General features: G+C 55.0%; 58 protein-coding genes and 1 tRNA gene (2 of these 59 running past the window's edge). 26 read left to right on the forward strand and 33 right to left on the reverse strand.

The genetic code is table 11. The features are described from left to right. Both SYNCC9902_RS06580 and SYNCC9902_RS06585 read left to right on the forward strand, forming a co-directional pair. Position 1: a 1-nt sliver of a hypothetical protein gene (locus SYNCC9902_RS06580; RefSeq protein WP_011360101.1), read on the forward strand. Its footprint begins 338 nt before the window's first position; just 1 of its 339 coding nucleotides falls inside the window; its start codon lies beyond the left edge, outside the window; its stop codon straddles the left edge of the window (only 1 of its three bases is visible, at position 1). A 14-nt stretch (positions 2 to 15) separates the two neighbouring features. Beyond that, positions 16 to 89, forward strand: a tRNA-Pro gene (locus SYNCC9902_RS06585). A 205-nt stretch (positions 90 to 294) separates the two neighbouring features. On the opposite strand, the gene pstS is transcribed toward SYNCC9902_RS06585, so the two are convergent. The 3 genes from pstS to SYNCC9902_RS06600 all read right to left on the reverse strand — a co-directional run bounded on the left by pstS (position 295) and on the right by SYNCC9902_RS06600 (position 2,605). Then, a complete protein-coding gene (gene pstS, locus SYNCC9902_RS06590) occupies positions 295 to 1,305 on the reverse strand; it encodes a phosphate ABC transporter substrate-binding protein PstS (protein ID WP_011360102.1) in 1,011 nt (336 codons plus the stop codon). A gap of 32 nt (positions 1,306 to 1,337) precedes the next feature. Further along, on the reverse strand, positions 1,338 to 1,640 hold the full coding sequence (locus SYNCC9902_RS06595; RefSeq protein WP_011360103.1) for a hypothetical protein: 303 nt from the start codon (positions 1,638 to 1,640) through the stop codon (positions 1,338 to 1,340). A 107-nt stretch (positions 1,641 to 1,747) separates the two neighbouring features. Then, positions 1,748 to 2,605: a 3'-5' exonuclease gene (locus SYNCC9902_RS06600; RefSeq protein ID WP_041425038.1), complete on the reverse strand. Its 858-nt coding sequence runs from the start codon at positions 2,603 to 2,605 to the stop codon at positions 1,748 to 1,750. 85 nt (positions 2,606 to 2,690) lie between these two features. Between SYNCC9902_RS06600 and SYNCC9902_RS06605 the strand changes: the two genes are divergently transcribed. After that, entirely contained in the window at positions 2,691 to 3,146 is a 456-nt protein-coding gene (locus SYNCC9902_RS06605; protein WP_011360105.1) for a peroxiredoxin, read from the forward strand. A 3-nt stretch (positions 3,147 to 3,149) separates the two neighbouring features. Next, positions 3,150 to 3,875, forward strand: coding sequence for a DUF1350 family protein (locus SYNCC9902_RS06610; protein ID WP_011360106.1), 726 nt, complete (start codon positions 3,150 to 3,152; stop codon positions 3,873 to 3,875). 19 nt (positions 3,876 to 3,894) lie between these two features. Here the strand turns inward: SYNCC9902_RS06610 and acs are convergent, their stop codons facing one another. Beyond that, positions 3,895 to 5,916 carry an acetate--CoA ligase gene (acs, locus tag SYNCC9902_RS06615; protein ID WP_011360107.1) on the reverse strand — a complete coding sequence of 674 codons (2,022 nt, stop codon included), beginning with the start codon at positions 5,914 to 5,916 and terminating at the stop codon, positions 3,895 to 3,897. A gap of 77 nt (positions 5,917 to 5,993) precedes the next feature. On the opposite strand from acs, the gene SYNCC9902_RS06620 reads away from it, so the two are divergent. Further along, entirely contained in the window at positions 5,994 to 6,653 is a 660-nt protein-coding gene (locus SYNCC9902_RS06620; RefSeq protein ID WP_011360108.1) for an HAD family hydrolase, read from the forward strand. On the opposite strand, the gene sds is transcribed toward SYNCC9902_RS06620, so the two are convergent. The 5 genes from sds to SYNCC9902_RS06645 are packed head-to-tail and all read right to left on the reverse strand — an operon-like array spanning position 6,637 to position 11,122. Then, complete coding sequence (sds, locus tag SYNCC9902_RS06625) at positions 6,637 to 7,608, reverse strand: solanesyl diphosphate synthase (protein ID WP_011360109.1); 972 nt, start codon at positions 7,606 to 7,608, stop codon at positions 6,637 to 6,639. The genes SYNCC9902_RS06620 and sds overlap by 17 nt on opposite strands. A gap of 37 nt (positions 7,609 to 7,645) precedes the next feature. After that, positions 7,646 to 8,434, reverse strand: coding sequence for a glutamate racemase (gene murI, locus SYNCC9902_RS06630; protein ID WP_011360110.1), 789 nt, complete (start codon positions 8,432 to 8,434; stop codon positions 7,646 to 7,648). Beyond that, positions 8,431 to 9,525 (reverse strand): N-acetylmuramoyl-L-alanine amidase, encoded by a 1,095-nt coding sequence (locus tag SYNCC9902_RS06635; protein WP_011360111.1) that lies wholly within the window; start codon positions 9,523 to 9,525, stop codon positions 8,431 to 8,433. Before SYNCC9902_RS06635 ends, murI begins: the two co-directional genes overlap by 4 nt. Positions 9,526 to 9,528: 3 nt before the next feature. Beyond that, on the reverse strand, positions 9,529 to 10,350 hold the full coding sequence (locus SYNCC9902_RS06640; protein ID WP_009789624.1) for a carbon-nitrogen hydrolase family protein: 822 nt from the start codon (positions 10,348 to 10,350) through the stop codon (positions 9,529 to 9,531). A gap of 40 nt (positions 10,351 to 10,390) precedes the next feature. Further along, positions 10,391 to 11,122, reverse strand: a complete 732-nt coding sequence (locus SYNCC9902_RS06645; RefSeq protein ID WP_011360112.1) for a 2-phosphosulfolactate phosphatase family protein — start codon at positions 11,120 to 11,122, stop codon at positions 10,391 to 10,393. Between the two features lie 64 nt (positions 11,123 to 11,186). Between SYNCC9902_RS06645 and SYNCC9902_RS06650 the strand changes: the two genes are divergently transcribed. The 4 genes from SYNCC9902_RS06650 to glmU are packed head-to-tail and all read left to right on the forward strand — an operon-like array spanning position 11,187 to position 16,440. Continuing rightward, entirely contained in the window at positions 11,187 to 12,749 is a 1,563-nt protein-coding gene (locus SYNCC9902_RS06650) for a UbiD family decarboxylase (protein WP_009789622.1), read from the forward strand. Positions 12,750 to 12,773: 24 nt separating this feature from the next. Next, positions 12,774 to 14,087, forward strand: coding sequence for a 3-phosphoshikimate 1-carboxyvinyltransferase (gene aroA, locus SYNCC9902_RS06655; protein ID WP_011360113.1), 1,314 nt, complete (start codon positions 12,774 to 12,776; stop codon positions 14,085 to 14,087). Then, positions 14,068 to 15,060 (forward strand): tRNA (5-methylaminomethyl-2-thiouridine)(34)-methyltransferase MnmD, encoded by a 993-nt coding sequence (locus tag SYNCC9902_RS06660; RefSeq protein ID WP_011360114.1) that lies wholly within the window; start codon positions 14,068 to 14,070, stop codon positions 15,058 to 15,060. Before aroA ends, SYNCC9902_RS06660 begins: the two co-directional genes overlap by 20 nt. A gap of 27 nt (positions 15,061 to 15,087) precedes the next feature. Then, a complete protein-coding gene (gene glmU, locus SYNCC9902_RS06665) occupies positions 15,088 to 16,440 on the forward strand; it encodes a bifunctional UDP-N-acetylglucosamine diphosphorylase/glucosamine-1-phosphate N-acetyltransferase GlmU (protein ID WP_011360115.1) in 1,353 nt (450 codons plus the stop codon). Between the two features lie 10 nt (positions 16,441 to 16,450). Here the strand turns inward: glmU and murF are convergent, their stop codons facing one another. From murF to menD, 6 genes are read right to left on the reverse strand one after another with little or no spacing between them, the layout of a single operon-like run. Then, positions 16,451 to 17,800 carry a UDP-N-acetylmuramoyl-tripeptide--D-alanyl-D-alanine ligase gene (gene murF, locus SYNCC9902_RS06670; RefSeq protein WP_011360116.1) on the reverse strand — a complete coding sequence of 450 codons (1,350 nt, stop codon included), beginning with the start codon at positions 17,798 to 17,800 and terminating at the stop codon, positions 16,451 to 16,453. Next, on the reverse strand, positions 17,797 to 18,543 hold the full coding sequence (locus SYNCC9902_RS06675) for a hypothetical protein (protein WP_156771179.1): 747 nt from the start codon (positions 18,541 to 18,543) through the stop codon (positions 17,797 to 17,799). Before SYNCC9902_RS06675 ends, murF begins: the two co-directional genes overlap by 4 nt. A gap of 12 nt (positions 18,544 to 18,555) precedes the next feature. After that, a complete protein-coding gene (gene glgA, locus SYNCC9902_RS06680) occupies positions 18,556 to 20,097 on the reverse strand; it encodes a glycogen synthase GlgA (RefSeq protein ID WP_011360118.1) in 1,542 nt (513 codons plus the stop codon). 59 nt (positions 20,098 to 20,156) lie between these two features. Next, the gene (locus tag SYNCC9902_RS06685) at positions 20,157 to 20,702 is read right to left on the reverse strand and encodes a L,D-transpeptidase (protein ID WP_011360119.1); all 546 of its coding nucleotides are present in this window, start codon (positions 20,700 to 20,702) and stop codon (positions 20,157 to 20,159) included. A 4-nt stretch (positions 20,703 to 20,706) separates the two neighbouring features. Further along, a complete protein-coding gene (menB, locus tag SYNCC9902_RS06690) occupies positions 20,707 to 21,576 on the reverse strand; it encodes a 1,4-dihydroxy-2-naphthoyl-CoA synthase (RefSeq protein ID WP_011360120.1) in 870 nt (289 codons plus the stop codon). Between the two features lie 5 nt (positions 21,577 to 21,581). Continuing rightward, positions 21,582 to 23,288: a 2-succinyl-5-enolpyruvyl-6-hydroxy-3-cyclohexene-1-carboxylic-acid synthase gene (gene menD / locus SYNCC9902_RS06695; protein ID WP_011360121.1), complete on the reverse strand. Its 1,707-nt coding sequence runs from the start codon at positions 23,286 to 23,288 to the stop codon at positions 21,582 to 21,584. Between the two features lie 78 nt (positions 23,289 to 23,366). Here menD and lepB point away from each other — a divergent pair, with 78 nt between their 5' ends. Next, complete coding sequence (lepB, locus tag SYNCC9902_RS06700) at positions 23,367 to 23,957, forward strand: signal peptidase I (protein WP_041425432.1); 591 nt, start codon at positions 23,367 to 23,369, stop codon at positions 23,955 to 23,957. Positions 23,958 to 24,005: 48 nt separating this feature from the next. Next, positions 24,006 to 24,356 carry a DUF760 domain-containing protein gene (locus SYNCC9902_RS06705; RefSeq protein ID WP_009789610.1) on the forward strand — a complete coding sequence of 117 codons (351 nt, stop codon included), beginning with the start codon at positions 24,006 to 24,008 and terminating at the stop codon, positions 24,354 to 24,356. 29 nt (positions 24,357 to 24,385) lie between these two features. Here the strand turns inward: SYNCC9902_RS06705 and SYNCC9902_RS06710 are convergent, their stop codons facing one another. From SYNCC9902_RS06710 to SYNCC9902_RS06730, 5 genes are all read right to left on the reverse strand, one after another. Next, a complete protein-coding gene (locus SYNCC9902_RS06710; protein WP_011360124.1) occupies positions 24,386 to 25,114 on the reverse strand; it encodes a 16S rRNA (uracil(1498)-N(3))-methyltransferase in 729 nt (242 codons plus the stop codon). Positions 25,115 to 25,141: 27 nt separating this feature from the next. After that, on the reverse strand, positions 25,142 to 26,320 hold the full coding sequence (locus SYNCC9902_RS06715) for a DUF4336 domain-containing protein (RefSeq protein WP_011360125.1): 1,179 nt from the start codon (positions 26,318 to 26,320) through the stop codon (positions 25,142 to 25,144). Between the two features lie 117 nt (positions 26,321 to 26,437). Further along, on the reverse strand, positions 26,438 to 27,529 hold the full coding sequence (locus tag SYNCC9902_RS06720; protein WP_011360126.1) for a type III polyketide synthase: 1,092 nt from the start codon (positions 27,527 to 27,529) through the stop codon (positions 26,438 to 26,440). A gap of 3 nt (positions 27,530 to 27,532) precedes the next feature. Then, entirely contained in the window at positions 27,533 to 28,678 is a 1,146-nt protein-coding gene (locus tag SYNCC9902_RS06725) for an NAD(P)/FAD-dependent oxidoreductase (RefSeq protein WP_011360127.1), read from the reverse strand. A 14-nt stretch (positions 28,679 to 28,692) separates the two neighbouring features. Then, entirely contained in the window at positions 28,693 to 29,409 is a 717-nt protein-coding gene (locus tag SYNCC9902_RS06730; protein WP_011360128.1) for a class I SAM-dependent methyltransferase, read from the reverse strand. A gap of 223 nt (positions 29,410 to 29,632) precedes the next feature. Between SYNCC9902_RS06730 and SYNCC9902_RS06735 the strand changes: the two genes are divergently transcribed. From SYNCC9902_RS06735 to SYNCC9902_RS06745, 3 genes are read left to right on the forward strand one after another with little or no spacing between them, the layout of a single operon-like run. Beyond that, positions 29,633 to 30,415: an ATPase gene (locus SYNCC9902_RS06735; RefSeq protein WP_011360129.1), complete on the forward strand. Its 783-nt coding sequence runs from the start codon at positions 29,633 to 29,635 to the stop codon at positions 30,413 to 30,415. A gap of 15 nt (positions 30,416 to 30,430) precedes the next feature. Continuing rightward, positions 30,431 to 31,246, forward strand: coding sequence for a metallophosphoesterase family protein (locus SYNCC9902_RS06740; protein ID WP_011360130.1), 816 nt, complete (start codon positions 30,431 to 30,433; stop codon positions 31,244 to 31,246). Next, a complete protein-coding gene (locus SYNCC9902_RS06745; protein ID WP_041425436.1) occupies positions 31,246 to 31,956 on the forward strand; it encodes a hypothetical protein in 711 nt (236 codons plus the stop codon). The genes SYNCC9902_RS06740 and SYNCC9902_RS06745 overlap by 1 nt, the downstream gene beginning before the upstream one ends. Positions 31,957 to 31,988: 32 nt before the next feature. On the opposite strand, the gene SYNCC9902_RS06750 is transcribed toward SYNCC9902_RS06745, so the two are convergent. The 3 genes from SYNCC9902_RS06750 to SYNCC9902_RS06760 form a co-directional block, all read right to left on the reverse strand. Further along, entirely contained in the window at positions 31,989 to 32,672 is a 684-nt protein-coding gene (locus SYNCC9902_RS06750; protein ID WP_011360132.1) for a ParA family protein, read from the reverse strand. Between the two features lie 555 nt (positions 32,673 to 33,227). Next, positions 33,228 to 33,395, reverse strand: a complete 168-nt coding sequence (locus tag SYNCC9902_RS12705) for a hypothetical protein (RefSeq protein WP_198001724.1) — start codon at positions 33,393 to 33,395, stop codon at positions 33,228 to 33,230. Between the two features lie 329 nt (positions 33,396 to 33,724). Next, positions 33,725 to 35,371, reverse strand: a complete 1,647-nt coding sequence (locus tag SYNCC9902_RS06760; RefSeq protein ID WP_369776097.1) for a hydroxysqualene dehydroxylase — start codon at positions 35,369 to 35,371, stop codon at positions 33,725 to 33,727. A 72-nt stretch (positions 35,372 to 35,443) separates the two neighbouring features. Between SYNCC9902_RS06760 and SYNCC9902_RS12490 the strand changes: the two genes are divergently transcribed. The 3 genes from SYNCC9902_RS12490 (at position 35,444) to SYNCC9902_RS06775 (ending at position 36,590) form a co-directional block, all read left to right on the forward strand. Next, a complete protein-coding gene (locus tag SYNCC9902_RS12490; protein WP_232179188.1) occupies positions 35,444 to 35,692 on the forward strand; it encodes a DUF3721 domain-containing protein in 249 nt (82 codons plus the stop codon). Then, positions 35,689 to 35,964: a hypothetical protein gene (locus SYNCC9902_RS06770; RefSeq protein ID WP_041425040.1), complete on the forward strand. Its 276-nt coding sequence runs from the start codon at positions 35,689 to 35,691 to the stop codon at positions 35,962 to 35,964. Before SYNCC9902_RS12490 ends, SYNCC9902_RS06770 begins: the two co-directional genes overlap by 4 nt. Before the next feature lie 143 nt (positions 35,965 to 36,107). Then, on the forward strand, positions 36,108 to 36,590 hold the full coding sequence (locus SYNCC9902_RS06775; RefSeq protein WP_011360136.1) for an ureidoglycolate lyase: 483 nt from the start codon (positions 36,108 to 36,110) through the stop codon (positions 36,588 to 36,590). Positions 36,591 to 36,634: 44 nt separating this feature from the next. On the opposite strand, the gene SYNCC9902_RS12495 is transcribed toward SYNCC9902_RS06775, so the two are convergent. Continuing rightward, a complete protein-coding gene (locus tag SYNCC9902_RS12495) occupies positions 36,635 to 36,790 on the reverse strand; it encodes a hypothetical protein (protein WP_156771093.1) in 156 nt (51 codons plus the stop codon). A 98-nt stretch (positions 36,791 to 36,888) separates the two neighbouring features. Then, on the reverse strand, positions 36,889 to 37,056 hold the full coding sequence (locus SYNCC9902_RS12710) for a hypothetical protein (protein WP_011360137.1): 168 nt from the start codon (positions 37,054 to 37,056) through the stop codon (positions 36,889 to 36,891). Positions 37,057 to 37,271: 215 nt separating this feature from the next. On the opposite strand from SYNCC9902_RS12710, the gene SYNCC9902_RS06780 reads away from it, so the two are divergent. Further along, on the forward strand, positions 37,272 to 37,760 hold the full coding sequence (locus tag SYNCC9902_RS06780) for a septal ring lytic transglycosylase RlpA family protein (protein ID WP_011360138.1): 489 nt from the start codon (positions 37,272 to 37,274) through the stop codon (positions 37,758 to 37,760). A 4-nt stretch (positions 37,761 to 37,764) separates the two neighbouring features. Here the strand turns inward: SYNCC9902_RS06780 and SYNCC9902_RS06785 are convergent, their stop codons facing one another. The 3 genes from SYNCC9902_RS06785 to SYNCC9902_RS06795 form a co-directional block, all read right to left on the reverse strand. Further along, positions 37,765 to 38,592: an SDR family NAD(P)-dependent oxidoreductase gene (locus tag SYNCC9902_RS06785; RefSeq protein ID WP_011360139.1), complete on the reverse strand. Its 828-nt coding sequence runs from the start codon at positions 38,590 to 38,592 to the stop codon at positions 37,765 to 37,767. Positions 38,593 to 38,919: 327 nt separating this feature from the next. After that, positions 38,920 to 39,408, reverse strand: coding sequence for a DUF411 domain-containing protein (locus SYNCC9902_RS06790; protein WP_232179189.1), 489 nt, complete (start codon positions 39,406 to 39,408; stop codon positions 38,920 to 38,922). Between the two features lie 139 nt (positions 39,409 to 39,547). Next, on the reverse strand, positions 39,548 to 39,790 hold the full coding sequence (locus SYNCC9902_RS06795; RefSeq protein WP_011360141.1) for a hypothetical protein: 243 nt from the start codon (positions 39,788 to 39,790) through the stop codon (positions 39,548 to 39,550). 156 nt (positions 39,791 to 39,946) lie between these two features. On the opposite strand from SYNCC9902_RS06795, the gene SYNCC9902_RS06800 reads away from it, so the two are divergent. Beyond that, positions 39,947 to 40,432 (forward strand): hypothetical protein, encoded by a 486-nt coding sequence (locus SYNCC9902_RS06800; RefSeq protein ID WP_011360142.1) that lies wholly within the window; start codon positions 39,947 to 39,949, stop codon positions 40,430 to 40,432. Between the two features lie 236 nt (positions 40,433 to 40,668). Further along, on the forward strand, positions 40,669 to 41,004 hold the full coding sequence (locus SYNCC9902_RS06805; RefSeq protein WP_011360143.1) for a 4a-hydroxytetrahydrobiopterin dehydratase: 336 nt from the start codon (positions 40,669 to 40,671) through the stop codon (positions 41,002 to 41,004). Positions 41,005 to 41,053: 49 nt separating this feature from the next. Here the strand turns inward: SYNCC9902_RS06805 and SYNCC9902_RS06810 are convergent, their stop codons facing one another. Together SYNCC9902_RS06810 and SYNCC9902_RS06815 are read right to left on the reverse strand one after the other, a co-directional pair. Further along, a complete protein-coding gene (locus tag SYNCC9902_RS06810) occupies positions 41,054 to 41,377 on the reverse strand; it encodes a hypothetical protein (protein ID WP_011360144.1) in 324 nt (107 codons plus the stop codon). Between the two features lie 99 nt (positions 41,378 to 41,476). Next, positions 41,477 to 45,172, reverse strand: a complete 3,696-nt coding sequence (locus tag SYNCC9902_RS06815) for a hydantoinase B/oxoprolinase family protein (RefSeq protein WP_011360145.1) — start codon at positions 45,170 to 45,172, stop codon at positions 41,477 to 41,479. Between the two features lie 95 nt (positions 45,173 to 45,267). Between SYNCC9902_RS06815 and SYNCC9902_RS06820 the strand changes: the two genes are divergently transcribed. Genes SYNCC9902_RS06820 through SYNCC9902_RS06830 form a run of 3 tightly spaced genes read left to right on the forward strand, consistent with a single transcriptional unit; the run spans position 45,268 to position 48,204 of the window. Beyond that, complete coding sequence (locus SYNCC9902_RS06820) at positions 45,268 to 46,224, forward strand: permease (protein ID WP_041425440.1); 957 nt, start codon at positions 45,268 to 45,270, stop codon at positions 46,222 to 46,224. A 10-nt stretch (positions 46,225 to 46,234) separates the two neighbouring features. Then, a complete protein-coding gene (locus tag SYNCC9902_RS06825) occupies positions 46,235 to 46,888 on the forward strand; it encodes a TIGR03943 family putative permease subunit (protein WP_011360147.1) in 654 nt (217 codons plus the stop codon). Then, a complete protein-coding gene (locus tag SYNCC9902_RS06830) occupies positions 46,885 to 48,204 on the forward strand; it encodes a hypothetical protein (protein WP_011360148.1) in 1,320 nt (439 codons plus the stop codon). Before SYNCC9902_RS06825 ends, SYNCC9902_RS06830 begins: the two co-directional genes overlap by 4 nt. 87 nt (positions 48,205 to 48,291) lie before the next feature. Here SYNCC9902_RS06830 and SYNCC9902_RS06835 read toward each other — a convergent pair whose 3' ends face one another. The 3 genes from SYNCC9902_RS06835 to SYNCC9902_RS06845 all read right to left on the reverse strand — a co-directional run bounded on the left by SYNCC9902_RS06835 (position 48,292) and on the right by SYNCC9902_RS06845 (position 51,004). Then, on the reverse strand, positions 48,292 to 48,798 hold the full coding sequence (locus SYNCC9902_RS06835; RefSeq protein WP_198001725.1) for a hypothetical protein: 507 nt from the start codon (positions 48,796 to 48,798) through the stop codon (positions 48,292 to 48,294). A 179-nt stretch (positions 48,799 to 48,977) separates the two neighbouring features. Then, positions 48,978 to 50,057, reverse strand: coding sequence for a hypothetical protein (locus SYNCC9902_RS06840; RefSeq protein ID WP_011360150.1), 1,080 nt, complete (start codon positions 50,055 to 50,057; stop codon positions 48,978 to 48,980). Between the two features lie 53 nt (positions 50,058 to 50,110). Further along, positions 50,111 to 51,004, reverse strand: a complete 894-nt coding sequence (locus SYNCC9902_RS06845; RefSeq protein ID WP_232179190.1) for a metal ABC transporter substrate-binding protein — start codon at positions 51,002 to 51,004, stop codon at positions 50,111 to 50,113. Positions 51,005 to 51,128: 124 nt separating this feature from the next. Here SYNCC9902_RS06845 and SYNCC9902_RS06850 point away from each other — a divergent pair, with 124 nt between their 5' ends. The 3 genes from SYNCC9902_RS06850 to SYNCC9902_RS06860 form a co-directional block, all read left to right on the forward strand. Beyond that, entirely contained in the window at positions 51,129 to 51,824 is a 696-nt protein-coding gene (locus SYNCC9902_RS06850) for a metal ABC transporter ATP-binding protein (protein WP_011360152.1), read from the forward strand. Beyond that, positions 51,817 to 52,593 carry a metal ABC transporter permease gene (locus SYNCC9902_RS06855; protein ID WP_011360153.1) on the forward strand — a complete coding sequence of 259 codons (777 nt, stop codon included), beginning with the start codon at positions 51,817 to 51,819 and terminating at the stop codon, positions 52,591 to 52,593. Before SYNCC9902_RS06850 ends, SYNCC9902_RS06855 begins: the two co-directional genes overlap by 8 nt. Positions 52,594 to 52,735: 142 nt before the next feature. Then, positions 52,736 to 56,585, forward strand: the 5' portion of a protein-coding gene (locus tag SYNCC9902_RS06860; protein WP_011360154.1) for a glycosyltransferase family 4 protein. 977 nt of this gene lie beyond the right edge of the window; the window shows 3,850 of its 4,827 coding nt (coding positions 1-3,850); it begins with the start codon at positions 52,736 to 52,738; its stop codon lies beyond the right edge, outside the window.

Raw genomic sequence — 56,585 nt, forward strand, 5'->3', positions numbered from 1 at the left:
ATAACTTTGATTTGACGGGGCGTGGCGCAGCTTGGTAGCGCACTACTTTGGGGTAGTAGGGGTCGTGGGTTCAAATCCCGCCGCTCCGATTTTTGAATCGACCGTCCAAACCTCAACAAGAAGCCACCTACCAGCAATGGGGGTGGCTTTTTATTTGGCTAATCAAACAACCCAGCGCTCCTATCAGTTTTTAGCCAGCTCAAAAAATCAGCAAGCGTCAACCAAAGACTTCGAAACCTGAAGAAATCAATAGTGAAATAAAGAAAGCTTTTTCACACCTTTCTTTGAAACCAATTATTTTTCAATCTTATTAACAGCAGCTTTAGAAGCCTTCAAGATATCCCCCTTTAGAGGAACAAATCCAAGGGAAGGCGCCTTGTCTTGGGAACCATCAGACAACATGTAATTCAGTACATCTTTAATAGCCGATGTTTTATCGCCGTTGCCTGTTTCATAGGCCAATACCCATGTGAGGGTCGCGATTGGATAGGCACCTTTATTGGTTGGGTTTGGATTTGTACCAGCAAGATATTGATCAAGTTGGATGCTGTTTAATGAAATCGCTCCAGACTCAACAGAAGGCTTTAAAAACTCACCTGATTTATTTTCAAGTGCAGCGGCAACAACATTTCCTTTGATAAAAGACTGATTCACATATCCGATCGCCCCCTCACGGTTTTCAATCACACCTGCAACGCCAGAATTTCCTTTGCCACCAACCCCCACAGGCCATTGAACAGACTTACCCGTGCCGAGGGACCACTCAGGTGAAAACGCCTGCATGGAATTCGTAAAAGCTTTGGTGGTGCCAGAACCATCGGAACGATGCACCCAGGTCATGGTTCCAGCTTCACAACCAAGATCTTTCCAATTCGTGATCTTGCCAATGGCAACTTGAACAGCTTGCTGCTGCGTGAGTTTTAAATCACAACCAGGTTTGTTGTATCCGAATGCGATGGTTCCACCCACCATTGGAATTTGAACCACACCTTGTTCAACCTGGTCACGATCAACTGCCTTGATTGGATCATCCGATGCTGCGAAATCAACGGTTTGATCCAAAAAGGCTCGACGGCCTGAACCCGAGCCAACCGCTTGATAGTTCACTTGGGATCCACCGGATTGGGCCAGATCAGCAAACCAGCTCTGGTAGATCTTTGCTGGGAACGTTGCACCAGCCCCGTTCAAGCGTTTTACAGCTTGGTTGCCACTGCACGCGGCAAGGCCAACACAACACGCGACCAGCGAAACGCGAGCCAGAACCCGATGCGTAGCAGTCATGAATGACGTCCAAGGCTTGAACATCCCCAGAGTAATTAATGCTGTCGCATGCTCCGTTATGGCTGGTTTAAGGAATGATCAAGGATCGCGGAATCAGAGGTGACACCCGTAGCGACGGGTGTGAACCGTGTGGACGTGGAGTAGCAGTGCAGCCAACGGTTCACCCGTTGGCGATGCTCCGGGGGCACCTCTTCCAGCAACTGGGATAACTCGAGGGCTCCAATCCGGCGCAGGGCACGGACGTCGACATGCCAAAGCGCCTCTGCCTCACGAATCAGCCGAGCCCACGTCCGCACCTGCTGCCAGTGCCGCAGCCTTGAACGGAGTGGTCGTTGCTGATGGTGCCGGAAGCAGGTCATGCATTCAGATTGCTGGGGCTCGATTCAGTCGGCGCAAAACAACCCAGTCGCTTCGGAGTGATGAAGCAAATACGGAGGAGATTGGACGGAGGAGATTGAACAGTGGATCAGGTTTTGCTGTCTCCGGCCTCCAAATCCACAGGCACAACGGGGAACGACAGCTCTTGGATCTCCCGAGCGCTCATCCGTCGAGCCCAGGCCCCTTTGATCGGGTCATTCCAGCGGAAGCCCGCATCACGGGCGAGCTGGCGGTCGTCGTACGACACCTTGGCGCGTACCAATTTCCGTGGCTCTAAGCCTTGGAGCAAGAGCTGTTCCAGGTCGTCACAACGGGCAAACACTTCCGCCAAGTAAATGCAATCGGTGAGAGCCCGATGGGCCGCCCACACGGGAACCCCGTAGGCCAACGCGAGATCTCGCACCGAAGGCCGTGAACGCAATTGCCGATCAGCTGGCCAGCGCATGTCCTCCATGGAACACAACCAGGGCTGGGTCACCGTCGGTAACTCGCCTCGCCCGAACCATTGGCGATCGAAGGCAGCATTGTGCGCCACCAAAACATCAGCAGCATCTAAAAGGTTTTGGAACCAAAGAAGCGCTTGTTTCCAAGGCTGCGGAAGGCGGGTCACCGCGGCTGGGATGCGGTTAATCGGCTCGGCGGCATTGGTCTCGGCTGGCAACAAAAAGGACTGCTGCGCCAAGACAGCCCTGGATTGCACATCAAACAAAATGGCGCCCACCTCGACGCAACAATGGTTTTCAGGCTCCAAGCCGGTGGTTTCCGTATCGAGGATTAACAGCGTCCTCGGGACGACGCTCTCTGGTGACGGTGCTTGGGATTCGCTCTCCTCAGCCTGGCTGTCCTCAAGTGGAGAAGTCGGTGCGGTTGCACGCGGGTTTGATTCGGGCGCACTTGCGCGCACTGTGGGTTGCAATCCACCCAGCAGATCCAGTTGATCAGCCATCCCCAGAAATCCAGTCCCGACGTTGATTCTGGAGCCCGGTGGACTGCAAAAGCTGCCTAAGGTCATTCACATCTCACAAACAACCATGGGCCTCGGCATCGGTGATCGCTTACCCAACTTCAGTGTTGAGGATCAAAACGGAGATCAACGCTCCTCCGAATCCGTGCAAGGCCGCTGGCTGGTGCTCTTTTTCTATCCCAAGGACGACACGCCAGGTTGCACGGCAGAAGCCTGTAGTTTCCGGGACAACAGCAGCAATTTTGCGGCGCTGAACGCCGAAGTCTGGGGTGTCAGTGGAGACGATGCAGTGAGTCATCGTCGTTTTGCCGAACGCCACTCCCTGTCGTTCCCTCTTCTGTGCGACCGGAACAACGCCCTCCGACGCCAGATGGGTGTGCCCAAGGCCTTAGGAATGCTGCCCGGACGGGTGACCTATGTGGTGGACACAACGGGGGTGATTCGCCACACGTTCAGCAATCTCCTGGACGGCCCTGCCCATGTTCGAGAAGCCGAACGTGTCCTCAAGGAATTGCAGTCCTGAGCGATGCAAAGTTGGCGACAGCAAGGAAGCATCTGGCAACTCCGGCCGAGGCAGCCCCAGGGACTGATTGAGTTCATTGGTGGCAGTTACCTCGCGGCCACGCCGCAGGTGAGCTACCGACGCATTCTCGAAGATCTTTGCGACGCAGGCCTTGCGATCCATGCTTGGGCCTATGTGCCTGGCTTTGATCACCAAAGCCAGGCGAAGGAGGCCTGGATGGCCTTCCGTCAGTCGCGGCGACAATTAGAGGATCGCTGTGGAGTGCTCACCGCTCCTCTGCGTTTGGGACACAGCCTTGGATGCAAGCTGCATCTCCTCGCCCCAGATGGAGGCCGTGGCAGCCATGGCCTGGTGGCCCTGAGCTTCAACAATTTCCAGGCAGATCGATCGATCCCGCTTCTTGGTGAACTTGCACCAAGGCTTGGGGTCGAAACGGAATTCAGTCCGAGCCCGCAAGAAACCCTTCGGCTGATCACCCGTCACTACATCCAAGAGCGCAATCTCGTGGTGCGGTTCGGTCGCGACGAGCTCGACCAAAGCGATGACCTCCTTGAAGCTCTAAAAAAGCGCAGCACCGACAACACCGAAGTGTTGCAGTTGCCCGGCGATCACCTCACGCCGGCCAGTGCCGGATTACGCCGGAGCCTGCTTGGCGCATGGGCGGATGACCCAAAACGGGTCGAGGTGATCCGCCGCCTCACGCAAACCATTGGCGAGTGGGCTTGTTAGATCAGCCCACGACCGGTTTTTAAGCCCGTAGACGATCGAGCACGGAGCGATCTTCGAGGGTGCTGGTGTCTCCGGTGACCTCTTCGCCAGCGGCGAGAGCACGCAGAATCCGTCGCATGATTTTTCCACTGCGGGTTTTTGGAAGCGCATCACTGCAGCGGATTTCATCGGGACGGGCAATCGGTCCGATCTCTGTACCGACATGCTTCCGCAATTCAGCTTGGAGTTCAGCGGTGCCTTCCCGACCCGTTTCCAAGGTGACGAAGGCGACGATGCCTTCCCCCTTGAGATCATCTGGACGCCCCACGACCGCAGCTTCTGCAACGGCGGGATGGCTTACAAGAGCTGATTCGATTTCCATCGTGCCCAGGCGATGTCCGGACACATTGATGACGTCATCAACCCGTCCCATCACCCAGAAGTAGCCGTCGGCATCGCGGCGAGCGCCATCGCCAGCGAAATAAAGATAGGAGCCATCCGCTGGACGGATGTGCTCCCAATAACTCTCCCGGAAACGCTGGGGGTTGCCATGCACCGTGCGCATCATTCCCGGCCAAGGAGCACGCACCGCGAGATAGCCCCCTTCGTCATCGCCACAACTGTTGCCCTCAGCATCAATGATGTCGGCCTGAATTCCAGGCAAGGGCAAGGTCGCTGAACCTGGTTTGGTTGGCGTTGCCCCAGGCAAGGGGCTGATCATCACTCCACCGGTTTCGGTTTGCCACCAGGTATCGACGATCGGACAACGGTTTCCACCAATCACGTCGCGATACCACATCCAAGCTTCTGGATTGATCGGCTCCCCGACAGTGCCCAGTAAACGAAGACTGGACATATCGAACTGATCGGGCACCGAACGTCCGCCCTTCATAAAGGCCCGAATCGCCGTTGGTGCGGTGTAAAAGATCGTGATGCCGTGCTTCTGAATCAACTCCCAGAACGCCCCTGGTTTCGAGGGACGTGGGGCGCCCTCATACATCACCGTTGTAGCTCCATTGGAAAGGGGGCCGTAAACGATGTAGCTGTGCCCTGTAATCCAGCCCACATCGGCTGTGCACCAAAACACGTCGTCGTCGCGACAATCAAAAATCCATTGGAAGGTGAGATGCGCCCAAAGGTTGTATCCAGCCGTGGTGTGCACCACACCCTTGGGTTTTCCTGTGGAACCAGAGGTGTAGAGAACAAATAAGCGGTCTTCACTTGCCATCGGTTCAGCCACACAGGCGTCGCTTTGGCCCGACACCAAGTCATGCCACCACTGGTCGCGCCCCTCGACCATCGTCACGTCCTGCTTGGTGCGCTGAACCACCAACACGGAGTGAACGGTTGGGCAGGCCCCATCGGCCAGGGCAGCATCGACGGCTGGCTTCAGCGAAACAGGTTTGTCTTTTCGGAAGCCGCCATCGGCGGTGATCACCGCCTTCACCTCGCCATCAATCAACCGATCCCGCAACGCTTCGGCCGAGAAGCCTCCAAACACCACGGAATGGGGCGCCCCAATACGGGCACAAGCGAGCATCGCAATCGCCGCTTCCGGGATCATCGGCATGTAAAGCGCCACCAAGTCGCCCTTGCCGAGGCCCATGGCCTTCAGGGCATTGGCAGCCTTACAGACCTCGGCATGCAGTTCGCGATAGGTGAAGCGACGCACATCACCAGGCTCTCCCTCCCAGATCAGCGCTGTCTTGTCGGCCGTAGGGCCCTCAAGATGCCGATCGAGGCAGTTGAACGACAAGTTGGTGGTGCCCCCCTCAAACCAGCGGGCGAAGGGGGCATCGCTCCAATCCAGAACTGTATGAAATGGCTCAAACCAATGCAGTTCGCGACGGGCGGCGTCTCCCCAAAAGCTGTCCGGATCAGCCTTCGCCGCATCGGCCATGGCCCTGTAAGCCTCAAGGCTGCTAATCGAAGCCTCTGCAGAAAAGCTCGCGGGAGGTTCGAACACACGCTGCTCCTGCAGCACGCTTTCGATCGATGTGTTGGTGTTCGTCAAGGAAGGCTGAACGAGGCGCTTATCGCTCAGGGTAAGGAGCAGATCCATGGTTCTTGCAGACGCTTATCAATCCGTCGAATGCCGTTGAACCGCTTGACTAGAGAAACCGAACCTCCCCTACAGGGATGACGCATCCACCGGTGGCCTGTTTGTTTGATTTGGATGGGCTCCTGCTCGACACGGAGCCGTTCCATGGGATGGGCTGGCGTCAGGCCGCGGCCCAATTCGGTGGCGAACTGAGCGACGAACAATTACTGCAGCTCAGAGGGCGTCGACGCAGGGACTGCGCTCAGCAAGTGGACGATTGGCTTCCAACCCCAATTGGAATTGACACTCTGCTGGCGGTTCAACAACCAATTGTTCGAGCATTGCTCCCACAGGCCCCCGCGATGCCGGGGGCAGAAGGGTTGGTGCAGCACTGCTGCGATCACGGCATCAAAACAGCGCTCGTCACCAGCAGCAGTCGTGAGGCGGTGGCCTTTAAAACCAGCCACCACCCTTGGGTTGAATCGATCAAAGAACGCATTTATGGCGATGATCCGCAGTTGGCAGCCGGAAAACCAGATCCAGCGCCGTATTTGCTGGCGGCCAAACGACTCAATGTGAATCCAAGCGAATGCTGGGCCTTTGAAGATTCAAACGCAGGAATGCAATCTGCCGAAGCCGCAGGATGCCGCGTTTGGGTTTTATCGAGTGACTCTCAAAAAGACCCTCTCACTCGAAACCCCTGCCGGGTTGAAAGTCTTGAGGTTGTCTTGAATCAGCTCGTTAATACAAGCGGCTAAGGACAAAATCAGGCAGCTCGAGCAGAGCCCGCTTCGAGGGTGAATCAGCCATCCAAGCAATTGATTCGCGGGACTCACGGGCAAATTTCTCAGCCAATTCACGGGTCCGAGGAATGGCTTGGGATGAACGGACTAGTTCGAGAGCTTGTTCAAGATCGCCAGCTTCGCTGAATTCACGATCGATCAACGCTCCCAGCTCAGGATTTTCTTCCAGTGCGTAAAAGGTGGGTGCTGTTAAATAGCCAGTCGCTAAATCGCTGGCAGCTGGCTTACCCAACTGCTGGTCGCTACCAGTGAAATCAAGAATGTCGTCGACAACTTGAAAGGCCAGACCCAATTGGCGACCGAATTGATAAAGAGAATCTAATTCTTGTGGATTGCACTCACTCAAAACACCAGCGGCCCTGGAACTGTTCGCGATTAAAGAAGCTGTTTTGCAGTAACTTTTTTCAAAATACGTCTCAAAACTCTGGGACGTATCGAATCGATAAAGGCCTTGTTTGACCTCGCCATCAGCGAGATCCATGATCACTCGGCTCAATAATTTGACGACATCGAGATCATCAAGATTGGCAAGGTGCCAACTCGCCTGTGCAAAAAGAAAATCACCAGCAAGAACAGCAACGCGGGCATCGAATCGGCTGTGAACGGTGTCGACACCTCGACGGGTCGATGCTTCATCCACCACGTCATCGTGAACCAACGATGCGGTGTGGATCATCTCGGTAATCTCTGCCAAACGCCGATGGCGCGGTGTGAGCTCTCCATCAGCGGCGAGGGCTCTCGAGATCAATAAAACAATGCCGGGGCGGATGCGTTTACCGCCAGCGCTGAACAAATGTTCCGCCGCAGCTTGAAGGATGGGATGCCCCGCACCAATCAAATTGCGCAAATCGCCGAGCAAAGTCTCGAGATCGGTCTCAACCGGTTGCAGCAGCTCGGTGACGGTGATCATGAAACCCCTCGGCGCCGCGATCCTAGTGGCCTCAGCTTCAGGATCGCAGCACTTCAAGCTGGACGCGTGGACGTTCTCCGAGCCAGGGAGTAGCCCGCGTCGCGAACCCATCCGGATCAGCCGTGACACAGAAACGGCAATCATCGAGATGAAGCCCTTCCCCAACGGATGGTTTCGGAGCTCCGAGAACCGAGTCCAGCTGACGCGCCACACCGACAGCTGGATCAATCAACTGGACTGAATCCGGTAGTAACTGGCGCAGCACTGGCTCCAACAACGGATAGTGGGTGCAGCCCAGCACGATCGACTCCACCGAGGCTTTCAGCAAGGGCTGCAAGTACTCCTTTGCTGTACGGCGAAGCTCATCGCTGCTCAAGTCGCCGGACTCAATCAGGGGCACAAACTCTGGACAAGCCTGTTCAACCACCAGGGTGCCGGGATGAAGCGCTTCAATGCTGGAGCGATAGGCCTCGGACGCAACCGTTGCTGGCGTCGCCAAGACGCCGACCCGAGAGGTTTGAACCATGGCCGCCGCCGCACCGATCAAGCCAATCACCGGCCCCCCTGCCTGCCCCTCGGCCACATCACGGGCCAAGGCATTGGTGGTGTTGCACGCCATCACCACGGTGGAGACCTGTTGATCGCGCAACCAAGCCACCACCTCCGCCGCAATCAAGCGAATTTCAGGGGCCGAACGGCTGCCGTAAGGGACACGGGCCGTGTCACCCAAATAAATGCACTGAACCGGGCCGTGACGTTCCAACACCTGGCGAAGCACCGTGAGGCCACCGATGCCGCTGTCGAAAAACCCCAGAAGCGGTGTCATCGCACCTCCTGCTTGAGATAGTTCAAGGTGCCCGCCGCAATCGCTAAGGCCAAGCGGCGACGATGATCGGCGAGGGCGAGACGCGGTGAATCAATGGCCCCGGTGACAAATCCCATTTCCACCAAGGCCGACGGCATGGTGGTTCGACGAATCACAAAAAATCGGCCCCGCCGTACGCCGCGATTGGGGGTGCCCGGCGACACATCCATCATTTGTTGCTGCAGGTAGGTCGCCAGACGTCCCGAGCGTGGATCCGAGAAGTAGAAGGTTTCAATCCCATTCACATCCGGCCGTCTCATGCTCAAGGCATTGGCATGAATGCTGATGAAAGCTGTGGCCCCGAATCGATTGGCCAAGGACACCCGCGGCGGTAAATCCACATCGATCTCACTGGTGCGCGTGAGCCGAACATCCACACCTCGGGCCCTCAGCAAAGCGGCAACCTGCAGCGATACATCCAGCACCACATCGGATTCGCGAAGCCCACGAATTCCGATAGCCCCAGGATCAGGGCCGCCATGGCCGGGATCGATCACGACCCGATAGCGATTTTTTGGAACGGTTGGAAGGCCCGAGGGGTCGACGGGGGTTCGCGATGGTGCGAACCGGGGGGAGGTTTGCCAGGCCGTCGCCCGTCCCGTGAGATCTCCTTCTCCCATGTCGTTAAGCCCCCGGATGGGTAAGCCAACAAAGGCCATTTCCCATCGATCCGGTGCCGTCCCCCGAAGCCGCAAATCCTCTGGATTCAGATCCACATCGGAGCGAAACTCCACCACGAGCCGGGTTGCCCCAGTCCGCGGCTTACCGATGCGGATTTCCTTCACCGCCCCCCTGCCAGCCAGACGGCGGGGAAAGCGCAATTCACCGGGGAAGTCGATCCAGACCCGGGTTCCACGGCCATCACCTGCGGCCTGAAAAAAGGCTTTGAGCTGGGCATTACGACTCGTACGCAGCTGCAAGACGCCTTGATCCGTCATCGCCCAAGCCGCCAGTGCACTCGCCGCCTGAGCGGGCATGGCAGCCAATAGGCCTGGACACTGCAACACGGCAGCAAGCAGCCAGGCCATTCGGCGTGAACGCGCCGCAACCATCACTCAGAACAGGGCGGGCTTGCGGTGACGCAGGCTCGGCATCTGGTTACGAACACGGCTGAGATGGTCGGTGTTCACAGGGGCAATCGCCGCACCGGTCTGAACACCAGCGTCGGCCAAGACCGTTCCCCAAGGGTCGATCACCATCGCGTGGCCATGGGACTGACGACGGCCGTAGTGAACACCCGTTTGCGCGGGAGCGAGCACATAGGCGGTGTTTTCAATGGCACGAGCCTGGAGCAGAACATCCCAATGATCTTTTCCAGTGAAGGCTGTGAATGCGGCGGGAATCATCAACAAGTCTGCCCCGGACGCCACGAGATATCGATACAGCTCAGGGAAGCGCACGTCGTAACAAATAGACAGCCCCACCCGACACAAACCTGGGATCTCCACCACTGGCGGTGGCGCCTGTCCGGATTTGATCGTTGCTGATTCCCGATAGGTATTGCCGTCGGGCAGATCAACATCAAACAAGTGAATTTTGTCGTATCGGGCCAGGAGCTGGCCATCGCGATCCACCAACTCCGAACGGTTCAAAGTTTGGGCACCATCTCCAGCAGGAACAGGAAATCCACCACCGAGCAGGGCCACTTGATATCGCCGCGCCATCGTCACCAAGAAGCGGCTGCACTGTTCAGACAGAGCTGAAGCCATCTCCAATCGACGGGAATCGTCGCCCATGAAGGCAAAGTTTTCCGGGAGGCCAATGAGCTCTGCCCCACGCCGAACCGCCAGGTCGATCTGCTCCTCGGCGGCGTTGAAATTCAACTCGGGGTCCTGACCACTGGTGAGCTGAATGGCAGCAGCCAGAAAATCGCTCACAGAATTACGGCAGTCGTTGGTTTTTGGACTTTACGAGCGTCTATGCAGCCTTGAGAACTCCTGGTTCGCCTTGGGTGGGAACCGTGCTCAGCTGATCAAGGCCGGCGCAACACTGAAAATCTGCATCGTGATTCCCGATGCGAATGAGCCTTTGCCCATGGGTCGCCGTTCGCAGGCAAGCCTCGGGGTCGTGCATCCACTGCTTCCACAGCGCCAAGGCCGCCGTGGCTTCATCATTCGCTGCAGCATTCGCAGCCGAATCCAATTCCAGTAGACGATGAACCAAGGCCCCGGCAGCCAAGGAGTCTTCGAGCGAATACGACCCTTCCCAACCGCTGCCAACGATGGCAAGCGTGTCGGGCTTGTGCTGATGCAAGCGCTGGGCCACCGCTTCACGGTTGGGCAATGCGGCCGTCATCAGTAGGGGAACATCACGAACCCGATCAAGGGCACGGGTTCCATTGGTGGTGCTCATGAACAGGCGTTTACCAGCGACGGTTTCAGGGCCCACGGTCACCGGGGAGTTACCCAAATCAAACCCCTCCAATTTCTGACCACCTCGCTCCCCCACCAACAGGCGTGCGTCCGCTGGCCAGGCCGCGGCCGCAGTATGCAAAGCGTCGACATCAGCGAAGGCTTGAATGGCCTCGGCGCCGTTATGGAGCGCCCAAGCGATGGTGGTGGTGGCACGCAACACATCAATCACCACAGCAGCACTGGGACGAACGCTCTGCGGCATCTCAGCTGGCACATGGAAGTAAGAAATCTGCATGGCCACGCTGTTGAGCAACGTGCGACACAGTACCGAGATCGATCGCGCCGTTTCTGTCCTCCCCATGGCTCTGTTCCAGTCCGGCCCGGCAACGCGTGATCTGAGGGGCTTCCTCAAATTGTTGGAAGAGCGTGGGCAGCTCAAGCGCATTACGGCGCCCGTCGATCCCGATCTGGAGTTGGCCGCGATTGCTGACAGGGTGCTGGGTCAGGGCGGACCGGCCCTGCTGTTCGAAAACGTGATCGGCTCCTCGATGCCAGTGGCCGTGAACACCCTCGGCACCGTGGAGCGGGTGGTGTGGAGCATGGGACTCGAACGCGCCGAGCAACTCGAGGACTTGGGTTCGCGACTGGCGTTGCTTCAACAGCCACGTCCCCCCAAGGGCCTGCAAGAAACCAAGCAATTTGCGCGGGTGTTCTGGGACCTGGTGAAAGCCAAACCCGATCGAGATCTCAACCCTCCCTGTCGTCAACAGGTGTTCCGTGGCGATGAGGTGAACCTTGATGCGATCCCTTTGATTCGCCCATGGCCAGGGGATGCCGGTGGCGTCATCACCCTTGGGCTGGTGATCACCAAAGATCCAGAGACGGGTGTGCCCAACGTGGGGGTGTACCGCCTGCAACGCCAGTCGGTGAACACCATGACGGTGCATTGGCTCAGTGTGCGCGGCGGTGCACGTCACCTCCGCAAGGCGGCTGCGATGGGTAAAAAATTAGAGGTTGCTGTCGCCATTGGCGTTCATCCCTTGCTGGTGATGGCGGCAGCAACCCCGATTCCTGTGCAACTCAGCGAATGGCTCTTCGCCGGGATTTACGCGGGGGAAGGCGTGCGCTTGGCACCGTGCAAAACCATCGATTTGCAAGTTCCCAGCCACAGCGAAGTGGTGCTGGAAGGAACGATCACCCCCGGGGAAGTCAGCCCTGATGGTCCGTTTGGCGACCACATGGGTTTTTACGGCGGCGTGGAGGACTCACCGCTCGTTCGGTTCCACTGCATGACGCAGCGACGCGATCCCGTGTTCCTCACCACCTTCAGCGGCCGTCCACCGAAGGAGGAGGCGATGCTGGCCATCGCCCTCAACCGGATTTATACGCCGATCCTGCGTCAGCAGATTCCAGAGATCACCGATTTCTTCCTTCCGATGGAAGCTCTCAGCTACAAGCTGGCGGTGATTTCAATTGACAAGGCCTATCCGGGCCAGGCGAAACGGGCCGCCATGGCCTTCTGGAGCGCCTTGCCCCAATTCACTTACACCAAGTTCGTGGTGGTGGTCGACAAGCACATCAACGTGCGGGACCCACGCCAAGTGGTGTGGGCCATCGCCGCCCAGGTGGATCCGCAGCGGGATTTATTCACCCTGGAAAACACCCCATTCGACAGTCTTGATTTCGCTAGCGAGCAGCTGGGGCTTGGCGGTCGCCTTGCCATTGATGCCACCACCAAAATCGGACCTGAGAAAAATCATGAATGGGGTGAACCCCTCAGCCGGCCAGCCGATCTTGAACAGCGGGTTTCAGAGCGGTGGTCTGAGCTGGGGCTCGACGATCTCGGCGATGGAGAAGCTGATCCGAGCCTGTTTGGCTACGCCCTTGATCGGCTCATCCAGGGCATGAAGCTGGGCCAATAGGATCAAAGCAGCATTGCCTGAGCCTTGAGCGCGTCCGCATCCCGAGATCTCAAGACTGGGGGATGCCTCCAAGGGCGCGTCAAAGTCCCAGGCGACAAGTCGATCTCGCATCGTTCCCTTTTATTTGGTGCCATTGCCGAAGGCACAACCACGATCGAAGGGCTTTTACCGGCGGAGGATCCGATCAGCACGGCGGCTTGCCTGAGGGCCATGGGGGTCGGGATCACTCCGATCGAAGCTGGGAAAATTGTCACCGTGGAAGGGGTGGGCCTCGATGGTCTCCAGGAACCGCAGCACATTCTTGATTGCGGTAATTCCGGCACCACGATGCGGCTGATGCTCGGTTTGCTGGCGGGCCGAGCGGGGCGGCATTTCGTGTTGGATGGCGACGCTTCCCTGCGCCGACGACCGATGCGTCGTGTGGGCCAGCCATTGGCCTCCATGGGTGCCGATGTGCGAGGCCGCGATAACGGCAACTTGGCTCCGCTGGCCGTGCAAGGAACCACATTGCGCGGAACCATCGTTGGAACGCCGGTGGCCAGTGCCCAGGTGAAGTCGGCCATCCTGCTGGCGGCGCTCACCGCCGACGGACCCACCACCGTGATCGAACCATCGCAATCACGGGACCACAGCGAACGCATGTTGCGGGCCTTTGGAGCCAACCTTGAAGTGGGCGGTGAAATGGGGCGTCACATCAGCGTGAAGCCAGGGGCAACGCTTCATGGCCAAACCGTTGTGGTGCCGGGTGATATCAGTTCAGCGGCGTTCTGGCTCGTGGCTGGAGCCCTGGTGCCCGGATCTGATCTCACCATCGAAAACGTGGGGCTGAATCCAACGCGCACCGGAATCCTGGAGGTTCTGGATCAAATGGGCGCCAACATCGAAATCGTTCATCCCCGGGATGTTGCTGGAGAACCGGTGGGAGATCTCCGGGTGAAGCACGGCCCACTGAAGCCCTTCCAATTCGGGGAAGAAATCATGCCCCGCCTCGTGGACGAAGTGCCAATCCTCAGTGTTGCGGCCTGTTTCTGCGATGGGGAGAGTCGCATCAGCGGTGCTTCAGAACTGCGGGTGAAAGAAACCGATCGATTGGCGGTGATGGCGCGTCAACTCAAAGCGATGGGGGCCGAGATCGAAGAACACGAGGACGGGATGACCATCCGAGGTGGCAGACCCTTGCGTGGCACGGCCTTAGACAGTGAAACCGACCACAGAGTGGCGATGAGCATGGCCATTGCGGCATTGATGGCCAGTGGCCCATCAACCCTGGCCCGCAGTGAAGCTGCAGCCGTGTCTTATCCCACCTTTTGGGACGACCTTGCACGACTGCACAGCTAATTCAGGGCATTCGACTGCTCTGGGAGAACTCCAGGACTTTCCGACTGCCGATGGAAGCTTCAGTCTTCACAGCGTGCAGTTTGGGGAGGCCTTTCACAACTCCGCTGGTGCGGCAAGTGAAGCTCAGGCCAAATTCGTTGGCCCCGCCGAACTGGAGCGTTTTAGGGGCGGTGAACCACTGCAAATCCTGGATGTATGCCTTGGGCTTGGCTACAACACCGCCGCGGTGCTGGGGGCCTTACCAACACCGGCACCTGCCGTGCGTTGGTGGGGACTGGAAATGGATCGTCGCCCCCTCGAGCTCGCTTTGGCGCAGCCCAGTTTTCAAGCCCTTTGGTCTGACGCTGTGCTGCACAAACTTGCTGCCATCCGAGACCAAGGGGGCTGGTCGACACCAGGAAACGAGGGGCAACAACTCTGGGGAGATGCGCGCCGGATGCTGTCCAGCATTCCCGAGGCGGTGCGCTTCGATCTGATCCTGCATGACGCCTTTTCCCCGCAGCGATGTCCGGAGCTTTGGTCGGAGGAATTTCTTAGTGCCCTAGCCCAGCGGTTGGCGCCCGGGGGGCGACTGCTCACCTACAGCCGAGCGGCCGCGATCCGGGGCAGCCTGAAGCGAGCGGGCTTAGCGCTTCGATCTCTCCCATCCGCTCCAGGAGAACGGACGGGATGGAGCAGTGGAACGGTTGCTATCAAAGGCGGGGGCATCAAAGCGGGGATCAATGGCGGTGAGGCTCTGGAGCAAGCAGGGGTGACTTGGCGGCCGCTTTCGACCATGGAACAAGAGCACCTGCTCACCCGTGCCGCGGTTCCCTTCCGCGATCCAGACCAGCGGGATCTGGCCCCCGTGATTTTGGAGCGCCGTTCACAGGAGCAACTGCACTGCGGCCTGGAAGCCACCAACACCTGGCAACGACGCTGGCGGGCTGCTGATGCGAACGGGGGCATAGGCAGCACCAAACTCTCCCAGTAGATTCCGCCGGACCCATTCCTGCTCCGCATGCTCGCTGTTGCCGTTCTTGCCGCTGGGAAAGGCACACGCATGAAGAGTGCCCTACCGAAAGTGCTGCAACCCCTGGCGGGGGCAACGTTGGTGGAACGGGTTCTCGCCAGCGCCAAGAACCTCCAGCCTGAGCGCCGCCTGCTGATCGTTGGTCACCAGGCCGAACGCGTCGAACAAACGCTGGAGCACGTGAACGGTTTGGAATTTGTGCTGCAATCGCCCCAAAACGGCACGGGCCACGCGGTGCAACAACTCCTGCCAGTGATGGAAGGATTCGAGGGAGAACTTCTCGTTCTCAACGGTGATGTGCCGCTCTTGCGGGCCGCAACGATCGATGCCCTCGTGCAAGGACACCGCAGCAGTGGTGCCGATGTCACGCTGCTGACGGCGCGTCTGGCCGACCCAACCGGCTATGGCCGAGTTTTCGCCGATACGGACGGCCAGGTGAGCAACATCATTGAGCATCGCGATTGCAGCGAAGAGCAACGCGGCAACAACCTCACCAACGCCGGTATTTATTGCTTCAACTGGGCAGCCCTAGCTGAGGTGTTGCCCCAGCTGAGCAACGACAACGATCAGGGGGAGCTCTACCTCACCGACACTGTGGCGATGTTGCCCCGCGCCATGCATCTGGAGGTTGATGATCCCGATGAGGTGAACGGCATCAACAACCGCAAACAGCTCGCCCAGTGCGAAGGGGTATTGCAGCAACGCCTTAGGGATTACTGGATGGATGAAGGGGTCACCTTTGTGGACCCAGCCAGTTGCACCCTCAGCGAAGACTGCCGCTTCGGTCGTGACGTGGTGGTTGAACCGCAAACCCATTTCCGTGGCTGCTGCTCGATCGGAGACAACTCCAAATTGGGGCCAGGAACATTGATTGACAATGCAAGCTTGGGCGATCGCGTCGAGGTGGTGCAGTCGGTGGTGCGAGAAGCAAAGGTGGGAGATGACGTGAGCATTGGACCCTTTGCTCACCTGCGGCCCGCTGCAGACGTCGGCCATGGCTGCCGCATCGGCAACTTTGTTGAAGTGAAAAAGAGCAGCTTGGGGGCCGGGAGCAAGGTGAACCACCTCAGCTACATCGGCGACGCCAGCTTGGGCGAGAACGTGAATGTGGGAGCAGGAACGATCACCGCGAACTACGACGGCGTGAACAAACACCAAACCGTGATCGGAGACCACAGCAAAACAGGTGCCAACAGCGTTCTCGTCGCGCCAGTCACCATCGGTGATCACGTCACTATTGGAGCCGGTTCAACCATCACCAAAGACGTACCGAGCAAGGCGCTCTCCATTGGCCGCGCCCGTCAAATGACCAAGGACAACTGGGCGAATCGCTCGATCTAGATCCCCAGGCCTAGAACGACGGCAACAGGGGAAGCAGCCGCTCAAGCGCCACACCGCGGCTGGCCTTCAGCAACACCACATCCCCGGGCCTGAGCCATTCCTTTAAGGGTTTTGCAGCGTCCTCCGGAGAAGACACCACAGCAAGACGGGGCAAACCAGCGGCAGCGTTCGCCATCGCCCGCCCCTCAGCACCACCATCCACCACCACCAACCCATCCAGCTTCAGCGCTGCAGCCTGCGTTGCCACGTCAGCGTGAAGCTGCAGGCTTTGCGCTCCCAACTCGAGCATCGTTCCGAGGACTGCAAACCGCCGACCAGGCTGGGACGACAACAGCGTGAGGGCGGCCATGACCGCTTCAGGGGAGGCGTTGTAGGTCTCGTCGAGAAGGGTGAGTCCCCCTTGAACCAAGCGGCGATTGCGCCCACCCGGCACCGACACCTCCATCGCGTTGAGGGAGGCGCTATCAACACCAAGCTGGTCTGCCACCGCCAGGGCCAGCAAAACATTACGGGCGTTGTGGCGCCCCTCCAAGGGCAATGGCAGGCGATGCGCACCAACCTCAAGCTGGCCAGCGTCGATGGCACCGATGCAATCAGCCGCTACAGGGGTGTCGTCCGCCAACCGAACCCGCACAACACGGCCACTCCACACCTTCGAGAGGGCTGTCTCGAGCAAAGCATCACCGGCTGGGATCACCACCACACCATCGGATTTCAGGGCGGCTGTGATTTCACATTTCGCGGCGGCGATCGCCTCCCGGCTGCCAAGACGGCCGATGTGGGCTGTGCCGATGTTGGTGATCACCGCCACATCCGGCTCGGTGCAGCGCGACAAGCGTTCAATTTCACCAGGACCACGCATGCCCATTTCAATCACCAAGGCGCAATGGTGGGAATCCGCGGACAGCACGGTGAGCGGAACGCCAATGTCGTTGTTGTTGTTTCCCTCGCTGCAGTGCACATCACCCAGGGGGGCCAGGGCGGCACGAATCAATTCACGGGTGGTGGTTTTTCCCGCTGAACCAGTCACCGCGACCAGGGGCTGATCCAGCGAACGGCGATGCAGCAAAGCCAACTGCTGGTAGGCCTTCAGGGTGTCGTCAACGCGCCAGTGCAACAGATCCGATGGCAAGGGATCCGACCAGGACTGCTCCACCACAGCGGCCTGGGCTCCGAGAGCTGACAACTGGCCTAGGAAGCTGTGGCCGTCAAAATTCTCGCCAACGAGGGGCACAAAAAAGTCACCGGTTTGGAGCGAGCGACTATCGGTGCAGATCCGACCGAGGGCCATATCAGGGTCTGGAGTTGGCCCCAACGGAGCTCCCCAGCAGGCGATCAGCTGACGAACAGTGATGGTCATCCCACTGATTTGGACTCGAACAAAATCATGCCGCTCCCAACGCGAGCCGAGCGCCCCAAAAGCGTCTGCTGACCATCAACAAGCTGCAAGCTGCTGTAGCCCAAATCCCTAGACCGCTGCTGCCAGTCTTCGGCGATCGAGGTTCGCACCGATGGTCCAAGGCTGTTCCAGGCATCCGAAACCTGGAGCACCAATCGGTTTTGCGCCGGTTGTGGTGTAGCCGATGCCAACAACCCTTCAGGGGCCGATCCATCCAAGAACAGATCCAACAACGGGTTGAGATCGAGCTCGGGAAGGGGTGGATCCTCGAAGTCGAACAGCGTTGGTTCCGGCTCCAACGCTGGCTGCGGTTGCGGGGTGATCAGCGGCTCTGGGAGGAGTGGTGCCGGGAAAACGGTTTCCGGGAGGACGCCATCCGGCACAAACCCATCTCCAGCCACAACACTCGACGCTGGTTCAGGAAGGGTTGGATGGGCGCTCTGCCACCAGCGCAGACCGGCCAGAGGCAAAGCCACCACCAATACAAGAACGACAGGCCAAAAAGTCGAAGCGAGATTCCGCGGCCAAAAGCCTGGGATGGAGAGGTCCCCCTCACCGTTTCGCCGCCAAAGCTCCTGCGCCCGTAACTGCAAATCTGCGAACAATGCCTGCAGATTGCGGGAAAACTCCAACCAAGGGCTCACGTAGGGAGCCGGGAGGTTGCCCGGCTCCTGACGGGGATCTGATTCGCTGCCGACCTGCACGCTCAAGGGGAATTAACCAGACCGACGGCCAAACAGTCGGTTTAATGGATTTCGTCCGGGGGGCGTCATTGGCGCGGAGCTGCTGCTGGACGGTTCCACATCGATCTGATCAGCGCGGGATGGATCCGCGTCTTGGCCCCGGGAGAACTGCTCAAGCAACGCTGCGTCGGGAGTGGGTTCCTTAATGCCACAAACGTCTTTGTACATCAAGTCGTACTCCACGGCGGAACGATCCCAGCTGTAGTCCTCTGTCATGCCGCGTTTCTGGAGGTCTTGCCAGCTACTGCGATGGCGGTAGGCCTCCCAAGCACGCACCAGGGCTGTGTAGAAGTCGACTGGCTCGAACCGGTCGAAGCAAAATCCAGTGCCGCGATCCGCATTTGGGTCGTGGGGGGGAACGGTGTCGACCAAACCACCCACGTTCCGCACCACAGGCACTGAGCCATAACGCATCGCATACAGCTGACTAATGCCGCAGGGCTCGAAGCGACTCGGCATCAGGAACGCATCGCTGCCGGCGTAGATCAGACGAGAGAGATCATCGTCATAGGTCAGAAAAACAGCGCATTTACCCGGATAGCGGGAGGCCAGCTGCCAAAGGCCGGATTCAAGGCCACGATCGCCCGTTCCCAACACCACGATCTGCGAGTCGGTGTAGGAGAGCAAACGGTCGGCGACCTGCAGAAGGAGATCAACACCTTTCTGATCCACCAGACGGGTCACCATCCCGAGCAGGAACGCGTCATCGCGCACCTCCAGCCCCATTCGCTCTTGAAGGACCTGTTTGCAAACCGCCTTGCCGGTGAGGTCTGCGGCGCTGTAGTTCGCGGGGAGCGCCTTATCGGTGGCGGGATCCCACGCCTCGAGATCAATGCCGTTCAGGATGCCGCGCAATTTGCCCGACACAAAATTGAGCAGGCCATGGAGATTTTCACCGTATTCAGCGGTGCGGATCTCTTGGGCATAGGTGGGAGACACCGCATTCACCCGATCCGCATTGATGAGGGCAGCGGCCATGGTGTGATCCCCCTGCATGTACCAAGGGCACCAGGTGATTCGATCCAGCTTCCAGCGCCATGGACCTTGGTATTTGAGGTTATGGATCGTAAAAACGGTGCTGATCTCTGGGTCTTGATGCATCCAGACCGGAATCATGCCGGTGTGCCAGTCGTGGCAATGCAGCACCTGGGGCTTCCACACGTTCCATGAAAATTCCGCCGCAGCGCTGGCAAAAAAGGTGAAGCGCCAATCTTCGTCTTCGCCGCCGTAAATGCGCTCTGGATCGAAAACGGGATGACCCACCAGATAAATGGTCATGCCATTGGTGGGGTGCTTTGCCTCATAAACGGCAAATTCCGTTCCCATGGTTTGAGCCCGCCAGATCGGCTCATCAGGGATTTGAAGCTTGCTCCAAAGCTGGCTGTAGCCCGGCATGATCAGGCGTACGTCGTGGCCCAGCTTGGCCAGGGCGGGGGGCAACGAGCCCACCACATCGCCCATTCCACCCACCTTGATCATCGGCGCGCATTCCGCGGCAGCGAACAGGATGCGCATGGATGAGATACAGCGTTAGCGCGGCGACTTTAAGGGGAATTTGCCGATCTACTCCCGTCTCAAGGCAGCACCGTGACTGGCGTTCCCAGCTTCACTTGGCCGTAAAGGGTGCGCACATTTTCATTCCAGAGCCGAACACAACCGTGTGACACCGCCCGACCCACCGTCCAGCGGTGGGGTGTGCCGTGAAAGCCCGTGCTGGTACAGCCCTTGATCGTGATCCATTGATCACCGTCATGGGCATCACGGCCACGGCAATCACGGTGAAAGCCAATCCAGTGGCTACCGAGGGGATTCGCACTGCTCTGGTCGGCAACGCGATCACCGGACACCGGATGCACCCACACCGGGTTGTCGATTTTTTCCAACACCTTGTAGCGACCGGTGGGGGTTTCCCAGCCGGGCATGCCAATGGCCACAGGGAATGCTTGACGCAATTCGCCGCTTTCAAGGAGCAACAAGCGACGGCGGTCGCGCAACATCACCACATGGAGGCCTGGCTTTTGACGCAGCTCCTGGGGCACAGCCACCAACGCGGCCATCACGGTGTCCATCGACGCTGCCTGAAACAACGGTATGGGCTCAGGCAATGGCGACGGAATCATTGAATCAAGGTAACCAGCCCGTCTGGCCGAAGTCGGGAGGACGTTTTTCAAGAAAGGCATCGCGCCCTTCCATCGCCTCATCCGTTCGATAAAAGAGGTGTGTGGCATTGCCGGCCAATTCCTGAAGACCAGCCAAGCCGTCGGTTTCGGCGTTGAAGGCGGCCTTCAAACACCGAATCGCCGTCGGGCTGTGTTGCATCACCTCCCGAGCCCAGCGCACCCCCTCCGCTTCGAGCTCTTCGAGGGGCACCACGGCATTCACCAATCCCATCTCCAAGGCGTCCTTGGCGCCATAGCGCCGACACAGAAACCAAATTTCCCGGGCTTTGCGCTGACCGACCACGCGGGCCAAATAACCAGCACCAAACCCCCCATCAAAACTGCCAACCTTTGGGCCGGTTTGGCCAAACATGGCGTTGTCGGCCGCCAGGCTGAGATCGCACAGCAGATGAAGCACCTGTCCACCACCCATGGCATACCCCGCCACCAGGGCGATCACCACCTTGGGCAGGCTGCGAATGATCCGCTGCAAATCCAAGACGTTCAGCCTTGGAAGGCCATCGTCACCGACATAACCACCATCGCCACGCACGCTCTGGTCACCGCCAGCGCAAAAGGCGTAGGCACCGTCCTCCGCCGGGCCAACCCCTGTGAACAGCACCACACCGATGGCCCGGTCATCGCGGATGCGAGTGAACGCATCACAGAGCTCATTCACCGTTTGAGGGCGAAAGGCATTTCGCTTGGCGGGGCGATTGATCGCGACCCGGGCAATCCCTTCCGCGGAGCGGTCCACCAGGATGTCTTGGTAGGTGCCCCACGGCTGCCATTCGGTCAACGACGATCCGGGTAGAACCTGTTGCGATTCGGCCATAGCTCCTAAACCCCAGGCTCAACATTCTGGGCAGCCGAACGAAGCTTGCGGCGAAATGCAGCATCAGCATGGCGATCCGTGCACACCCGCAGCAACACCGGACCTTGCTGAGCCAAGGCCCAGGAGAGCGCTTCAGGCAGATCGTCGATCACCGCGATGGAGCGACCTGGTACACCATGGGCCGCCGCCAGGGCGATCGGATTCACCCGCTGGGGCATGGCAAACAACGCATCAAACCGCTTCGGTGAAGCTTGTTCAATCGGGAGTTGCTGGAAGATGCCACCGCCACCGTTATCGATTAGCAGCACCACCAGTGGCGGGCCATCCGATTGGCCGTGTAGCCAACCATTGCTGTCGTGAAGCAGGGCTAAATCGCCCGTCACTAGCAGCATCGGACCCGTTTCGAGGGCGAGTCCCATGGCCAACGACAAGGTGCCATCGATGCCGGAGGCCCCGCGAAAGCTGAAACAACGGCGGTCGCTGCCGGATCGGCCGCTCCAGGTGAGCCAATCGCGCACGGGAGAACTGGCGGAAAGCATCACCGGAAGGCCAGGCGGCAACAGGTCTGCCAGTTGAAACGCCAAGGCGGGTTCAGAAACCGGACCCTCGGACACCAACTGTTCTTCCAGCCAAAGTCCCAACGCCTGGTCGCGCCGCAACCAAGCCGAATGGTCTGCCGATAGTGGCCGCGAAGCTTGATCCAACGGCTGCGCACAACACCACGCCGCGAGTCCACCGCTCCACTGCGTAGCCAACCCCAAGGGATCCATGTAGCGCGGCTCACCCTCTGTGATCAGCACTTGATCGCCTGCGTTGCGCTTGAGCCAGACCTCTAAACGTCGGCTCGCGGGCAACGGTCCCAGCCGCAACACCTGCAAGGGCTCAGGGCTGATGAGCTGCTCGAGTTGTAGGTCCCAATGGTGCAATCGTCCTGGCAGCTCGACGGGCAGAGCAGACAAGGGATCGGCCAAAAGAGGCCATCCACTGCACACCAACCAAGAGCGAACGGCCTGCTGATGGGCGGACAGATCCTGGGCCAGACCACGCCATGGGCCAGCAATGACGACACCCGGCCGCGATGGATCCAATCGGGGGACATCGCGATTGGATTGGATCGTCGACGGCTGGAGGGGAAAAAGCGATGCTTCGTCGCTGGCTAAGACGGCATCCAGCAGGGGCTGGTGCTCCTGAAGCGGAGCATGGATCGGTTCCTCCACGGGAAGATTGAGATGCACGGGGCCCGCTGCCGCTTGATCAGCCCCGTGGGCCTGGCTCCAGGCCAGAGCCGCGAGCTCAAGCACGGCATGGGAGGCCATGGCATGCAACCCCTCAGGGGCACCATTGCCACACCAGCGACAGGCGGGACGCAAAAAATCCTCCTGATTCACCGTTTGATTGGCGCCACACGCCTTGAGTCGGATCGGACGATCGGCGGTGATGACGAGCAACGGCTGACAAGACCGATCGGCTTCAATCACAGCGGGAAGCAGATTGGCGACCGCCGTTCCCGAGGTGGTCACCACTGCCACGGCAGAGCCACCAGCGGTGGCCAAACCCAATGCCAGAAACGCCGCCGACCGTTCATCAATGGCAGTGTTGAGCTGGAGCTGCCCGGACGACGCCAGCAAACCTGCTGCTGTCGCTAACGATCCAGAACGACTCCCAGGACAGAGCACCAAACGGCGCAAACCAAGCTCGATCAATCCCTGCAACAGGGTTAGAGAGGCATGGAGGTTGTCGCGGGCAATCGACAGGGGAACAGGCCAAGCTTGTGTGATCTTCGGTCAACGATGACCAATCCCACGCCTCCTTCCAACACTGATCAGAACAAAGGCTTCTGGCGCAGCTTGATTCTCTGGGCCGTGCTTGCCCTGTTGTTGCGGTGGTATGTGCTCGAACCGCGCTGGATTCCATCCGGATCGATGTTGCCCACGCTGCAGTTGCAAGATCGAATCCTGGTGGAGAAAGTGCGTCCACGCGTTCAGCGGATTCAACACAGACACCTGCATCGCAATGATGTGGTGGTGTTCGAACCGCCCGAGGCCTTGATTGCTTCGGGCTACGACGCCAATGCGGCTTTGATCAAGCGCTTGGTAGGCCTCCCCGGAGATGTCGTGGCCGTTGAGGGGGGCGTGCTGATCCGCAATGGAGAGCCCGTCAATGAACCCTGGCTGTCGGAAAACATGGATTACGCCATGGCAGCCATCACCGTCCCTGAAGATCAGCTCTGGGTCATGGGCGACAACCGAAATGCCAGCCTTGATTCCCATCTGTGGGGAACGCTGCCGGAACAGAACGTGATCGGCACCGCGATTTGGCGGTACTGGCCACTTAGACGGTTCGGTCCGATACGGTTCTCCGCCACCTCAGATCGCGGTTGAAACCAAGGGCTTGGGTTAGTGTCTGGGCACGGATGCAGAGCACACGGGATGTTTAACCCCGAGTTCCTGGCCACAGACAACAGTGACGGACAAGCGGGAAACAGCCTGATTCAGTACCTGCAGGATCAGTCCCCCGACACACTTCAACGTGTCGCCAAATCAGCCAGCAACGATATTCAAGACATCATTCGGCACAACGTTCAAGGATTGCTGGGTGTGTTGCCTGGAGAGCACTTTGAAGTGAAGGTGACGGCCAATCGCGACAACCTCGCGAACATGCTGGCCTCCGCAATGATGACAGGGTATTTCTTGCGTCAAATGGAGCAGCGCAAGGAGTTGGAAGAAACCCTGTTTGCTGATGAGCAAATGGCAGTCGACGACGACGAACTCAATCTTTGATGGTTTGCCTTCTTTAAGGGCAACCACTTTCAGATCTCGTTTGAACCTGGGAGCGCTTGGGCAAGAACGGTTGTAAGGGCAGTATCAACGCTCAAAACTCGAGTGCCGAGATTGACGCGTTGGGCGACTGTTTTTTCCGCCAATTGGATTTCAAACGGAACAAAACCACCCTCGGGCCCGATCATCACCACAGCAGGGGTTGATGAGCAATCCGATAAGGCGACTGGGGCTTCCATATCGGCAATCCAACAGGGGCGTCCAGCGCAAATCTGCGTTAGCCGATCTTCCATAAACGGTCGAAATCGGGGGCACAAATGAACACGCGGAGCGATGGTATCCCGCGACCGTTCCATACCAGCGACCAAGGCTTGATCAATTGCATCGGCTTTCAATAATGGACTCTGCCAATAACTTTTTTCTACCCTGGCGCTGTTGATTAAGTAGAGATTCTGAACACCAAATTCCGCAATAGAACGAAAAATTCGACGCAGCATTTTGGGCCGAGGCAGGGCTAAAACAAGATCAAAACGATGGCGCGGCGGAGAAGGATCGTGAAGGTCAACGGTTAAGTGCACCACACCATTCTGGATCGACGTCACCTCGCCTTGGCCTTGCAGGCCATCTCTCAAACCAACCCGCAGTTGGTCACCAACAGTTGATTTCAAAACATCGCAAATATGGATGGCACGTTCATCACAAAGCAACACTGAATGATCATCCAGCCAGTGATCCTTTGGTGAGAGCAGGATGATATTCATCAGATCATGGAACCACGCAAGCGAGCTCTAGATCTGCTTTGGAACAACCCCTAAATCAAGGAGTTGTTGATCGATCGAACCCAGAAATTCCCAACTACCGGTGCTGGGAGCCCAATCGCGTTGGGTTAATTGGCCGCGTAGTTCTTGGATGCGCTCAGGGGTGAAACTGAGCGGAGCGCTGTAGTGGGCGGGTACCAGCCAACGCAGTTCAGAACGTTGCGACAGTTGATCCAACCAAGCCAAAAGCGTGGCCCGAGCCCGCGGCAACACCAATCGCTCGAGCACCGGCGCCACCTGAAGGTGGGGTTCCTGCTCCCCCATCAACGCGTTGGCAGCCGAACGCCAATCGGGCTCCCATTGGAACGGATACAGGCCGAAATGGGTGCGGGCGGAACGCAAGCCAGGCTTCATCGCATGGCGTAAAACATTCGCAATCGAGGGAACCACCAAGGGTTCGGGCCTCAAATAGGAGGCAAACAACACCAATCGAGCCCAGCCCCGGCGACGGGCCTCCGGGCTGTCGGCCAAGGGTTCATCGCCCCGCTCGCGGGAATGAAACAACAAGGGGGTTGGATCTCGATCGAAAATGGCGGGTGGGTTGGCCGCGATGCCAACCAATGCATCCGTCACCACCAGGGCAGCGGACGGGCGGTGCAAACAACTGATCTCCTGAAAGCGACCCACGCCGAGGTCCAGTGGTCCCAGCGAAATCCAATCGCAAACGTCGGGGTGGGGAACACCATCATCGAGAAGCACTCGAGTTCGTCCCGCAGGAATGCCAAGCCAACTCAGCGGAAGTTGCACCGGAAAACTCCACTGCCCGGGGCACACCCAAAGCTCGGCCTTTGGGAACGCACGCGCCAGCGCCGGCAACGGCAATTTGTGCTCCAAACCAGAAGCGGTGGGCAGCACAATCGTGCAGACGAGACCATGCTCGACTTCGAGCTCTCTGATGGCGGCGCATAACTCCGCCGTGGGGGGCAAAGGGTTGATCAACATCAATCCGCCTGGCACCTTCACCACGGTGAGTCGGATCGGCACAGCCACGTAATAAACGCCCTGGAGCTGCTCAAAGCTCCACACCTGGCCTGGGATCAGCTCTTCAACATGGGTGGCTCGCTTGCCGTAGGGATACAGCGGCAGCAGCGGCCACCAAGGCCAGCGCTGATCTGCCCTTGTCAATGAACCGGGTTGAGGCACAGACACCCTCGGATCTCTCCAATTCTCCCGCAGGCTCCAAACCATCCGACTGGGCCATGCCCCTGACCATGGAGACAGGCTTGGTTCACCAGCGACACCCATATCAACGTCATCAGATGAAAATCACATTTGTCGATCAAAAAGCGCCACCTCGGCGGTCAGACCAGGGCCAAAGGCCAGTGCGAGACATGGTCCAGCAGTCGAGCGCCGACGCAACCGCTCAAGGATGAACAGGATTGTTGCCGACGACATGTTGCCGTGATCTTGGAGAACGGCTCTGGAATCGAGCAGTCGGTTCGGCTCCAGCGACAGAACCTCGGAACAGGTCGAAAGAATCCTGGGGCCACCGGGATGCACGGCCCAGGTAGTCACCGCCTCAAGCTCAATATCCACATCGTTGAGCCAATCTCGCAGCCAAGGCAACAAGGCCGCTCCAACCGTTTCAGGAACGAGGGGCGACAAGCCCATTGCAAAACCGTGATCACCAATCTCCCAGTGCATGAGATCTGCACTATTAGGAATCACCATCGAGCCACTGCGTCGCAACGCCAAAGACTGATGGACAGGGGAAGGATTGGCAGTGGCGACAACGGCAGCCGCCCCATCGGCAAACAAAGCATTCGCAACAACCTTCTCTGGGTGCCAGCCATAGGCCATATGGAGGCTGCAAAGCTCAACAGCGCAAAGCAGAACAACGGCCTTGGGATCCATCTCGGCAAAGGCGTGGGCAACACGCAACCCATTCATGGCGCCATGGCATCCCATAAAACCGACGTGTGTGCGCTGAACACTCGGCGATAGCTGGAGCTGGTCCATCAAAAACAGATCAACACCAGGCGACTGAAAACCAGTACAACTGACGGTGACGAGGTGGGTAATCGTCGCTGATGAGATATCGCCATCGCTCAGCGCTTTTTCAGCGGCCTCAAGAGCCAATCCACCGGCGTAATCATCAAAAGCCTGCATCCGTTCGGCTGTACTAGGGCTTTCTGCGCCGTAGAAACTGAGACGCTCCTGGATCGTGGCATCGTCTGCATCCTTTTCGAGGAGCACACTTCCACGGCTGAGCACCTTGGTTTTCTGATAAATCCGCGACAACAGCCTTGTCTGCTCAGGGGTTTCAGCATTGATCCGATGCGCCACTTGCACCGCGTCTGTCTGGCTCAGTCGCCGAGTTGGCACCGCCGTACCAATGCCGTGAAGGATGAGAGGCATGAATTAGGAGCTCGCCATCAGGGGGGACACCTGATTGAGACTGCTAATCACGCGCTGCGGAATGGAAGGCCATTGGCACCCGATGCTGAACAACGCATTTGTCGTGAGCGGTTGTCGTAACAACGTCGACAACACACTGCAAACACGTTGACGGCTGATCGTCAGATCCACCAACCGCCTTTGCCAGCGCCGCTCGAGATCCGCTGACCATTCCCCCTGAGCCTCCTCCACAAATGGAGCAACCGCCGCCCCAGCAGCAAGAGCCCAGGCCATGCCCTCACCGGTGAACGGCTCCACGTAACCGGTCGCGTCGCCAAGCAACAAAAAGCGATCTCCTGCGAACAAACCAGCCCGACGGGTGAGTGCAGGAGTTAATTGCCAACGAGACGACTCCAAACTTCGCGGCAAGGGGAAGCCGGCTTGACTAAGAACCTCTTCTGCCGCCCGAGTCACACCGCCAGACGACTTGACCACAGCGCGGTCGAAAGCAGCAGCCAGGTTGAGAGCACCATCCTCACGTCGAACCAATCCGACATAGCCACGCTGGCCAATGGCCATGTGAATCGCCCCAGACGCATAAGAGCCGTTGTCATCATCGATAAGGCAGCCTGCCCCAAGCCTCGATTGCGGCGTGCTCCTTGAGCTGGCCGCATGAGTTGGAGACATCACTTGGTGTTGCAGACCGGCCGCAACGAGAACGACACGGGCCCTGATTCGTTTAACGGGTGCATCACCCGGCGGCCGTAATCGCACCATTCGCCCACCGGGAGTGATCTCCTCGAGCACTGCACTGGTTTGAAAGCGCACTGATGCACCAGCAGCCTCAGCCGCGTCGACCAAAGCCTGATCGAAGCGCTCCCTCGAGAGTGCCCAACCGCCCGGCAACTCAAGGTTGAGCGACTTACCACTCCAACCAAGACGAAGTTGATCGAGGGGCACAGCACCTTGATCACGAAAGACGTTCGGGAGGCCTGAGGCTGTGAGTGCTGCTAAGGCATTGGCGTTAAAGCAGCAACCACAGACCTTCCAGCGGGGGAAGGAGCGTTTCTCAACGAGCAGAACTCTCAAGCCTCGACGTGCGCAATCAAAGGCAGCCAAGCCACCGGCAACTCCTGCCCCAATCACAATGACGTCCCAACTGTTCTGCATCTCAGTTCTGCATCTCAGTGGGGTTTCCAGCAGAGCCGATAACGCTCAGGCCAGGTCCGTTCCAAACCAAAGTCGCGCAAACCAGCCTGAGAGGCGAGGTCAAGAATCTCCGTGGGAGTAAAAGCCGCCTTCACAGATATTGGGCCATCGTGATGCACCACCCAAGATCGGCTCAGCAGTCGCGTACCCATCCAAGCCAAGGAATAACCAAGACGGCTTCGGATCAGATCGTCAACAATCACAAGTCGACGAGCCCTAGCTGCCATCCCTGTAAGGAGTCGAACCACATCGGGTGGATCGAGATGGTGAACAAAAAGTGTGCAGTACACCACGTCAAATTGTTTGGACCCAGACGCGTCAAGAGCATCGGCAACAAACACACCAACGTTGCTGTCTGACCTGGCCACATTGCGGCGGGCGATCCGCACCGCTTCAGGATTCAGATCGCAGGCTTGAACCGATATATCTAAATCGCGTTTTCGGGCGAGCGCAGCAAGTTCAATCGCCGTGTCACCTCCCCCGCAAGCCAGCTCCAGCACACTCAGCTGAGTCGATGGTGTCTCGTATGCGAGCGCCTCAACTTGACGAAAAAGCCCTGGCACGCAGCGACTGATTCCATTAATCCGACGAAGACCTTGAAGAGCGCGGTCATGCTCTGCAGGATCAAGCCCCGGCTGATCCATGACTTCGGGCCGCCGATCACGTTGCATCGAGGTCCAGCCCAACGACATATGCCATCACTCTTGTGTGAACAACCTAAGTAGAACGGCATTGAGGCCGCAGGCTTTGTCGGAGCTGCCGGCAACGTCTATTGGAGGGGGCAAAGAACCTATTGCTCGGCATTGCTGACCTGATCATTTGATTCAGCCGCAAGAATCATTTGAACAGCCATACTGAGAATGATTCCCACTCCGGCCTAGCCCTGGGGCGGAGCGCCGACTGAAGCCTTTCACGATGCAGCAGACCTGGTTGATCACGGGCCCACCTGGCTGCGGAAAAACCAATTGGATCCGCGAAACCCTGCTGAACCACGGGGGTGCCTGCGCTTATCTGCGACTCGACGGGGCGGCCCATGAAGAGTTGGGGCTGGGCCATAACGCAGGCATCGACCAAGGCTGGTTGATGGACCAGATTCCCCAGCTGGAGGATTGGTCTGGCTCAGCCCCCAGTTCATCGGTGCCTTCAGACGATCGTCTCGTGCTGATTGAGGCCCAACAGTTTTCTTCGTCAACTCAGAGCGGAGACGGACTTGATCCGCAAATCAAGCAGCAGCTGCAGCGGTTCAACCTCACGCCAGATCGAACGCTGCATTTCGGCATCGATCCAGACCTACCCAAACAGGACACGCTGGACTTCACCGAGCTCGAAGCCTGGCACCTCGCGCTTCAGGGTTGCGTCTGGGATCCGAACAGCCTCAGCAGCTTCTGGTTCGAGTTGGTGAACGGCGCCTATGGGGACGTGTATCGCGCCAAGGCCCTGATGAACATGCCGGATGGGCGCTCTTTTTTCTGCAACTGGATGGTGAGCCAATCGGGGTCTCAATTTCTTCCTTTACAGGCGGTAGCGACGCCCACCGGCAGGCCCAATGGTCTATCCCACCTCGTGATCCAGGGAAAGGGCCTGATTCCCACAGGGATCGAAAGCACAATCCAGGATTGCCTACTGAGCGACGACGTGTTGGAGCTTCAACAGGCCCCGCTGCGCGACCAACAACCCAATCTTCAACCCACTCTTTAATCCCCCTGTTTGACGATGGCCCACGCCGTGATCTCCTGCCTGCATGCCAACCTCGCGGCGTTCGAAGCCGTGCTGGACGACATCGACCAACAAGGCATCACAACCATCACATGCCTCGGCGACCTGGTTGGCTATGGCCCCCAGCCCAATGAAGTGGTGGAACTCGTGCAGCAGCGCGCCATCCCCACCTGCCAAGGCTGCTGGGATGAAGACATCATTGATGGCCTCAACGCCTGTGAATGCAGCTATCCCTCACAGTTGGCCGAACGGCGGGGCCATCAAGCCCATCACTGGACAGCGGACCGTTTAACGGACAACAACAAAGCATTCCTGGCGACATTGCCGATCACCCTGCGTAGGGACAAGTTGCTGTTCGTACACGGAAGTCCGAATAGCCAGCACGAGTATTTGCTGCCCGACATGAATGCTTTTGCCGCATTGGAGCGGGTGGAAACGGCAGGAGCTGAAACGTTGTTCTGTGGTCATACCCATCAGCCCTATGTGCGGGAACTCAGCGGTGGTTCAATCCGCGTCAGCGTGCAGCAACGCGGCAATGGGCCCGCGACTGAACAGGAGATGACACTGCCGATGCGCCGCATCGTGAATGCTGGCTCCGTCGGAGAACCCAGGCACGGCACGACCAAGGCCACCTACGTCGTCCATGACGACAACACGGGCAACGTAAGCATTCGCGAGGTGGACTATGACGTGGCCAAAACCTGCAGGGCGATTGTGGAGGCGGGATTGCCCGACGTGTTTGCCTGGCGACTGAGCCATGGATTCGAATATGCCGAGCGCGCCGAAGATGCCAGCCACGTGTGCGAGCGATGATGGAACGCTGGGCCCTAGTGAGTGGACTGCGTGGGGATCTTGATCTCTACGAGCAGATCCAAGCCGACATAAAAAAACAGCGCGGCGCGGCACATTTATTTGTGTTGGGCGACATGATCAGTCCTGATCGCAACTGCGACGCGCTATTAACACGATTACGCCGACCCAAGCGCGGTGATCTACAGCCCAATTGCATTTATGGATGGTGGGAAGAGCAACTACTGGTCGACTACGGCTACCGCGGTGACCAAAAGGCAGAGGTTCGATCCGATCCTGACGGTGCAACCACGAAGCACCAGCTGCGTGAAGCCGTAAGCAAGGAGCACATCAACTGGCTGGCATCGCTGCAGTTCGGCTTCATCGAACTGGACTGTGGACTGATCCATGGCAGCTCAGCTGATGTTGGTGATCCGTTGAAAGAAACCACCTCGCCCTTGATCCTTTTGGATCGACTAACACGCCTGGATGTGAACCGACTGTTCACCGCTCGCAGTGGCCAGCAATTCCGATTGCAACTCACAGGGGGCCAAATTCAGTCCAAAGTGAAAGATCCCAGAAGCGAACAACAACGCGAACAAGCAGTGCCCAAACGCAGTGTGATCGGAATCGGATCTGGAGAGAATTACACCTTGTATGACCCGGCCAGCGATCGTGTTGAATTTCTCAGCGCTGCCCTGAGATCACGACTAACGAACCTTGGCTTTGGCTGAAACCGCGCACAAGCATGCTGAACGCGATGCGACTAGGCGCAACGATCTTCTAATCGCGAAACATTCCAACCGATTGGCATCGGAATGACTTTCCGATGCGGCATCAGTAATTCGATCTCATCACAAGCTTTCGAATAGGCATAAAACCCAGACATTCGTCGCCGATCAGAGCGTCCATTTTTTGTAACGGCACGATCAACAGTGACACCCTCCGTTTCCGCATTTTCAAACGCATTTAAGAGCGGGATTTCCGTGCGAAGAACCTCAATATCAAAGCCCTCCAAGATTTCTCTAGCGATTTGAATGGATGATTTTTTCCTTGTATCGGCCTTCACGATGAGTGCTGCATAAGGGATATCGAACTTATTCAGCATGCATGCCATTTCAACAGTGAGCTCAATGGATCGGCTTTGTGCAGTCGTCGGAAGAACAATAAAGTCCGAACCCTCAACTAAATTCTTCAGCTCTTCTTCGTTGCTACTGGCCTGACCATCCGTCACCACAATATCGGCACTTCTTGTTGCTTTTGCCGCTGCCTCCATCGGAACAACTGCATAAGGAAGCAAACCTCTTGAGGCATAGGCGGTGGCTGATCGATTCCGATCCGCATCAACCAGGACAACCGACCGGCCAGCATTCGCCCAATGCGCTGCAAGGTGAATGCTGGTACAGGTTTTAGCTACGCCACCTTTTTGCCCAAAAGTTGTGACAAACACAATGAGATTTCACAGTGATAACCACTTCTACCTCATTATTTGATGCGCGCAAGAGGGCGATAAGAGAATTCAAAGGGCACGGCACATTCCCCTTGAGATTGAGACCTAGAGAATGAAAATGATGTTCACCTTGATGGCACAACTTCAAGGTGTCTACGTTCCTGGTGGGTCTTTACGACCCGTTCAGACGGTTCTCCTCATGCTCAAAACCAGTTGATTGAAAGAGAGTTAACCCACGTCATGAGAGGGCGGGCAAGACCTCTGGGGAGTGGATTCCCCAGAGGTCTTTTTTTGATCTCCTAACCCAGCAGCAATTTTGTACTCATCCCTACAAGGGTTCTTGAGCCAGTGCATAACAATTACATCGTCACCGCAGGGGTGACGGCGTCGAGCGTGGGGAGGTCTGGGGAGACCTCCCTTTTTTATGGGAAAGATCCGTTCTCCCAATGGGATGTACGGGACACCAGCGATGCATTCAATGGCTGCAATGCTGCACCACCAATCAGGTCACCCCTTTGTGTCAAAGGGAGCGAAGTGCCCCCTTGGCGAGCAGATTCAGTTGGTCTCGGTGACTGCGGCTGGCGCTGCACTCTTACCTGACATCTCTTTGAGCGAGTCAGCGGCGCAGAGGCTGGAGAGAGCGATAACAACGAGGGCAACTGTGTTGACAACGTTGAGGACAACAGGCAGATGCGTGTTGACCATGTCACGGACGTTGGACATCGGAAAAGTTCAGAGCGAACATTCCCATGGTGCAAGGTCCGTCAAGCCAAGCAGACTTAAAAGAGTGCGCAGCATTGAATCCAACTCCAAGCGTTTCAGACGACTCCTGATCAATCAGAAGGAGTCTGTTGATGAGACAGATCGATAGTTTTGGGGGCCATTGCCCTGAGATCCACGGCAAAACCTGGATTGGTACCCGTCCTTACAAAAAAGTTCAGAAGGATACATAAAAATAATTAGGTCCCTGAGGGAACGGGGATGCGTCGTACTTGGGAAGGTCTGGGGAGGCCTTCCTTTTTTATGGGCTGAGCCCTGTCGCAGCACACCAATTAGCTCGACAGCCAGGGCCACTGAATCCCAAGGGATTCGATCGGATCCATCATCAGTTTGTTAAGCGCACGGCCAAGCACCACTTGCGGTTCATCGGCTCGGATAGGGAGTACTGAGTGCTGAACAGCAGATAAGTGAGTGCCTTTCACGATCCCGCGGCGAAGCAGTGAGTTACCTGCTTCCAGCCCGCATACGTAGGCACGCTCTTGGCAAAGGCCCTTGGCTCCGTGCTCTCTCACACCCATCCGTACCCAATCTCCAGCGCAGACCACGGACGCCAAAGAGGTTTCTAGTGGAGGCCGCTGACTAAAGCTTCCTGGCGAAAAGAGAGACACCGATCTGGGGTAACGCCGCACCTCGTAGTCCACAACCACAGCTTCATGGAAGGCGGGATGCGCCATCGGCAGGAGATCCTGCATCAGGCAATCGACAACCTCCTGATCACTGAGTTCAGCGATGGCGGAGGCGTTGTAAAAGTCGCTGGCGATCACCGAACCCTGCACGGGCTGATCCCCCCAGAGCGCCTGCTCCGTTTCATGTTGCAGTTGATCCAGCATGAAGAACGTGGCTCCAGCTCCCTTCATTGCACTGAACCGCGAAAACACATTCGCGGGGTCGGCGACCGGAACGGTGCGATCCAGCCACAAACGCACCGACACCACATCGATCGCATCGAGGTTGCCGGCCCGCACCAGCTCTGGGGTGAGCGCCGCGCACTCCGGCGAGTGGGCCATCAACGCCCCCATCCCCTTGGCACCTACGGCCAACACCACGGCATCGACGTTGTCGATGACACCACGACTTCCAGTTGCTATCGATCTGGTCTCGATTGACCGCACGCTGCAGGTGTCGGTGGACATGTTGAGTCCAGTAGCCAATGTGCCGCCGATCACCTGCAGCTGATGCTCTTCCTGAAGCCGCTCACTCAGGGGAGCTAACAACTGCTCCGCAATGCTCTTGCTCTTGATCCAGCGCACATCAAACGAATCCTGATGCGCCAGCGCGTAGTAGTAGAGAAGCTCCATCGTCACGGCTGCCGACAGCTCCTCAGGCGGCTTGAACAAGCCCACCAACAGAATCGGCCGCAGAAAGTCATCAATCATGCGGTTACTGATGCGGAGCTGCTGGAACAGCGTCAGCGCACTAATACCGTCGTACTTGCGATAGACCGCATCGCTGCGATTGAGATCGAGGATTGCGTAAAGCAGGCCCGCAATACTGAGTCGATCCTGAACGGGTAGGCGCTTGAAATTATTGACCGTTGCAAAGGCCTGCCCCAAAGGACTCGGCAACGCAGCGGCATCCCCGAAGACAGGAGCCGTCGCCTCCAGCCCCTCAGGCGACCAGAACGCACTAGTCGTGAACTCGGTGAACACGTTGCTGAGACCCAACTCAGCAGTGAGCGCATTGATATTGGGATAGTCCTTCCAAAAGCCCCGAGTACCGGCCTCAAACGGCTTGCCGCTCGCGGTCGTGACGGGCTCGCTGCCGGTTGGATCAGGCATCCCATCGATCAAGGTGACGCGAACACCGGATTCACAAAGAGCTTTTGCCGCACCCCAACCTGCCCAGCCAGCCCCGATAACCACCACGTGGGATTGCCCGCTGCCGAAACCAACTCGATCGGCCATGGAGCTGTGTTGCATCAGCCCAAGCTAAGGACATTGATCAATGGTTTGATACTTAAAACCAACCAGTTAGCAATCGCTTTGGGCGCCATGACGATCGCGAAGCAACGACCGCTCAGCCTCTTAATCAACCCGTACACAGCAATCATGGTTGCTCTGATGGTTGCCCCAGCAATGTCATCACCAGCTCAGGCCCATGGCAAAGGGATCTACGCAAGTGAAGCTGAAGCACTCACGCAAGCTGAAAAAATTGGTTGCACTGAGGCTCACCAAAACAAAGGCCGCTGGATGCCCTGTGCCAATGAACGTGAACTGCATCAACAGATGAGACGCCAATGAAAGGTCGATCCACATCCACCCAACGCCGAGCCAGGCGCCTCCACCGATGGGTGGTTCCTCTAGCCGCCGCCCCCTTGCTGATCACGGCAGCGACAGGATCGCTGTACAGCCTTCTGCTCGAACAAAATATCGACGCCTTTTGGTTACTCAGAATTCATACCGGACAATTCGGATGGTTCAACCTTCAGCCCTTTTACCCAATCGTGTTAGGGATTCTCACAATCCTGGTGAGCATCTCAGGCCTTGCCTTACTCCTGAGACCAAACACCTAAGCCTGCAATTCTGAACAAAAAAATCATTAGACCAGAAGCCAAGTTCAAAATAAACAACTCATCAAGATTGAGCACAGCCTGCAAAAATAAATCAGGCTTCCTACAAACATCGGCCTCATCTTTCGTATTTAAATCCCAACAGCATGAGCATGGAGACAGTCACCGCCCGGAGCCTGCATCAATGCGAGTTTGAACAGTTTGGCACTGCGATTTTGCCGATTGACGATATGACACCCCACAGCAGCTGTGATGCCGAACTGAAGTTCAACGGTGACAATTTGCGCTACTACGTGATGCGTCTTCGTCGACGCGCGGCAGTACTCGGGAGCATGACTCGACACAGCCAGGCAACCCAATGCTTGGGATCTGCGGATGCCCAACCATGGTGGCTAGCCGTAGCTGCAGCAAAGCTTCGATCCGAACAGCTCGACGACAGCACCGTGAAATTGGTGAGAGTCGAACCCGGTGAGGCCGTGAAACTGCATCAAGGCACTTGGCACGCGGGTCCATACTTTGTCGCTCCAACTGCCCTATTTTTCAACCTTGAATTAAGCGACACTAATCTCATAGACCACAATTCTCAACCTCTCAAAAAGAAACTCAAATTGAATCTCAGCAGCGATTGAGTCGATCAAACAAATGAGAACGAAGGACATCCGAATCAATCTTATTAGCTAGGCTGCAAATCATTTTCAAACTCAAGATACAACGCACGAGCATCCTTTGGCCGTTTTTCGTCCACTAGTAATTCGAGGCGGTCTTTCCACCAAAACCCGATCTGCTCATCACGCTCAGCCTCAGGGACCTCACCAAATGGAATCGTCATGGGCAATTTTTGCGATGAATCGATATTAGAAAAAAGAGGCAGTCGCTGTGGAGAGCCTCATTGCGATTCAGTAGTAATCACTACAAGGTTCGCGACAATTAGAGCCCGTTGTGATCGACATTAGCTTCAACTCCAAAGCGCTGCAATGGATCTGGTTCACCGAGGGAAATCGCACGAGCTCTTTGATAAAACATCGTTTCTGTCAAACCAGCAGCCTCCAACTGTGCTGCAACACGAATCCAATTGTTGATTTCTGATTGATGCATCTCAATCCCAGGAATTCAATGAATAAATGAAACCAAGAACACAACCAACCATCAGTAACACAGGCAACACTCTCTCCTGTAAATCAGCATTTCGAAAAATAGTGCCACACAAAAGTAAGCCTTGAAACAATTTCAAGGGGTAGGAAATAATGATCGATGGATTGTCAATCAAGTGATTATCGATACGGTTAGGGCAATCTTTCCATTAGCTCAGCGTGAAGGATCGACTCCTGCTGCTCCTCTTAATTGCAGCACCAGCCTTCGGCAGCCCCTCTCGCGAAGAATTCGTTGTCGAACAAGTCATGCATCAATCACAGCCAATCTCAGAGCGAACACAATCCAAACTATTGGTAAAAGCTATTTTTCAAGAGTCTTACCTCCAAGAACCAAACAATCCAGCATTCAACATCAAACATCTCGGGATTGGAGTTGCGAGTTGGTACGGGCCTGGCTTTTATGGACGCCGAACAGCCAACGGTGAAATATTTCGGAAAGGAACTTTAACGGCCGCACATCGCACTCTTCCCTTTGGAACAATTGTTCGCGTGATCAATTTAGAAAATGGAAGATCCGTTAATGTAAGAATCAATGACAGAGGCCCATTTAAATATCACCGCGTGATTGATCTCGCCCACGGTGCAGCAAGTGAATTAAACATGATGCATGCCGGCGAAATCAACGTCAGACTTGAAGTCATTGATTAAGTAATTAGGAGCCAAATAGGCGCCTTCTCACCAAAACATCCCAGAGCCCTGCAGGCACAAACGGTTGAAGCAGCACCGCCTCAGACTCACTTCCGCACAAATAGCGAGATTTCGGCTGATTGGTTTCAAGCGCCGTTGAGATGGTTCGTGCCACCAGCTGGGGGTCTGAACCCTTGCGGAAGCTCTCAGCCCATCCGGCGGCCACCCGTCGCATCATCTCTCCCCAAACAGGATCCTTCCCCCCCTGATCCATCGACTCGGCCGATGCCTGCTCGAATCCGGTGCGGATTAAACCAGGCTCCACGAGCACCACTTGAATACCAAATTGATGCAGCTCGAGACGCATGGCATCACTGATCGCTTCCACGGCGTGCTTACTGGCGCAGTACCAGCCGGCGCCGGGAGTCGCGAAACGACCAGCAATGGATGACACGTTGACGATGCGGCCACGACGGCGATCTCGCATGGCGGGCAAAACCAACTGAGTAAGGCCCATCAACCCAAACACGTTGACTTCGAACATGGATCGGGCCCGCTCCAACGCCATCGTTTCCATTGGTCCCACCTCCCCATAACCAGCGTTGTTAACCAAGGCATCCAGCCGTCCACCGGTCCTGTCGTGAATCTCTGCAGCGAGATCTTCCCGGGATTGAGCGTCAGCAACATCCAGGGGAAGAACGACAGCTCCACGACGTTGAAGCTCGTCCATCGCCCCCTGACGCCTTGCTGCAGCAAACACGTTCCAACCTTGATCCAACAGCAGATGCGCGGTGACACAACCGATGCCGCTGGACGCACCGGTGATCAAAACGGTGCGGCGGGAATCTGCCATAACGACCCTTTCAAGCGATTCACTCTGGCGCGAGAACAAGAGGTCTGACGACTCCAACTTGATTTCCCAACGCCAAACCCGAAGGATTGGCCCCTTGACGCCCCAGAAGAATTAAGCAAAGGCAAGGCCTTCAACGGAGAGTGATCCCAATCATCTCTTTAAGAATTAGCAAAATTTTGATTAGGTTTAAAACAGACACCGCTCAGCAATTGAGGTTTTTAGCAAGACACTGACGAAGTATAGAAATACAGTCTAAGACCAAATTATTCCAACCAAGTAGAACTCAAACCAAAGATTGTCGGCCAATTGAATAGATCGAATCCACACTCAGTTCGACCCATAAGAATCAAATTCAACCATCGTGCCGTTTTTAGCAATGGAAAAAACAGAAAAAGGATCGGCAGTCATCCCATCAACCTCCATCCCAGGAGAACCCATGGGCATCCCTGGAGCCGCCAGACCCTTGATCTCAGATCGCTCCCTCAGCATCCGTTGGATTGATGCCGCAGGAACATGACCCTCCACGACATAACCGGCCACACTCGCGGTGTGGCACGAGACCGCTTCTGCCGGCACTCCCATTGCTTCTTTAATACCGTCGATGTCGTCAGCGATATGGTCTTGAACCACAAATCCAGCCTCAGCCATGTGGGATTCCCATGCTTCACAACATTCGCAATAGGCTGAACGAAACACCACAACCTTCTCAGCAGTCGTGGCAGCCATTGCCGCAGCAGGACACCCAGAAGCCACCACCAAAGTTGCAATAATCCAGATCAAACATTCTCGCAATCGTGTTGTCACACAATTAGTCAAGGCTGGGAGAGACCAGGGGAAAAGCATATTTGTTTGACTCAATAAAATCAAATTAGCCATGAAATTTATTGCATCGGACTACTGAATTCCTTTCGGGGTGTTCAGGAGCAAAGGCCATAAAAGCATCCAACAAAGCCAGTCATTCGAGCTCCTCTCCGCCCATAGGTCTTGCATGAAAATTCCAGCTTTCACCATCTTCAAGCCAAAGCTCCCAAGCGAATTGTGAGCCATCCTTCAAGAACAACTTTCCGCCAAACCCCGCCGGTGATGGTTGATATAAATCTTCGATGGCCAACGCAGTTATTCCATCTCTTGTGCAGAGAGAGTCGACTGTCTTTCCCAGGCGAGACGTGAGATCAGCCTTTAAATCATCGAGCGTCATTGACTACGAGGGATCAAGGTTCTAACGCTTCAATCAAGCTTTGAAAAGCATGCCCTGATCTCCCCGACAGCGGACACATGCACCCTGTTTCTTCCAGATTCTTTTTAACGACCTGGTAACTCCCCTCGGCAGTATGGAGATAAGAACAAGGCTGTGATGCTGAACCGACTGCAAGCAGCACTGATCAGCCTGATGGCGTCGCTGCTCATCCTCTGGGGAATCCAGCCCGCTCAAGCCTGCGTTGAAGGATTGGAGTGGGGCATGCCCCTCGACCAGGTTCACGCTCATCTCGGTGAGGTCCATCAAGCCAATACAACGCATCCAGAGCGCTTCTTCGCGCGCAACGTGATGCTGGATCGGCTGCCCGTGTCGCAAGTGACATTTGATCTCACCCCAGACGCCGGCCTCCAGTCGTTGGCCTATGAATTCGCCATCGACGACATGACGGAAGTGTTAGCAGGACTTCGTGCTCGCCACGGATCTCCGCTCAGCACCAGCTCAATGGATCCAAAACAGAATGAACAAATATGGGTGTGGAACACCGGTGAAGACCTCATCACTGCTGTTAAACACGACGGCACAACACATCAACAATTTGTGATTGCTTATCGCCCAAGCCGGCTTCGACCAGAAACCCTTTAAAGATCCCAACCGCCAACCGTTTTTTAATTCTTTTGGCCCGGAAACATCCGATTAAGCCTTTTTCGCATACGACGCATTTGGGTTCGTTGAATCTCATGACGCGTTGTCCGTGTAGCTCCGTACAACAGCACCGTGGCCGTTGATGCCAAAGCAACGCAGAAGAGCGAGATCGAAATGGGATCAAAATCGTCCATGCGATGCAGACTAAGAAGTGACCACAGATCCACCGGTACATTTTGGACTTAGCGCATCAGTCATGTACGCCATGCCAAATCGGTGCTCCCACACTTACCGCCACGGAACTCGAGGCGGCACTGCCGGAACTCCCCGGATGGTCGGTTATCGACAACCACCATCTCAGCCGAACACTTCGGTTTAAAGACTTTCAAAGTGCACTTGATTGGGTGAATGCAGCAGGTCGGATTTGCGAGCAGGAAGGGCACCACGCTGAATTCAGCCTCGGCTGGGGACGTGCTGATGCCACGATTTACACCCATAAAGTGAATGGATTAACGCAAGCTGATTTGGTGCTCGCGGCAAAATTTGTGGGAATCACATCCTCGCAATTCTGAGCAGAGCAAGACCGACTTACACCGCAATACTTCATCCCATCGTTAAGTCTTAACAGTGCTCAAAAACACCAACAGTCATATCACTTGCATGGCTGGTTTGTTGACGGCCGTGAGCGATAAAAGCATCATCAGCCTCCTTTAAAGTTTCGTCATCATCGTGAAAACGACAGCGATACATCAAATGAATAATGCGATCAACATCGAGATTTCGATCAGCAACATGCTGCCAAAGCCGTTGCGTGAGTTCCTGGTCAGCCAGCTGGAATTGGGCCAGCACCAAATCGCGAGCACAACTGAAATACTCGTCCCGGTTTGATTTCACCGGAGAGTTGTATCGGAGCAGACTGCTTTGAAGGGTTTGCAGAAATGCCATACAACAAACATCGCTAACAACAGACTGCGCCAAAACAGCACGTAAGGCGCGCAGCCTTAATACCAAAACAATGATTGCGCCCTCAACGCAATTGAAGCCTCAATCAGCTCGATCCCCAGCCTGAACGGATGCTCCATAACCACCACCACCGGGCGTCAACATTTGGATCGCCTCCCCAGCCTTGAGCTCCAACTGAACCGAACCAGGCAATCGCTCTTCCGTTCCATCGGCACGAATCAACTGATTCTCGCCGCAAGCACCGCTCAATCCTCCATCGAGTCCAAAGGGCGCCACTCGCCGTGACCCACTGATCAGGGACAGGCTCATCGGTTCGAGGAAACGGATGGTGCGCTCCAGTCCATCACCGCCACGCCAGCAGCCATCACCACCGCTGCCGGAGCGGATTCCAAAACGTTCCAAACGCACTGGGTAACGGGCTTCCAACACCTCAGGATCCGTCAGTCGGGAGTTCGTCATGTGCGATTGCAAACCAATCGATCCCGTAAATCCCTCGCCAGCGCCACCCCCACCAGCCACCGTTTCGTAGTACTGGCAACGGCCATTGCCAAAGCTGAGGTTGTTCATCGTGCCCTGACCCGCAGCGAGCACACCAAAGGCACCAAACAGCAAGTTGCAAAGGGCTTGGGACACCTCCACATTCCCAGCGACAACGGCGGCAGGAGCCTCCGGATTCAATAGGCAACCCTGCGGAACGCGTAGCTCCAACGGAGCAAAGCAACCTTCGTTCAGTGGAATGTCGTCGTCGAGAAGACAACGAATCACATACAACACAACCGCACGGGTAACCGAAAGCGGTGCGTTGAAATTCCCCGGCTGTTGCTGCGATGTTCCATGGAAATCCAGCAGAAGTTTCTGTTGATCGCGGTTATTCGGATCGCGGTTCACGCCAATCCGCACCGCCAGGGTGGCGCCATCATCCAACTGCAGCGCATGGCTCGTATCAGCCAAATCAGAAATCAGACGCCGAACACAGTCGGCCGCGTGATCTTGCAACCCCTGCATTTGTTGCTGCACCATCGCTTCTCCCTCCCGTTCGACCAAGCGTTGGAGCCCTTCAATACCCGCCTGGTTGGCGGCCACCTGCGCCCGCAAGTCGGCGAGTAATTCCTGCGGATTGCGTGGCGGGATCGCCATCCCTCGGAAGGATGCCTCCCAGCTTGAGATGTTGATCGCACCATCACGTACAAACAACAGATTGCGCAGCAACAGACCCTCCTCATCAATGCTTGTGCTGAACGACGGCATCGAACCGGGGCTGATCCCACCAACATCCGCATGGTGACCGCGGCTCGCCACAAAGAAGCTGGGAGTCACCCCACCACAAAACACCGGTGTAATCGCCGTGATATCTGGGAGATGTGTACCGCCATGGAACGGGTCATTGCTCAACAGGGTGTCGCCAGGTTGCAACGGCAGCACCGCGCCAGCCGCCACCTGCTCGAGCAGATCACGCACGCTGTCTCCCATCGAACCGAGGTGTACGGGAATGTGCGGTGCATTGGCGACCAGCCCACCGTGGGAATCAAACAACGCACAGGAGAAATCAAGCCGTTCGCGGATATTCACCGAGCGACTCGTCTGGCGAAAGCGCTCCCCCATTTGCTCAGCGATCGCCATGAAGCGATGGCGAAATAACTCGGCCAGCACAGGATCGTCCTGCTTCAACGCTGGCTTCTCAGCCTCTGATTTTTCAGCCTCTGAACCAGTGATCAGCCCATGCTCCAAGACCAAGGCGTCGACACGATCCACCCGCGCCGTCCAACCGTCCTCCACGACGACGCAACCCGTGGCCTCAGCGATCAGGGCAGGCCCCTCGATGCAGATCCCAACGGGCAACGTGTCCCGATCGAACAAGGCAACGCTCTGCCAACCCGTGCGCCGTAGATGCATAGGTACGCGCTGGGGCGTTCCATCCCAAGTTGATTGGCGAGCGGTGGCGTTCCTCTCTGGCGGTTGAAACTGTTGGGGGGCGACCACCTCCACATTGAGCATCTCCACAATCAACAATTGCTCAGAACGGATGCAGTAGCCAAAGCGCTGCTGATGCCTTTCCTGAAATGCCGTTATCAATGCAGATGGCTTCACCCCCTTCTCGAACGGCAGCATCAGGGTCTGCTCAGCACCGGGATAACGCAGCTCCAAAGACAGCCAAACCACGGCTTGGTTCTGGGAGCCATCCACTCCATCCCCCCGGTCGATCAACTGTTGAAGGGCTTTTTGCGTCAGCTCATCAACCCGCTGGAACAGCTCGACAAGCACCGCGTCCGAGAGCTCAGCTCCAAAATGGAGCTGCATCCGTCGACGTTGGCGGGCCTGTCCCATCCCGTAGGCAGACAACACGCCAGCCATGGGATGCAGCAATACCGAAGCGAGTCCAAGTTCCTCGGCCAGCCGGCAAGCATGCTGTCCACCGGCACCGCCATAGGCCACCAACACGCCGCCACGGATATCCTGCCCGCGATGCAGGGACACACGACGAATCGCGGCAGCCATTCGCTCGATCGCCAGCTGTAAAGCCCCCTCCGCCAGCTGCTCCGGGCGTTGGCCCAGATCGTTTGCTAACGCCCCAAACTGCTGTTGCACCACCCCAAGGTCGGGTGGTTGATCGCCCTGCTCACCAAACACGCTGGGGAAACGATGAAGCTGAAGCCTCCCCAGCAGCAAATTGGCATCGGTGATCGTGAGTGGCCCTCCCGCTCGATAGCAAGCGGGTCCAGGCCGAGCCCCCGCCGAGCGTGGTCCCACCCGCAAGCGATCGCCATCCTTCTGCAGCACCGACCCCCCACCAGCAGCAACCGTTTCAATCGGTAAGCGCGGCGCTAACAGTTGGAGGCCAGCGATGTCGGTTTGCTCCTGCACGAGACGCAAGGCCGCATCTTCAGCCGCCTCAACACAAAACACGTCCGTCGACGTTCCACCCATATCGAACCCCAAGACGGGCAATCGCTCAAAGCCGGAGGCCCGCGCCGCTGCGATCGCCCCCACCATCCCGGCAGCGGGGCCCGAAAGGATGGTGTCTTTAGCCATCAGGTCCTTGATGGATTGCAAGGCTCCACTGGAGGTCATCACCCGGACGGGCGTCGATGAGCCAAGCGCCGTTTGCACCTGTTGCAAATAACCATGCAGCAGCGGAGTTACAGCCGCCTCCACCAGCGCCGTCTGACCACGGGGCACCAGGCGTGGCTTGACGCTGACCTGATGGGAACACACCACCCTGGAGAAACCCACTGTCTTCAGTTCATTGGCGCACTGCAACTCATGGGCAGGATTGCGTTGGGCATGCAACAACGCCACCACCACATCCTCAAAACCATGGCCCCGAAGATCCGCAAGTCGGTTGCGTAAGTCGTCGTTCCAGAGGGCCGACTCCAACTCAGCGCCATGGGCATCCAAACGGCCTGGAACTTCGACCACCTCACTCGCCAAAAATGGGCGCTCCGACTGAACTAACGCAAAGAGATCAGCGCGATGTTGATCCCCGATGCGCAGTAGATCAGCCAATCCGCTGTTGGTGAGCAACACCAACGGTGCACCGCGACGCTCCAACAAGGCATTCGTGGCAACTGTGGTCCCCAGCCGGACGCTCTCAATCTGTGCGGCCCCAATGGGTTCCCCGCTAGGGATCCCCATGAGCTCGCGCATCGCTTGTACGGCTGGATCTCCCTCAACCCCTTCGGAGAGCACTTTTCGGATGTGCAGTATCCCGTTCGGGTCACAGCCGATCAGGTCGGTGAAGGTGCCGCCGCGATCCACCCAAAAGCGCCAAGCAGCCATCGAGCCCAGAGCTATCTGCAATCCAGGATGAAGCCTTGCCGCTTTTCATTTCGCAAACGACCTGAGATGGTGAAGAGACCTTGTTGCCGCAGAGCTTGGAGAAACTCTCCACCGCCTGGGCGATCTTCCAGGGCCTCCTGCTGGAAGCCATTCCCTTCCTCTTGCTGGGAGTTGCGATTGCAGGGCTGGCGCGCTGGCTCGTTCCCCAGACCGCTTGGGTCCAACGGCTTCCCAAAAATCCACTGATAGCTCCAATCACAGGGGCCTTGATGGGATTCGCCTTACCGGCCTGCGAATGCGGAAACGTTCCAGTTGCCAGAAGGCTCCTGGCCAGCGGTGCTCCCATGGGTACAGCTTTTGGCTTCCTGTTTGCAGCGCCGGTTCTCAACCCAATTGTCTTGGCGAGCACCTGGGCTGCTTTCCCCGATCAACCCTGGCTGTTGATTGCACGGCCACTGGGGGCCTTTGTGATTGCCGTTTTGCTGAGCTTGCTGCTGGTTCAGCTGCCGGAAACCCAATTGCTGGAATCCGCCTTACTCAGCGAACGAAGGATGAGCCAACCCCTAAGCAAGATTGGGCTGCTGGAACGCAGTGGCGGTTTAATTGGTGATCCCATCGGGGAAATTGCACCAGCAGAGCCCACTCGTCCCAGAGCCATGGACGTGCTGGACCAGAGCAGTCGGGAATTTTTGGATCTTTTGGCTCTGCTGGTGCTGGGATGCCTGATCGCTGCCCTTGTTCAAACCTGGCTACCGCGCAGTTGGTTGCTGGCCGTGGGTGGTGCCCCAACGGGATCAATTTTGGCGTTGATGCTGTTGGCCGTGGTGGTGTCGGTGTGCTCCAGCGTCGATGCCTTTTTAGCGTTGGGATTTGCAGCGCAGGTCACCCCCGGTGCACTGCTGGCGTTCCTGCTTCTTGGGCCAGTGGTCGACCTAAAACTGGCCGGACTGTTCACTGTTTTGATGCGTCCGCGCGCCATTGCGATCACGGCCATGGCCGCCAGCCTTGGCGTGCTCCTGATCGGCCAATGGGTCAATCTCTGGCGGCTGTGAGGGGCAAGACATGATTCGAGGCGCACTTCTGATTACTTGGGGCTGGATTGTGCTCTGGAGCGTCATCTCCGGACGCCTCGACCTGCTCCTTCGTGGCGTGTTCCATGGCCTGGTTGGGATCTCGGGAGCTGCGCTGCTCCTAGCGGGAGTTGTCTTGTTAATCCGCCAGCGCGGTCGATATGAACGGTTGCCATGGGCCTGGTGGAGCAGTGCAGCCATTGCACTCCTTGTCTTACTCGTACCGCCCAATCCATCCTTCAGTGATCTCGCCGAAAGCCGACCGCAAGGATTGCCGGAGCCCCCTGAACTTGCCTTCGTCTTACCACCAGAACAACGAACCCTGACGGAATGGGTTCGACTCCTGCGAAGTCAACAAGATCCCGATCTCGTGGACGGAAACCCAGTCAACATCAGCGGCTTTGTTTGGACACAGCAAAGCGGACCACCGCTGATTGCCCGCCTGACCGTGCGGTGTTGTCTGGCCGATGCCACCCCAGCCGGCTTACCGGTGCATTGGCCAGAGGGGTTCATTCCAAACACCAACCAATGGTTGTCAATCCAGGGGGAGATGGTGGTGACCACGCTTGATGAGAAGAGGGTTGCAGTGGTGATGCCCAAAGCGATCACTTCGATATCCCGCCCCAAGCGGCCTCTTGAACCATGAACAAACGGCTGGGTCTCCTCCTTGGACTTGCAACTGCAGGGGTGTTGGCACAGCAGCAGATCTTGCTGCGATTACCACCTCGGCTAGTACAACTCAGGCCACAGCACATTCATTCCGGGAGCGCTGGCCTCGACCTGCGGTTCAGCAGGCCAATGGAACTGAAAACCGTCAAGGCACAGAGCGATCTCAAGCCTGCACTTCGCCATCGCTGGATCGGCAACCATGCTGAATTGCGGTTAATCCTCAATCCAACCAAGGCCATTGCTGAGCCCATTGAGCTCCAGCTGGCAGGCCACGATCTCAGAAGCCAAGGGCTGAAGCCACAAACTTGGTGGTGGGATCCCAGACCATGGCTGCTAATCAACCGAACCACGCAAAACGGACAACAATTACAGCTGCAGGATCGACAAGGCGAATGGACACCAATCGGTCCCCCATGGACACGGCTGAACAAGGTGGTTCCGCTCGGTAATGGTCGTGGTATCGCCATGGTGGCAAGCGACGACAACCGATCGGAGCAGATCTGGCTGCAACCACTCGAACCGAACAGCATCAGCCAAAAGCACAGCTCACTCTCACCGCCTAGCCCCCAAACGATTCAAAGGTTGGCGAAAGGGAACGTTCTGTTCGCTCATCTCAGCAGCAACCTCAATGGCGACCTACTCATCCAAACCGGTGGTTTTCTACCGGATAGCGAAAAGAACGAGCTGTTCTTAGCCAATGGTCAACGTCAACGAATCAACGTACGCTCTGCCGGACCAATGGAGCTTCTTCCAGGAGGGGGAGGTTTGGTGGTGCCCACATACAACGGCATCAATCTGCAACCCTTGATCAACAAAAACAATTCCGTTCAATCCCTACCGGGCAATCGCGAATTGGGCACATTCTGCGCAGCTTCCGGACGAGCCCTGTTGATCCGTCATTGGCCGGACTATCGACGCTCGATCGAACTCATTCTTCCGGGAAGGGCACCCCGTCAACTTTGGCTTGGGGAAGAAGCTGTTTTGGGTGTGGCCTGTGATGCAAAGGGGGAGCGAATCTGGGCGGTGATCGGAACATGGACTGGAGATTGGGCACAGCACACGATCCTGAAAATGGATAGCAAGGGCAATGAAATCGATAGACGGCTCCTAGCCCCATGGAGGATGAAGGGGGGAACACCACTTCAATTGGATCCCGTGGGCAAGCGATTACTACTCACCGTGAGCAAAAAGGGGCAGAACTCAGCCAATCCGGCCTTTATCGATGCAGCAACACTTCAGTGGAAAAAAATTATCCCGATCGACGTGGAAGAAGCCCAGCTACTAAATCCATGACATTTCGAAAAAGATAGACAAAGAGGAGGTCCCTCCATCAATGATGAGGAAGGGACTTTTAAATAGCACAACAACGAAATATATTGCTTAAATCATCTCTTGAAAATGAGCATGAGCATGGGCATGGGCTGCACCATGGTCATGGAACACTTGAGTCATCTCAGAATTCAAAAAGCTTAGATGCTCATAACCCAGTTCATTGATGCCAAGGGGAGAAATCTTGCTGTGATCATGGCTGCTGTGATCATGGGCAGCACTACCCTCTTCATAGGGTTTGGCAGTAATCAAGGCTGAGCTTGCAAAATCGATCAAATCACCACGCTTCGTTTTACGAAACCCCTGGCTGAGTTTTCCACCAACAACCAAACGATCGGATCGATTCAAAATTCCATCATCATTAGCATCCAAATACATTTGAAACTGCTTATTATTTTTAGCTTTATTTTGGACGATAAATCCAGATTCACCATCTGAAAAGTCCCAAGTGTATTGAAATTTTCTACCCTTACTAGGCAGATTTCTTTTACGCACGCGAGACCAGGTACCAATCGTTGTAGCTTCCATCGAAGAAGCCATGGAGCCAGATTCGTTCATCAAGAATAAATTGAGCATCTAAAGGATATCCAAGATGGCAAAAAGACCCGAAGAATGCAATTAAACACAATTATTTTTAATCAAACCATATAGAAAACAACATAACTCCACAACAAAAAGCCGCGAGTGGTTAAACGCGCGGCTTTCGATCAAAAAAGGGAGCTGGCTAAGTCACGAAACTAGAAGCTAAATGTGACGCCAGTACCGATATGGTGCTGCCAACCTTCACCCCAACCAGGTGCATTCACCGAGCTATACGTCGGTTGCCAATGGGCAAATAGTACGGCTTTCCCAACGGGTACAGATACCTCTAATTCTCCAGCAAAATCAGTACGCTGCTTCAATCCTGAGTAACTCCCAGGTGTATAGAAACGCGGACCGCCATCAAGCTTCACACTGATTTGATCACCACCGATGATGAAACCAAACCCAAGACGAGGGTCCGTATAGTTCCCCATCCAAGTCCCGTCAGATTCCCAACCCTGACGATGCTCTAACGAAAGGAAGAGTCCGTCAGCAAGACTTTCCAATCCATCACCAAGCGAGAAATTCAAATCGCCGTCACCGAGTGCCCAGACAACTTCCGCACCAATTTCATTCTTAAGACCCTGGATGTCATCCCCTTGATCTTTAGTGACGTAATAGGGCTTCCAATCAACAGAAACACTTAGGCGATCGTTCGGTGCATACCGAACCTGAAGAAACCCTCGGACATCGGTCCGTTTATAGGACGTATCTCCATGGTCATGGCCGGCATGGTCATGGCCGGCGTGATCGTCGTGGTCTTCGTGGTCTTCGTGGTCTTCGTGATCATCGTGGTCGTCATGATCATCGTGATCGTCGTGATCGTCATGATCATCGTGATCATCGTGATCGTCATGATCATCGTGATCATCGTGATCATCGTGATCATCATGGTCGTCATGATCATCAACATGGACCTTGCCGTAAAAGTGCTCCGCTTCGCCCCAAACAAAAGACGGTCCAACGGCAGCCTCAATGGACAAACTGCCACCGGAACCTAAACCCCACAGGAACACTCCACCAAACAATCCATCAAGGGCGTAATGCTTGGGTTTGTCGTCGAGATTCTGTTCAAAGCCACCATGCCCCTCGAGAGTCACGACAGGCGTAAATTCGAATTCACCAGATTCGGGTACATCGCCACCGCCACCATGGGAGCCATGGGCAAAAGATGGCCTGGCTTGAATCAACGGCAGGAGAAGCAGGGCTAGAAGAAGAGTGCGTTTGCGAGACATAAGAAAAGACAGGTAAAAGTTCGAGAGGAGACGTGAAATTGAAGAGAGAAGAATCAAATAGAAGCCCAACGATTAGCGAGGGCGGTTGCAGCAGCTTGGTCACAAGTTGCACCCTGGCCCTTCAAAATTGCACAAACATTTTTGGTAGCTGTAGAAACTGCAGATTCACCGGGTGCAATCCCTTCTCCATAAAGAGGAGTCGAGGCAATGGGAAGACCCGAACGCTTACTAATACGTTTTAAAGACTTATTAGCAGGTAAATAGGATGAGAAGATCACCTTTGCACCAGAACCCGTAACAGCTCTTGTAATTGCATTCAAGCTTGAGGGCTTTAATGCACCGCCTGTTGTATAACTATCAAGCATCGAGATTTCTTTAAGGCCATATCGGGACGCAAGATGGCTATAAGTTTGATGGTCAGTTACCAGCACTCTTTCTTTGGCAGGTAATTTTTCGAATTGAACGGAAGCCCAAATGCCAAGGTCGTTCAACACACTCAGGGCTCGAGCGGCACGTGTAGCAAATGACGAACTTGCATCACCGGATAGGAGAGGTGAGAGACGATCGGCAACCACAGACGTCATGGCCGCCGAGTTGGCGGGATTATGCCAAACATGAGGATCGTTGCCTTGATACGAAGGCAATGCCACCTCTCCTACAGCAACAACAGGGCCTGGAACAGAGATTTGCTTAGCAGAAGGAGTGAGATTGAAGCCAACATGAACAACAAGATCTGCCTTCGATAAGGCTTGTCGATCACTCGGCTTTAGCCGATAACCATGGGGATCACCACCGGGTGGGATCAAACAGGTGACACGGATAGCTGTTCCGGCCAAGGTACGAGTCAAATCACAAAGAGTTCCATCGACAGCGACGACAGATGGTTGCGACGCTTGGACAGGAAGATGGGCAAGGGAGATCGCTACGAGCGACGGCAACGAGCCCAACGCAATCCAAGAGGACCGACGCATGTGACAAAACAGCGAGAATGGTTATCATTCTTTCAGCGCGTCGAATTCCCGCAACCACCTTTCAACCGGCTTTCCAATTGCACCCACAGAGCTCGTGACAATGTCCGCCCTTGCCAACAATGAAGGGTTACGCGCGTCACGCGTCTGCTTTAGCTACGGCGATAGGCAGATCATTGACAACATCACCCTTGAACTCAAGCCCGGAACTCTCACGGCACTCGTGGGGCCAAATGGGGCTGGCAAATCAACCCTGCTGCACCTCTTACAAGGGCGATTGCAAAGAGATAGCGGACACGTGGAATGCAACAGCAGTATTACCGTCATGCCGCAAAGAGCCTCCATTGATTGGACGTTTCCAATCACCGTCAATGAGATGGTGCGTTTAGGCGGAAGAAATCACTCCCATCAACCAGGAGGGTTATTAGCGAAACAACTCCTAAGGCGAGTGGGCATGGAAAGGTTGGCTCACAGACGACTCAGTGACTTATCTGGAGGACAACAACAACGCGTTTTACTAGCAAGAGCCTTGATGCAACAAACCGGAGTCATCCTCCTCGATGAGCCGTGTAGCGCAATCGATCCGCCAACTCGTGAACATCTCCTGTCCGTCATGCGAGAACAAGCTGATGCAGGGCAAACATTGTTGATCAGCAGCCACGACTGGGGAAGTGCTCTCGATAGCTATGACAAAGTTCTGGTGCTTGACACAAAATTATTAGCTGATGGAACGCCATCAGAAGTCCGCGAGAAACTAAGTGATATGACATGCATGATGGGGAGCCATTGCTGTGGATGAAACTCAACTTTGGTGGCTTCTTCCACTTATCTTATCTCTATTAATTGGTATAATCTGTCCAGCAACAGGATCATTACTGATCACCCAACGACGCATACTGCTAGCCAATTTAATGGCTCATTCAGTACTGCCAGGTTTAGTAATAGCCTTAGCAATTGGCATTGACCCAACAGTCGGTGGTTTAATCAGTGGACTACTTGGTGCCCTAGTAGCAGAACGGCTTAATCAGAGGTTTAAGGGTAGAGAAGAGTCGTCGATGAATACTGTCTTAGCAGGCTTTACGGCTCTTGGAGTACTTCTGGTACCACTACTTCAAACCAGAGTTGATCTTGAAACCATTCTATTTGGTGATCTTCTCGCTGCAAGTGGTAGTGACTTAACCCGAACCTTGGTGGCAACATTTGCACTGGCCTTATTACTAATTACCCGCTATCAAGATTTAGTATTTATTGGTGTAGATCCTGATGGGGCCTATGCAGCCAAGCGACCGGTAACACAAATTCGATTCATAGCAATTGTTATAACAGCATTAGTCATCATCAGTGCCATAACTGCAGTAGGAATCATACTTGTCATTGCTTTACTTTGCGCACCAGTTCTGATGCACATCGAAAAAAGTACCAGCCTTAAACAATTAATGGTGAAGTCAGCTGCCACTGGCTTGGCATTAACAAGTGGGGGAATGATGCTCGCAATTGCTGTCGATCTACCTCCAGGGCCAGTGATCGGAAGCCTCTGCATGGTTGCTCTTATTTTAAAAAGATTCTGAATAATAATTTTATTATGGCGAAGACAAGCGATAATTACTGATAGTTGAACAAATCACACCTCGAATAATTACAAACCCTAGGCCAAATTGTATACATAGGGAAGAGAAAAGATGGCACCACTCATCAAAATTACCAATACTTATGCTGTTTTTGGCAATCGATGGGAAGCGATTAGGCGAAAAATATAAGCAAATCAAAAGTCAAGACCTTGAAGCAATTATACAGGAAAAAATCTTAAGCTTGAAAACAGTTGGACCCAAAGCGAGAAAGTCAGAGCCACTTAACATGCTATATTATAAATATATAGTTCAAGAAAACTTGGTTCTGAAAAACAAAGCCATTCATGAGGGATATATTTACATAGGGCCAGCATCTCTTTGCCCTTGCCCAGACATTAATTCTCCTCTCCTAGTCATCACAGGAGATGACAACAAATACGCGGATATACTAATCCGAGAGCGCTCACGTACACACTTTCGCACAGATCCTAAGCTTGAAATAATTCATGGAGTTATAGGAAAAGAAGGAGGCAAAAGAACATGGTATACATTTAATAAAAGCTCGATGAATGGGATTTTTGCAAGCCCCCTTATCAGATGGTGCAATCCCTCCCAACAATTAGAACTACTCCGAAGATCCGAAATTCAGTCACGTAAATTAGAAGCCTTCATTCAAGACTCCAGTCTTCTGAAAACGGGAACAAATAATTTTAATATCAGCATTGCTCAAGGAGACCCATTCCTCACAATAAAACGCTCAGACAAGATAATAAATTTATGTTCAACTATTGATCTAACACTTCATCCATTAGCACTGATCTGGAAGGATTCCATTAGTCGATATCTAAAGAAGAAAGGTTTTTGTCAACTTATGGATACACAATTAATTTGGACTAAAGATTGGAAAAACAAATCATCAATCGTTCCTCTCTCCAATCCAAGTGAAAGCAATAAATACATTGATAAATCAATTCAGAGAATACTATATTTAATCGATTTCGATGAATACAAGAAAAAAAGTCAAGATACTAGCAACTTACTATTGGCGCGGCAAATAGTCTCAGGAGAGATTGAGTTATCAATAAAACACATCATATTGTCTGGCATTCGCAGAAGATTCCTTCAAAGAGAAAAAGGAATTGCAGTTGTAGACATAACCCGTCCCCCAAATGAAAATCAGGAGATCCAACCAGAGAAATCGGTAGGGTCGAAATTCAATCATCCGATTGAACTATCAAAAAAGGTGGTGGGACATATCGATGGATTTAGTGAGTCGCAAAAGTTACATGGTTGGGCCGATGCAAATGAATTCGGTACAGATCCTTCTTTAATTCAAATATTTTGGATCGAGAGAAATCTAATCATTGGAGAGGCAGAGGCTTCGATCCCAAGGCCAGACCTACACAATATTGTTGCAGGGAAAATCAATTGTGGATTCTCAGTGAATCTAAAGTTGTTCACTGATTTTTCGATATCTGAGTGGCTCGATCAACCTGTCACATTGAACATTATTGAAAGTAAAAGTGGTTTGCCCATAGCAGGATCACCTTGGACAGTTACCGACTCGATGAAGTGCCGTCTAGTCGAAGAGATAACATCTGAGAAAATATCGTCTGATCAATATGAACAAATCACTGAGTATTTGTCTAAATCTAGTAATAGCCAGGCAACGAGCAGCATCAGAAAACGATTATTGGAAATCTCAGCACTTCGCTGTTGTGCTGGATATTGGAACAATCTTCCCATTGATTTAGCCATACAAAACCATACAAAAAATGTGGCCCTAGACTATGGAAGTAATAGTGAATCAGCAACAAGATTAGAGCTTATCTTAAAAGCTTTCACATATATAATTGCGTTTATAGATCAAAGTAAGATTCATGGCAATCACTCAGTTCATAACACTCAAGAGAGCCTTGAAGAATGTCTATTCAACATTAATTTGTTACTAAAGGAGCGAAGCTTCATTGGGCTTCAAAATTGGGAAAAAGAGATCTGGCGATCCTCATGCATCCCAATATCAGAGATTTTAATTGCTACAATCTTTCTTCAAGATATTCCAAACCGATTAGGCAAAGCAGGCCCATTAGTTGATACAATCGCATCCATTGCGGCAGGAGTCTATGCAGACCAAACAACTTCATATTATTTGCGTTCAATTATTGAATGCAATCAGAGTAGTTCTTATAGTCAAGAGTTTATAGATCTTGCCCATAAACGAGGAGATCGTTTCGGCTATCTAGCAGCAAATTATGCCAATAGCATTGTAGAAAATAAACCAGTTAATGATCTATTTTATTATGCAGCTGCAATCGATTTTTCAGATAAATCAGCTGAGATTCTTTGGTTACTGACCCAAAAACTTGGACAGACAATACCGCAGCATATAGAACAATATCCCCGTCAATCAGCTCCCCGTCATTGGGTAGACAGGCTGGGCTTTATTGCAAATAATTCAACACAAAGAACAATCGAAGCCATGCTTAATTTAAAATTTAGTCGTAAAAATATCATTTCACATCATGAGAAGATGATCTCTATCAAAGGATCTTTGGCTCAATTAATTTGGGAACCAATAATTAAAGCAGAGCAATCAACTACAAGCACAAAACCCAAAGAACTTAAGCGGTGGCTTATTGTTGGAGAAGAGAGCTTAAAACAATGTTGGTTATATAGAGTGGAGCAGAAAAAAAGACAGCTTGAAGGAATCGGCTGTGAAGTCAGATGCATGAATCACTTTGATCTTAATTTTTGGGAATGTAGTCATGATATTTTGTGGGCAGATGCCCTCGTTGTGTGCAGACTAGCCGCAACATATCCTGTTTTAAGGGCAATTTCATTCGCAAAGAATAGTGGTGTAAAGGTGTTTGCTGAGATTGATGACCTAATCTTCACACCTGAATATCCAGCAGCATATGAATCCTATGGTGGATCAATCTCCAATGATCAGTACAAGAATTTATGCATTGACTACCCCCTCAGGGTCGGCGTCTTAAATGCAGCAGACGAGGTAATTGTCTCCACATCTGTGCTCTCAGAATATTGTCGTCAATATTTGAGCGATTCCCAAAAACCCATCCACATCCTCAATAATCTTCCCCTTGATTCACTCATAACGGTCTCCAACTCACTAAAAAATATTAGAAATTCCAGGAAAAATAATGAAGAAATTCAGATCGTTATCACGTCTGGAACTCTCTCACATAAACAAATTCTAAATGAGACGATATTTCCGGTGCTTGCTAATATCTTAGCAAGTCACAGCAAAGTCAAATTACTAGTAATAGGCCATATTGATATTGGATCTGAACTTAAGAAGTTCGGCCAACGCATCCAATCAATCCCATTTTCCGATTATTCAACGTACCTAGATCTTCTTACAACGAGTGATATTGCATTAGTTCCCCTCGAGGTACATCCTACGACCCACGGCAAAAGTGCCATTAAGTGGATGGAAGCCAGTTTATGTGGTGTGACCTGCATTTGTTCACCAGTTCGTGCGTACACCGATGTGATCAGCCATGGCGAAACAGGTCTGATCGCCGAAACAGCAGAGGAATGGCATCAAGCCATTATCCAATTGATGGAAGACCCATCAAAAATGCGCCGTATTGCAGAAAAGGCTCGAAACCACGCCAACAATTTGTTTGATAGTGAAATTGGGAGAGAGTTCTGGAGAAATCAAATATCGAAATCAATTTCAACGACGACGACGACTAATCGACCTTGTAAAAAAATTTTGGTGATGAATGTATTCTTTGCACACCAGAGTATTGGCGGAGCTACACGCGTCGCTCAAGACTACGTTCAAACAATGTTGACGGATGATCAAACAAATTACGAGATAACAGTTTTATGCACCGAGTACAATAACTGGCAGTCTGACCCAGCCAATCTACAGAATTTAAAGGAAATCGAGCAAGAGCCTTTCCTCGCAGATTTACAGCATATTGATTATCAAAACTATCAACAAGAAGTACAAGTTGATGTCT

Source organism: Synechococcus sp. CC9902 (assembly GCF_000012505.1).
In the GTDB taxonomy this organism is placed as follows: Bacteria; Cyanobacteriota; Cyanobacteriia; order PCC-6307; family Cyanobiaceae; genus Parasynechococcus.

Coding starts and splice junctions, on each gene's coding strand:
- pstS (WP_011360102.1), bottom strand. CDS start 1,305: ATGTTCAAGCCTTGGACGTCATTCATGACTGCTACGCATCGGGTTCTG.
- SYNCC9902_RS06595 (WP_011360103.1), bottom strand. CDS start 1,640: ATGACCTGCTTCCGGCACCATCAGCAACGACCACTCCGTTCAAGGCTG.
- SYNCC9902_RS06600 (WP_041425038.1), bottom strand. CDS start 2,605: ATGGCTGATCAACTGGATCTGCTGGGTGGATTGCAACCCACAGTGCGC.
- SYNCC9902_RS06605 (WP_011360105.1), top strand. CDS start 2,691: ATGGGCCTCGGCATCGGTGATCGCTTACCCAACTTCAGTGTTGAGGAT.
- SYNCC9902_RS06610 (WP_011360106.1), top strand. CDS start 3,150: ATGCAAAGTTGGCGACAGCAAGGAAGCATCTGGCAACTCCGGCCGAGG.
- acs (WP_011360107.1), bottom strand. CDS start 5,916: ATGGATCTGCTCCTTACCCTGAGCGATAAGCGCCTCGTTCAGCCTTCC.
- SYNCC9902_RS06620 (WP_011360108.1), top strand. CDS start 5,994: ATGACGCATCCACCGGTGGCCTGTTTGTTTGATTTGGATGGGCTCCTG.
- sds (WP_011360109.1), bottom strand. CDS start 7,608: ATGATCACCGTCACCGAGCTGCTGCAACCGGTTGAGACCGATCTCGAG.
- murI (WP_011360110.1), bottom strand. CDS start 8,434: ATGACACCGCTTCTGGGGTTTTTCGACAGCGGCATCGGTGGCCTCACG.
- SYNCC9902_RS06635 (WP_011360111.1), bottom strand. CDS start 9,525: ATGGTTGCGGCGCGTTCACGCCGAATGGCCTGGCTGCTTGCTGCCGTG.
- SYNCC9902_RS06645 (WP_011360112.1), bottom strand. CDS start 11,122: ATGCAGATTTCTTACTTCCATGTGCCAGCTGAGATGCCGCAGAGCGTT.
- SYNCC9902_RS06650 (WP_009789622.1), top strand. CDS start 11,187: ATGGCTCTGTTCCAGTCCGGCCCGGCAACGCGTGATCTGAGGGGCTTC.
- glmU (WP_011360115.1), top strand. CDS start 15,088: ATGCTCGCTGTTGCCGTTCTTGCCGCTGGGAAAGGCACACGCATGAAG.
- murF (WP_011360116.1), bottom strand. CDS start 17,800: ATGACCATCACTGTTCGTCAGCTGATCGCCTGCTGGGGAGCTCCGTTG.
- glgA (WP_011360118.1), bottom strand. CDS start 20,097: ATGCGCATCCTGTTCGCTGCCGCGGAATGCGCGCCGATGATCAAGGTG.
- SYNCC9902_RS06685 (WP_011360119.1), bottom strand. CDS start 20,702: ATGATTCCGTCGCCATTGCCTGAGCCCATACCGTTGTTTCAGGCAGCG.
- menB (WP_011360120.1), bottom strand. CDS start 21,576: ATGGCCGAATCGCAACAGGTTCTACCCGGATCGTCGTTGACCGAATGG.
- lepB (WP_041425432.1), top strand. CDS start 23,367: ATGACCAATCCCACGCCTCCTTCCAACACTGATCAGAACAAAGGCTTC.
- SYNCC9902_RS06705 (WP_009789610.1), top strand. CDS start 24,006: ATGTTTAACCCCGAGTTCCTGGCCACAGACAACAGTGACGGACAAGCG.
- SYNCC9902_RS06710 (WP_011360124.1), bottom strand. CDS start 25,114: ATGAATATCATCCTGCTCTCACCAAAGGATCACTGGCTGGATGATCAT.
- SYNCC9902_RS06720 (WP_011360126.1), bottom strand. CDS start 27,529: ATGCCTCTCATCCTTCACGGCATTGGTACGGCGGTGCCAACTCGGCGA.
- SYNCC9902_RS06725 (WP_011360127.1), bottom strand. CDS start 28,678: ATGCAGAACAGTTGGGACGTCATTGTGATTGGGGCAGGAGTTGCCGGT.
- SYNCC9902_RS06730 (WP_011360128.1), bottom strand. CDS start 29,409: ATGTCGTTGGGCTGGACCTCGATGCAACGTGATCGGCGGCCCGAAGTC.
- SYNCC9902_RS06735 (WP_011360129.1), top strand. CDS start 29,633: ATGCAGCAGACCTGGTTGATCACGGGCCCACCTGGCTGCGGAAAAACC.
- SYNCC9902_RS06740 (WP_011360130.1), top strand. CDS start 30,431: ATGGCCCACGCCGTGATCTCCTGCCTGCATGCCAACCTCGCGGCGTTC.
- SYNCC9902_RS06745 (WP_041425436.1), top strand. CDS start 31,246: ATGGAACGCTGGGCCCTAGTGAGTGGACTGCGTGGGGATCTTGATCTC.
- SYNCC9902_RS12705 (WP_198001724.1), bottom strand. CDS start 33,395: ATGTCCAACGTCCGTGACATGGTCAACACGCATCTGCCTGTTGTCCTC.
- SYNCC9902_RS06760 (WP_369776097.1), bottom strand. CDS start 35,371: ATGCAACACAGCTCCATGGCCGATCGAGTTGGTTTCGGCAGCGGGCAA.
- SYNCC9902_RS12490 (WP_232179188.1), top strand. CDS start 35,444: ATGACGATCGCGAAGCAACGACCGCTCAGCCTCTTAATCAACCCGTAC.
- SYNCC9902_RS06770 (WP_041425040.1), top strand. CDS start 35,689: ATGAAAGGTCGATCCACATCCACCCAACGCCGAGCCAGGCGCCTCCAC.
- SYNCC9902_RS06775 (WP_011360136.1), top strand. CDS start 36,108: ATGAGCATGGAGACAGTCACCGCCCGGAGCCTGCATCAATGCGAGTTT.
- SYNCC9902_RS12495 (WP_156771093.1), bottom strand. CDS start 36,790: ATGACGATTCCATTTGGTGAGGTCCCTGAGGCTGAGCGTGATGAGCAG.
- SYNCC9902_RS12710 (WP_011360137.1), bottom strand. CDS start 37,056: ATGCATCAATCAGAAATCAACAATTGGATTCGTGTTGCAGCACAGTTG.
- SYNCC9902_RS06785 (WP_011360139.1), bottom strand. CDS start 38,592: ATGGCAGATTCCCGCCGCACCGTTTTGATCACCGGTGCGTCCAGCGGC.
- SYNCC9902_RS06795 (WP_011360141.1), bottom strand. CDS start 39,790: ATGACGCTCGATGATTTAAAGGCTGATCTCACGTCTCGCCTGGGAAAG.
- SYNCC9902_RS06800 (WP_011360142.1), top strand. CDS start 39,947: ATGCTGAACCGACTGCAAGCAGCACTGATCAGCCTGATGGCGTCGCTG.
- SYNCC9902_RS06810 (WP_011360144.1), bottom strand. CDS start 41,377: ATGGCATTTCTGCAAACCCTTCAAAGCAGTCTGCTCCGATACAACTCT.
- SYNCC9902_RS06815 (WP_011360145.1), bottom strand. CDS start 45,172: ATGGCTGCTTGGCGCTTTTGGGTGGATCGCGGCGGCACCTTCACCGAC.
- SYNCC9902_RS06825 (WP_011360147.1), top strand. CDS start 46,235: ATGATTCGAGGCGCACTTCTGATTACTTGGGGCTGGATTGTGCTCTGG.
- SYNCC9902_RS06830 (WP_011360148.1), top strand. CDS start 46,885: ATGAACAAACGGCTGGGTCTCCTCCTTGGACTTGCAACTGCAGGGGTG.
- SYNCC9902_RS06835 (WP_198001725.1), bottom strand. CDS start 48,798: ATGAACGAATCTGGCTCCATGGCTTCTTCGATGGAAGCTACAACGATT.
- SYNCC9902_RS06840 (WP_011360150.1), bottom strand. CDS start 50,057: ATGTCTCGCAAACGCACTCTTCTTCTAGCCCTGCTTCTCCTGCCGTTG.
- SYNCC9902_RS06850 (WP_011360152.1), top strand. CDS start 51,129: ATGTCCGCCCTTGCCAACAATGAAGGGTTACGCGCGTCACGCGTCTGC.